Consider the following 57,671-nt stretch of genomic DNA (forward strand, 5'->3'; position numbering starts at 1 on the left):
TGAACTGCGGCAGCGCGTTGAGCCGGGACTCGACTCGTCGCAGGTCGTACTCGTTTTCCCAGTAACGGTGCAGAGCCCGCATCGTGGCCAGCTGCACCCCCTGCGAGCGGTCGCCGACCAGTTCCCGGGTCGGCCAGCGTGTCGCCTCCAGACGGCGGCGCAACTGGTCGATCGCCTCCCGGCGGAAGCGCACGGCGAAGGGCCGGATCGCATGGTCGGCTTGCTGCTCGAGCGTGGTCATGTCACGCCCTGCCTTTCATGAGGGAATTCGGACACCTGTCAGCGTGGCGATGTCCACCCGCGGGTCGCGCCCGTGAGAACCCCTGGTCTGTGCGACACCAGGGACTAATTGGCCCTCAAGCGTCTGGTGTCGTAGGCCCACATCGCGATCTCGACGCGGTTGCGTGCGCCGAGCTTGGTCATCAACGATGCGACGTGGAACTTGACCGTGCTCAAGCCGACGAAGAGCTCGGTGGCGATCTCGGCGTTGGTCCGGCCCCGTGCCACCAGCGCGAGCACCTCCTCCTCGCGCTCGGTGAGCGGGTCGATGGGCTGGACCGGTGCCACCGGCGCCTGGTCAGCGAAGGTCGCCAGCAGCCGGCTGGTGACGCTGGGGGCGATCAGCGCGTCCCCGTTGGCCGCCGCGTGGATGGCCTGCACGAGGAGCGCCGGACCGGCGTCTTTGAGCAGGAAGCCGCGGGCGCCGGCGCGCAGGGCGCCGAGGACGTACTCGTCGAGGTCGAAGGTGGTGATCACGACGACCGCCATCGGGTCCGTCACGTCCGGCCCGGCAAGGCGCCGCGTCACCTCGACGCCGTCGAGTCCGGGCATCCGGATGTCGACGAGGAGGACATCGGGACGCAGCCGGGTCGCCAGGTCGAGCGCCGCGAGCCCGTCTGCTGCCTCCCCCACGATCTCGATGTCGGGTTGCGCGCCGAGGATCGTCACCAGCCCGATCCGGACCAAGTCCTGGTCGTCGGCCACGACAACACGGATGCTCATCCCAACGCCTCCACCGGCAGCACGGCCTCGACCACCCAGCCACCCTCTGGCCCCGGCCCCGCGGAGAGCGATCCGCCGAGGAGCTGGGCGCGTTCGGCCATGCCCAGCAGGCCGAACCCGGGCTCCGGGACCGGCCCCGGCTCGGTCTGCCCATCGTCGCTGACACGCAGCCTGACGGCGTCGCCCTCCCGGCGTACGTCGATCCCGACGCGGGTCGCGCTCCGGGCGTGCCGTACGGCGTTGGTCAGCGACTCCTGCGCGAGCCGATAGAGCGCGGTGTCCACGGGTCGTGCCAGCCGAGTCAACGAACCGTCCAGCGAGACCTCGACGGTGGGCGTCGCGCCGGCGCGCGCCAGAGCAGGCAGGTCCGCCACACCCGGCTGCGGTGAGTAGGCGACGGCTTCCTCCTCACGCAGCACCCGCACCACGGATCTCATCTCCGCCAGGGTTCGCGACGCTTCAGACTCGATCACGGCCAGGAACTCGGCGGCCTTCTCGGGCTGGATACCGGCGACCACACCACCGGCCTGCGCCTGCACCGCGATGGCCGAGACGTGGTGGGCCACCGTGTCGTGCAACTCGCGCGCCAGCGCCACCCGCTCCTGATTGCGGATCTCGCGCTGCTGGCGATGCCAGAGATCCGCGCGGTAGCGGAACACCGCCGCGAGGGCGACGAACAACAGCAAGAGAACGCACCCGCCGAAAACGTCGGCCAAGCCCGCGGAGGAGGCGTACATCCCCAGCGCGACAACGACTGCCACGAACGCAGTCCCCAAGACCATCTCCCGTCCCGAGCCCCACCGCACCAGGGAGTAGAGCAGGATCAGGACGGCCATCGTGGCGTAGAGGCCGAGGTCCCCGGCGTGCGCAGTCAGCTGGAGGACCGAGAGCAGCCCGGCCACGCCCCACCCGATCAGTGCGGCCATCAGGGGGCGCCCCCGCCGCCAGAGCAGGGCAGGCACCAGCGCGAGGGCGAGCACCGTCACCAGGGGTTGCCAGGCCAAGCCCGGCCGAACGATGCCCTCGACCAAGGCGGCGGCCGCGACTACGCCCACCAGCAGCCAGTCGAGCCGACCGATGGGTGGGGCGTCAGCAGGCCGAGGCTCACGCCAGATGGAGCGCCAGACAGTGACCACGGCTCCAGCCTAGGGATCGGCGTACCTCGGCGTACCCGCCGAAAGAACAGGAGAGAGCCCATGCCATCGGCCAGGCGAACCCCAGCCTCCGGGCCGGGGCGCCCGCCGCCGGGTTCAGCGATCGTGGCCCTACCGATCCTCACCACAACAACGGAGCCCACGATGAGAACACGTCAACTCACCACCGCCCCACTGGAAGACCAGCGGATCCCGGTGAGAGCCAAGCTCGCCGCAACGTGGACGAGCTTCATGTTCCTGTACGCCTATGTGGACATTCTCAACTTCTTCACGCCCGGCGTCATCCAAGACATCCTCAAGGGCAAGGTCTTCGAGTTCGGCCTCTCCCAGACCTTTTCGACCACGGCGCTGACCCTCGTGGCCATCCCGATCCTCATGGTCGTGCTGTCGATGACGCTGCCCGCCCAGGCGAACCGCATCACCAACCTCACCGTCGCCTCGCTCTACGTCCCCGTCACGGCGTTCAACGCGGTGGGCGAGTCCTGGCTGTACTTCTACGGCCTTGGCATCGTGCTGGAACTGATCCTTCTGGGCCTTGTCGTGCGGTATGCCTGGACCTGGCCCCGCACCGCACGGTCGGCGACTGTGGCGGCTAGCCCGGACCGTGGAACCGTTCGCGCCCAACAGCAAGCGTGAACCCAAGAGCGGTCCCCGTCCCGTTCCGCATCGTCGACACCGACCCCAAGCGCGGCAACGTCGTCCGCGTCACTGGCACCGCCACGACGAGAAATGAAGCCGCACAACGACCCCCCGTCTCCCCATCACACCGCCGGCGAGATGGTCACACCCAGAACCCCTCTGATCTGCATAAACCGCAAGATCAGAGGGGTTCTCCGAAGAGTGGAGCCGAGGGGACTCGGACCCCTGACCCTCACACTGCCAGTTTGGTCCAGAAAGGACTCTTACCTGCGAAAACCCAATAGCCCCAGTAAATCCAGCACCGTCGACTATCGTTCAGCGCCGTTGCTCGACATCGTCTTCGGCCGAACCGCAAGGTGAGTCAGGGCAACGAATTCGCCCCTTCGGGCATCCAGCTGAGACGGTGGACGGACAAACGGAAAGCAGACGGGATCTTCGTCGTTCCTTCATCAGCCCGCTCATAGCCTCGGGCCACCATTGACCCACCAGGAGGCATGATCTTGCGCACCAGATTCCTCGCCGCCGCGCTGGCCGCCGCTGCCACACTCGGCCTCGCCGCCCCCGTGCAGGCCGCCACGATCGATTACGCGGCACTGGGCGACTCGTACGCTTCCGGCACCGGCGCCGGCAACTACCACAGCGGCAGCGGGAACTGTCTGCGCAGCAAGGACTCCTACGCCGAGTGGTACAGGTTCGTCAAGAACGCCAACCTCATCTTCAACGCGTGTTCCGGCGCCACCACCGACAGCATCGCAGGCCAGACCGGCAACCTGAACGGGGGCATCGACCTCGTCAGCGTCCAGGTCGGCGGCAATGACATCGGCTTCGCCTCCGTGCTCACAACGTGCACTCTGACCACCAGCGGCCCCGCAGGTGACAGGAAGTGCCAGGAGGCCGTGAACGCGGCCATCGGCAAGATGAACACCGAGCTCGGCGGCAAGCTCGACAGGGCGTACCGACAGATCAGGTCGAAGGCCACGAAGGCCAAGGTCGTGGTGATCGGCTACCCACGCCTGTTCGGCCTCAGGGCGTGCGGCGGTCAACTGTCGGTACCGAAGCAGCGCTCGCTCAACGACGGCGCCAACCACCTCGACTCGGTGATCCGCAACCGCGCCGCCGCGGCCGGCTTCACCTATGTCGACACTCGCGACAGGTTCAATTTCCACGGGGTCTGCGGTCCCGCGCCGTGGATCCACGGCACACGCCAGCCGATCACCGAGTCCTACCACCCGAACGCCGCCGGCCACCGCGACGGCCTCCTGCCCGCACTGCAACAAGGGGCCCTCTGACCCCGGGCTCGCGCACACGCGGCAGGCGGCAGGCGCCGACCTCGTTCCCCGTCCTCATCCACTCCGGACGGACGTGCGACGTGATCATCCCCTATGGGGCCGGGGAGAGATCGTGTTCGCGACGAGGCCGCCTGCCGCCTGACGTCGCGACGGTCCCTGGTCGCCCTCGCCAACCCGGCGACACCGAAGGCGGACCTTCGTGAGGCGCCGGAACACATCAATCTCTCCAGGCATACCTGCGGCAGGCAACCCGCGCCGCTATTGGACTTCACTGGATGCTGGGTCTCAGCGAGGCACCTGCCACAACGAGACCGGTCATCGCTCGATCAGTCGCTTGCTACTCGTTTCGGAGCCGTTGGTCGCGCTCTTGGCGGCGTCGTCCTGATGCCGCCAGCGCCGGGCCGGCTCCGTGCTCGCGAAGACGAGGAAGCCAGCACCAAGTCCGGCACCAAGCACATCGCCGACCCCGTAGACGATCAGCACTGAGACACGCTGCGAGTTCACACGGCGGGCCGGGCCTCGTCGAAACGATGGCCCGGCCCACCGGCCGCGGTGTCAGGTGCAGATCGCCGAACGGATCCCGGTCAACTCAGGTCACCTGCCGGACGACGACACCGACAACGACGATCAGAACAATCAGACCGATGGCACGAAACTGGTACTTGTCGATCGCGTCCTGCTGCTCTTCGGTCGCCTCTTCGCCGTAGATGTATTTGGCATCGATCATCAGTTCGGGTTTGAAACCGGTGGCCAGCCAGGGAATCGCCGCCGCGACAGCGATGATCCAGGCGGACATCGGTACCGAGAACCCCTTGACCACTGCCACGGTGAAGGCGACCCACGGTGTCAGGCCCGCGAGTAGCAGCACCAGCCGCACTCGGCCTTTCGGCACCTTGAGGTAGTAGCGGACCAGCAAGGCACCCCACGTCGCCACGGCAGCCCCGATCGCTATCGCGCTCAACGTGTCACCATGCCTTCATCGCGCCCCGGGTGGTTGAGTACCCACCACCCGGCCAGCCCCAGGATGCTGCCTGTCCGCCCGCGTAGGCGACCACCCTACCTCCGATACCCCATGTCCTCTCAGGGTTCCTCTTCCTCCACGAGCCGTTGATACGAACCATTCTCGGTCGAGCCTGCGCGGCGATCCGAGCCGCCGCACCGTCCATGCCGCCGACGCGTTTCGCGGCGTTGTTGTAAACCTTGCCCAGCTTGCCCGCGAACTTGCCGAGACGGCCGATACCGCCGAACGCCACGCCTGCCGCGGTGCCGACAAGGGCCATGCCCGCGCCCTTCCAGTCGCCGGTCGCGGCGGTGAAGCCGGCACTGGCGACACCTGTGATCAGACCGACTGCGGAGCAGACGCCGCAGAGTGGGATGGACCCGGCAATGCTGCTGACCACACTCAGAGCCGTGGCCGCTGTCTTGAACACGCCCTTCCAGGTCCACCTGCCGTCGACATCGGTCTCGTTGATCGGGTCACCGTTCGTGTAGTCGTAGTCGTTGGCGCTGCCGCCGGCAACCGGATCGACAGTCAGGAAGCGACCAAGGAACGGGCTGTACGGGCGGGCACCCATCTGCACCAGCGACAACGCTCCGGCGTGCTCGTAGAGGCGTTGATGCTGGCCCAGCCACCCGTGGTCCATCTGGCCCGGCACGTTGTCCGGCACGTTGTCCGGATCCACCGCACCGTCTGTCTTCAACGGCTCGCCGAACGGCGTGAACGTCCGCAGCGCACCTACCTGCTTACCGTCCGCGCCGGTCGTCAGCCCGAAGTCACCACGGATGGTCGGGTGATCCAGAGTGCGGTCCGCCGCCTGCGGCTTCCACGTGTACAGCACGCCGCCGGGCAGGCCGATGCTGCGCGACAGCACCCGGTTGTCCGGGCCGAGGGCGAGATCGGCCGTGTCGCCGCCGCCGGTGTAGCCGTAGCGCACATCGGTCGCGGCATCACCCTGGGCAGCGGTCCTGCGGACGATCCGGTCGGTGGCGTCGCGGAGATAGGACACGTCGGCCGGGTCGGTTCCCGTGGTGCGCACCGCGATGTTGCGGTTCGCACCGTCCCACGACAGATGTGTCGTCGCACCAGCGACGGTGTACTGCGTCGTATTGCCGTCGTTGTCGTACTGCACGTTCGTCACCGCTGTTGCCCCGACGGTGGCCAGCAGCCGATCCGCCGCGTCGTAGCAGTAGCCCGTTTCCGTTGTGCCCGAGGAGGTTTCGTCGAGCAGACGCACGCGGTTGGTGTTCTGACCCGCGTTCGGCCGCGTACCGGCCGGGCATGCCGCGTTCGCGGTCGACGTGAAGTCGTAGGTGTAGTGGTGTCCCGCGACCCACGCATCGGTCAGGTGGCCGGCCGCGTCGTAGACGTAGTTCGGCGCGGACGGCCGGGCATCCGTGCCACCCAGGGTCTCGTCGATGATCGTGCCCGCGCGGGAGCGGCCCACGGTCGAGTCTATCTGGACGTTGTCGCTTGTCCTCCAACTCTGCGACACCACTCGGCCCATGGTGTCCTTGCTGATGGAGGCCAACGAACTGCCGTTGACGTACGTGACCGTCGCCAGTTCACCGGCCGCGTCGTACGTGACCGTGGCCAGCACGGTCGTGTCGAGGGAAATGGTGAGAACGCGGCCCGCGTCATCATGGGTGTAGGTGATGGTCTGCGCCGCGTCAGCCGCGCTCGGCGGGGTCACCTTTTCCGAGATGGTGCGACCGGCCAGGTTGTACGTGGGTTCGGTTCGCACACCGTTGGCGTCGGTGTACTGCACCACCCGGCCGAGCAGGTCCACCTTCGTGGTGACGGTGCCGTTCGCATCGGACACCGACGTCGTCAGCGGATCGCCGTTCACCGCGTAGTTCGTTGTGACCGTGCGTTCCGGTGCCGACGAGTTCGACGGGTGCTTCACCGAGACCACGCGATCGCGGCCGTCGTACGTGGTGCAGGTCCAGGCGCCGCTGGTGCCGTTCGCGACGACCCTGCCGGAGGCGTCGAAGATCTGTTCGTCTTCGCGCGCCGTGCCGGATGCCGGGGCAGGCAGCCGAGTGAGCTTGGCCAGGCCGCCCTGATTGGTGGACTCGACCGTGGTGGTGCACGGATCGTCCCGCGTCTGGGTGTCGCCGTAGTAGACGTCGGTGGTCTGCGCGCCGGTGGGCATGGTCTTGCCTGTCGTGCGCAGATATCCCGTGCCCACTGCCTCGTAGCTGGTCCGCGTCGTGCTGCCCGCGGTTGTGACGCTGGTTGAAAGGCTGTACGCGGCGTCGAGACCGTTGTCGGTGTAGCTGGTCGAGCTGACCTGGTTCGGTACGCCGCCGGACTCGTCCTTGACGGTGGAGGTGGTCAGGCCGTAGTTGGGGCGCAGGTAGGTGCCGGGGATGGGTTCGTAGACGCCGTCGGGGGCGCGGCGCCAGTTCAGGTGCAGCTGGCCGGGGCCCTGACCGTTGTAGTAGTCGATGCGGATGCGGTGGATGGAGCCGGCGACGGTGTTGTTGTAGTCGCCCTTGGCCGGTCTGGGGCCTCCGTCGGACCAGTGGTCGATGACCAGGACGTCATCGATCCACAACCGGGCGCCGTCGTCGACGTGGGTTTCCAGGTTGTAGTTGCCCACGTTCGGGAACGTGATCTGGCCGGTCAGCCGGATCGAGAAGCGACCGGCGGGAACGCCTGGCGCGGGCGAGGTGGTGTCGGTCCAGTCCGACCGCACCGTGCCGTCAGCGGTGCCCAAGCCGGTCTGGTGGACCTTCGGCGAACCCGTCATCGTCGCGTTGTCGTAGATCGCCGCCGACAACCCTTGCAGGCCCTCGTCGTAGTTGGTGCGGGTGTGAGGCATCGTGGCCGCACAGGCCGCGGTGGGCTGCTGGCCGGTGAAGCAGCTCGCCGGTGCCGGTCCCCACTGGTCGGTAGGCCGGTCGTTGTGGTCGTAGACCGTCGAGGACATCCGCCCAGCCGCGTCGGTGGTGGTGAGCTGCTGGTCCTTGCTGTTCCACGTCGTCGCCGTCGTCTTGCCGGTGGCGTCGGTGGAGGTCAGCTGCCGGTCTGCGTCGTCGTAGGTCACCTTCGTCGAGTAGCCGGACGCCGGGTAGTGATACGAGAGGTCCACAAATGTCTGCCGGTTGGGCAGGTCGTAGCGGTAGGCGTGCGCGGGACGCCCACCACCTGCCGTACCGTCAGGCACCGGTGTCTGCACGCTGGTCGCGCCCTTGCGGGTGCCGACCGTGCCGTAGTTGACGACCGTGTAGGTCTCGATGATGTTGCGGATGGCCGGGTCCTGCGCGGCCCAGTCCACGCCGCGGGAGTCGCGGATCGCGACGACGGTGCCGTCGGCGTTGAACCCGTAGTCGGTGAAGTCGTTGCCGGGGTTCTCGATCCGGGAGAACATCCCACCCCGATACCACAGGTAGGTCTGCGAGCCGTCCCAGTACTGGATGCGGCACAACATCTGCGACGGCGGCAGCGTGTCCCCGTTCGGCGGAGGTGTGCGGCCGGCGTAGCAGTCGTCCCCTGGACGGTTGTAGAACAGCTTGTGGGACCGCTGCGAGACCGGGTCGGTGATCTGCGTCAGGCGTGCCGGCGCCCCGGTCCAGCTCATCGTATTGGCCGCAGGCTTGCGACTGTCCACAACGGACGACTCTGAGGCGAGCGTGCCGTCGGCGTTGAAGTTGTAGACGGACCCGCCATCGTGCAGCGTGATCTTGCCGCCGGTGTCGAGGCCGAGGAAGCCCTCCTCACCCGCCGGCGGCTTGTAGGCGCCGGTGCCGGACTTGGTCCAGGTGTGCTTGGTGCCGGAACCGTCGGTGAAGACGATGGTCTGGTCCTGCACCTGTGCCTTGGTGTACGTGGAACCGTCACCGGTCAGGTTCGCGTTGAGCTGCCAGCCGAACGGCAGCGCGGGCAGGTCCTGGTTGTACAGCCACGAGGCCGGGACGATCTGCGGCGGAACCGCCTTGTTCGAGGCCTCGTTGGTCTGCACGAACAACTTCATCCGGCCGGGACCGGAGGAGTGGTACAGCTCGGCCTTGATCGGCACCCGCTGCCCCGCCGTCAGCGCGATCTCGGTGACCGGGCCGTTCTGGCTCGTCAGCGCGAAGTTGACGTCCGAGGCGTTCTTGTTGTTGTAGACCAACGTGTTGTTGACCCAGACCTTCGCACCATTCGCATGCACACCACCGAAGTGATAGGTACCGGTCACCGGAACCTGGAAGAAACCCTCCCAGCGGCCCACGAACCAGTCCTGCGCCAACGCCGGCGCGAACACCGACTCGGTACCCCAGTCAGAGTTCACCTGAGGCTCGTTGCGCACCAGCACCGGATTCGCATCCGGCGTCCCCGAGCGGGTGGAGTCGTTGAAGTACGAGGCACGAAGACCGAACGGCACGCTCGCCTGCGAGTTGTAGCTGAACGTCAGCCCCGACGAACCACCGACGGTGTTGAACGTCGGACCGCCGTCCTCGATGTGCACGTTGCCGTTGGCCAGGTTCACCGACACCGGCCCCACCGTGTCCTTCGGCGCCGGCCCATTGTCACCGATGCGCTGGTCGACCTTGAAGTGACCGGTCCAGTTCGGACGGGTCGTGGTCACGCCACCGGTCAGCGCGGTCAACACGGTCCACGTGTAGCTCGTGCCGTCGGTGAGCACACCAGGAGGCACGGTCCACGTGTTGTTCGTGATGCAGCCGGAATCGACCACGATGCCGGACTGTGCATCCGCACCGGTTGCGACCTTGAAGCAGTACAGCGTGCCGTCGCCGGAGGGGTTGCTCACCGGGCTCACCGACAGCGTCGGGGTGAGGTTGGTGAGAACGCTGCCGTCCGCCGGGCTCACCAAAGAGGTTGCCGGCGGCGCGGTGCCGTGGTCGACGATCAGGTTGACCTGCATGTTCTTGTAGGACCAGTCACTGGTCTCAGAACCCGTGAGCATGAACCAGGTGCTGTTGTCCCGCGCGTTGACCTTGCCCGCGATGAAATCGGTCAGCGCCTTGGACTGGATCGAGCCCCGGTCACCGATCGGCCCGCCCGCCAGGAACTGGCCGACACCGTTGATGTCCAGCGAGGTCGCGTGGTGCAGGTTCGAGTTCCACGACAACATCGACCCGGTCTGCGCGTTGCGCCAGAAGTCATACCGCGCACCGACAACGTTCTTACCGAACAACGGCGTGAAGTCATGCCGGAAAGCCGTGCGCCACACCGAATCCCCGCCACCAGGCCCGGACTTCGAGTTACCTACCGCGATACCGCAGTTGGTGCACTGATAGCCATCGGACTTGTAGGCCCTCGACTCGTCATCGTTGTTGAACCCGTACGTGTAGGTCGGGTCCACGATCACCGGGTACACGCGCGCCTTGTCGTTCAACCACTTCGGGTCGACCGACACGGTCAGCAGCCAGGACTTGCCGTCCTGCTTCAGCGCGTAAGTACCGCCGGTCTGCGCAGGAGCCTTGTTGTCCTTCGCACTGCCCGAAGAGTCCCAGGTCACGATCGGCGGCAGCGACGCCACGACCTTGCCCTTGGCGTCCTTGATCAGCACACCGTCGTCCTTCAACGACGGAGTCAACGAGCCGGTGTCCATCCGGAACACCCAGCTGCTGTTCGACGTCGCCTTCTTCAGGATGATGGACTCCTTGACGGCGCCAGGCTCGACCTCGTACTCCAGGTCCGTGTCCGGCAGCACATCCACATAGGACGCCTTCGAATCCTTGGTCTGCCGCGCAACCCGACGGGCACCCTCGAGCGCGACCGACATCCGCTGGCCCGACTCCCCCAGGTTGATCGGCCCCATGGTCACCAGACCGCGATCCTCCGCGGACGCGGCGAACTCCGGCTTCAACTGGTGCAGACCCGTCTTCGCCCGCTTCGAGCCGCGATCCTCAGTCAGCCGCGTGTCCACCGCCCGCCAGACACCCTTGTCGTCCTTCACACTGACCGGCACCTTCGACAACACCGTCGAACGCGTGCCATCAGAGTTGACGTAGTCGACCGACTTCTCCGCCCGGCCGACCTCCTTCGACGACTTCGCATCGAACTTCGACGCCGCCTTGCCCGCATCCGCACCCATCAACGGCCGGAAATCACCCGCCACCTTCGGCGAGACGTGCTGGCGGCCCTCCTGCTGCGGGTTCGCCCACGACGACAACTCACGCGGATCGTGATACACCGGCGGCGCAGCCACCGCGACCGCAGGCACCGCCACCACTACTGACGCCGACAACGCCGCAACCAGCACAGCCGCAACCGGGGAACGACCTCCTGGTCTCCATGGCCGTCTTGTCCGTCTGACTTCGGGCAGGCTCATACACACACTCCCGTGAACAAAAGAACAGCGGAATCCATCGGCGCAACGCCGAGGATGACAACCGCTACCGGCAACCGCGCGTCAGTCGAGATCGGACTGCGCAGGGTGTGCCGAAGCGGCAGAAGCCGGGAGACCCCAGGCAAAAGTGAGAACGAGACTGTCAGCAGGTCACGAGTAATCGCCGGTCCCCAGCAGCGCAGCACGCAACTGCTGGTGGTGCAGTGCGAGAGACGATCGTGACTGTCGATCTGTGAAGCGGTTCCGTGGCACGCGACATCAGCACGACCCCCCAGGCCCATCGCCGAGTGATCATCCCTTGGTGATCACATTGTTACCCGGCGTACTCGCTGGAACGCTAACTAACGCCGACCACACTCCATAGGGTCCGAATGGAGTAATCCCGGCCGTTCGTCCGTTTAGGACCGGGCGCCCGCCGGAATCGCCCAAGCCCGACGCCTCGGACCCCTGACCCTCACACTGCCAGCTTGATCCACAAAGGACTACACCAGCGCAAGTAGCTGCCGTTCAGCGCCGTTGAGTGCCGTTCGACGACGTTCAACTGCCTGCCCTGCTCCAGTTCCGCTCCAGCACGATCAGTGTGAGACTCAGCCCAGCAGCCGGCGCAGTTCGGCGATCTCCCCGCTGACCCCTACCGTCGAGCGGCTGGTCGTGAAGCCGATCTGCCCGTTCACCCTTTTCATGTGTTCGTTGTCAGCGTTCACGTTGGTGTAGATCCGCCCGATCGAGGGCCGTTCGGCGAGCAGTGCCCGCAACATGTGCGACTTGACCCACCGCCCAAGCCCCTTGCCGCGATACGCGGGTATCACGGCGGTGTCCTGCTGGACAGCCCACTCGGGATAGGCGGTGTAGAGGTCCATCTGCGTCAGTGCGACCACCTCACCTGTCGCCTCGGACACCGCGACCACCACCCGTTGCACGACGTTCCGCTCACGATGGCGAGCCTCGGCCTCGCGCACGCGCTCGGCCGTCCACTCCGCAAGCCTGTACTCGGAGTCGCCGGCAGGCGCATCGCGCATCACGTACAGCGCGCGAGCGTACGAAGCCACCAGCTCATCAGGTGCGGCTCCCAGCCACTCCGCCACCCTGAAACCGTCAGGGGCAGGCACGTCCCAGAGCGCCGGGTCGACATCGCGGATGTCCAGCGTCTGCGCGATCGTCGACTTGGAGATGCGCATCCCCACCGCGACCGCCCACTGCGCCCCCGGTCCGCCGTTGGACAGTTCCCAACCCTCCACGAGCTTCCTGCCACGCGCTTCGAGTTCCGGCAGCAACGCCTTGAGCACCGCGGTCCCCACACCCTCACGCCGCCGCCGCGGTGCCACGGTGATCTCCGTCAGCGCTAGATTCTCGTTCTCGTCAGGCGGGAAGTAGACGACGGCCTTGGCCACCAGCTCGCCGTCACAACGGGCGATCCAGTACCTCCGAGGCCCCAGACTCGGGGCGAGCTGCCGCAGACTGGCGACCCAGTCGTCGTAATCGAGCACCACCGGATCCGGGCGATCCAGACGCAGAGCGGCCACCGACAGCTCGTAGAGCGCCCTCAGGTCCGCCGGTGCAGTTTGATCAGCCTCGAACGGCTGGAGTTCGAACTTCCTGGTCATTTCCGATCCACACTCTCCCCGACACGACGTGGTGGCACGCACACGATTGCCAGCACGCCGATCATCGCCAAACCAAAGACGGCCAAGCTCATCAGGAACATGATCCCGACGTGAAAGCCCGAACCGAGCGCGAACGCCCACCATCGTGCACGCGCGCCGTTCCACAGCAGCACTGCGAGCACCAGCTGGGCTCCGATGACCGACCAGCTCACGGCGGCGACCACCCAGTACGTGCGCAGGACGGGCTCCAGGAGGTCCCGCACGGGTGCCGAGAAGCCCGCTTGGGGGTGATTCACGATCACGAACATCGCACTTCCCTGACGCCACAGGGGGTCCGAGAGCTTGGAGACCACCGCGCCGAGGTAGATGACGGTGAGCTGCAGCCGGAGCGCGTACCGGGCGGCGAATGCCGCTCCCCTCCAGACGGGAGGCAGCGGTGTACGAGGACGCGTCCACTGCCACCGCCGGTCATCCCCGAGGCACATCGGGATCAGCAGCATGGAGGCGAGCATGAGGGCCCGTTCCCCGCCGTTCGGCACAGGGACCGCGACGACCGAACTGAACGCGACGTACCAGTGCGGAACACAGAGGAGCCTGGGCCGGTACCCCGACATCACGGCCAGCAGCACGCCGATCGTCACGATTCGGCTGATGGTCATCCCGTGGCTGGACCCGCCGGTCAGGCACCACAGTGAAAGCGACCGCATCCCGTCGCAACGCACGCCGTCCGGCGGGCTCAGCACAGGGGAGAACAGCACGGCGTCCGGGCTGAACACCAAGGTGGAAAGTTGGGCGAGCGCGAGCAGGAAACGGCCGGCAGCCAGCCCCGGCCCGCGCGGCTCCGTCCGCGCGGCGACCCGCCCGAGCCTCGCGGGAACGTCTCCTGACAACGTCATCGTCATCCGCAATCGATGTCCACCAATGCGATGCGGTGCACGCGCATGGCCAGGGCCGGTAGCCGACCGGCCGGCGGTAGGTCGGTGCGTTCGACGGCCAGCGCTAGGCGCCCGCAAAGGAGGTCGCCCGCGGACTCGTTCCTCAGCCGGTGGACGTCGTCCGCGACGAGATCCAGGCCACAGGCCAGCGTGTTCTCCCTCGAACAGACCTGCCACCGTGCGTCGGGCACGCGACGCGCGAACTGCCACGCCTCGGCGGAGCGAACCTCAACGCCATTCCCCAGGCCGCGGTACTCGACGTCCTCCAGCGGCTGGAGAACGTGACCCGGCTCCGTTACGCGGTAGGCCACGACGGAGTCGCGCTCCAGTCCGGTGAAGAACCTCCAGTTTTGCGGCCACACCACGGAAAAGCCGCCCAGCCCGGGAACACCGAGCTGGGCGAGCCATCCCAGGACGAACCCCGCCGCCAGCACCAGTGCCGTGAGGCCGAGACCTCGGACAGTGTCGGCGACTTCGACCGAGTCGTCGTCGGAAGAACGGTTCGATCCGTTCAACAGGTCAGCCGATGGGGATCGGCCCGGAGCCAACGCTGTCAGGACGCGGGCCCACGAGGACCGTGTTCTGGACCTCCGGCGCCTTGCTCCGAGACTCCCCCGCGGAGGCGGCGCCCACAGCCCACACCGAACCGAAGGCCGCTGCCACCAGCACCAGGCCGACGATCGTCTTCTTCTTCATTTAATGCCCCCCAGAAGAACGCTTCTTCCACGCTGTCCAACGCGACAGCCAGAAACTAGTTCAGCGCCCGTGACTACTCAAGCGCTACCAAGAGCCTACTCAGTGCTACCGCGGTAAGTATGCTGACCAGGTGAACGTGGAGTTTTGCCTGCTCGGGCCATTCGAGGTTCTGCAGTCAGGCCAGCCGGTCAGGCTCGGCGGAGCGCGCCAGCGCAAGCTCCTCGCGATCCTTCTTCTCAACGCGAACCGGGCCGTCCCAGCCGACCAGCTCATCGACGCACTCTGGCACCACCCACCCAGCTCGGTGCGCCAGCAGATCCACAACTCGGTCGGCGGTCTGCGCCGCACGCTGGCCGATCTCGCGTGCGACGCCCGAGTCACCAGGACCGACACCGGCTACCGGCTGGACATCGCCGAGGAGCTGACCGACCTCCACCACTTCCACGAAGGAAGCCGCGCCGCGCGCGAGGCAGAGGCCCTGGGCGACCTGCCAGAGGCGATCAAGCTGCTCAGCTCTGCGTTGTCGGCGTGGCGTGGGGAAGCACTGAGCGGTCTGGACGGCCTGGCCATCGAGACCGCCGCGGCGAAACTGAACGAGAGCAGGCTCACCGCCCTGGAACTACTCGCCGCCTACCGAATGCGCGAGCAGGAGTACGGAGCGATCATCGCTGAACTCACCCCACTCGTCCGGCAGCACCCGCTGCGGGAGTCGTTGCGCGCGACTCTCATGCGAGCGCTGCACTTGAGCGGCAGGTCGGCGGACGCGCTCGCAGTCTACGAGGAGGGCAGGAACGCGCTCGTCAACGAACTCGGTCTCGATCCCGGCACGGAGCTGCGTGACCTGCAGCTGGGAATCCTCAAAGGCACGGTCACGGTCGCCCGGCCGGAGACGCCCAAGCCGAAGTCGAGTCCACCCGACCGGCGGTTGTCCCGGTTTTACCTCCCCCACGACACCAACGACTTCTCCGGACGGTCAGCGGAGCTCAACGAGCTGGCCGAAAAGGTCCTCCGCACCGAACCGACCACGCTCGTGATCTCGGCCATCGACGGAATGGGCGGCGTCGGCAAGACAACCCTCGCCGTGCACTTCGCCCACCAGGTCGCGGAGCAATATCCGGACGGCCAGTACTTCGTCGATCTGCACGGGTTCAGCGCGGGTGTCGAGCCCCTCTCAGCCGAGCAGGCGCTCGAACAACTGCTGCGCGACAGCGGGGTACCGCCCGAGCTGATCCCGTCGGGAGCGCAGGCCCGCGGCGCGCTCTGGCGCTCCCAGCTCGCCGGCACTCGGAGCCTCGTGCTGATCGACAACGTCGTCGACGCGGCGCAGGTCCGTCCGCTGTTGCCTGGCAGCGCGGGCGTGCTCGTCGTCGTCACGAGCAGGCGAAGACTCACTGCTCTGGACGGCACCGTGCCCGTGTCGCTCGACGTGCTTCCTCCCGACGAAGCGGCGAGCATGTTCGCCGGCGTGATCGGTGAGCGCCGGGCGAACCAGGAACCGGAAGCCGTCGCCGAGGCCGTGCGGCTGTGCGGCTACCTGCCGCTCGCGATCCGCATCGCCGCGGCCCGGTTGCGCGACCGCAGCAGCTGGACCGTCGCGGACCTGGTCGGCCGCATCCGCGGCCATGCGCACCGAGCCCGCTTCCTGCAGATCGAGGACCGCAACGTGATGGCGGTGCTGAAGCTCTCGCACCGTTACCTGCCCGCGTTGCAGAGCAAGGTCTTCCGCCTGCTGAGCCTGCACCCCGGCACCGAGTACGACGCTTGGTCCACCGCCGCACTGGCCGGCATCACGGTCGAGCAGGCGGAGTCCTGCCTGGACGAACTCTTCGACTTCAACCTGCTGAAGCAGAACTCACCTGGCCAGTACCACTTCCACGACCTGGTGCGGGATTGCGCCATCCAGCTGGTCAACGAGACGGACTCCGCGCAGGAGCGACGAGCCGCGTCACACCGCCTGCTCGACTACTACCTGGCCGCTACCGAGGAGTGGTGCCGCGCGCTCTCGACCGCCTCGTCCCAGAGAAGGTTCAGCGACAACTTGCCACCCCAGGAGGTGCGTCCCGCCACCTCGTCGACGGACGCGACAGCCGTGCTGGGCCTGGAGTTCCCGAACCTCACCGCCGCCGCTCGGTTCGCCGCGGACAACGGCTGGCACGGCCACGCATGGCGGCTCGTGTGCGCAATGGAGCCGTACCTGACGCTGAACAACTACGGCGGCCAGTCCTACGAGCTGTACGCCGCCGCAGCCGAGGCGGCGAACAGGGACGGCGACTCGTTCGGCGAGTCGCTCTGCTGGTCCGGGCTCGCGGCGGTGTGCCGCGAGCGCGGCCACAAGGAGGAGTCGATCCTCCACATCGGCACCGCCCTGGAGCTGGCGCGAAGGGCCGGCGACTACCAGCGCGAGTCCGCACTGCTCATCCACCTGGGACTCATGTACCTGGACCAGGACGACTACGTGGCGGCGGAAGAGCACTTCCGCGCGGCCCAGGCACTCATCGCTCAGGACGACAAGCACCCGAACCACTCGACGATCACGAACAACCTCGCGGTGGTGTTCCGCGAACTGGGCAGGTTCGACGAGTCGCTCGAGCACCTGAACCGCTCCCTCGAGCTGATGCCGCCGAAACACGTCGTCGGCCGCCTCGTGACCATGTGCAACATCGGCATGGTTCAGCACGCGCAAAGAAGACACGAGGAAGCCGCGCGCACGTTGGACGAAGTGTTGTCCGGCTGCGAGGCGATCGACTACCAGCCCGGCATCGCTCTGGCACATGTGGCCCTGTGCAATGTGCACCGCGCACTGGGCAACCCGACCACCTCGGTAGAGCACGGCCGCTCCGCCCTCACCCTGGCGCGCCAGCTGCGGATGCACAGGGTGGAGTGCGAAGCGCTCAGCTCCCTGGCAGAAGCCGCCCTAGCCGCCGAGGACGTGAACCACGCCGAAAAGGTCTACGCACAGGCATTGGAGCGCTCCACGCACTTCTCGTTCGCGAGGTTCGAGGCGCGCGCGCTGGAAGGTCTCGCCCACGCCGCCAGGCGTCGTGGGGACATCGCCGAGGCGACAGCCCGCTGGCGCGACGCCCTGGACCGCTACCCCCGCGACATGCACGACGCCACGCACGCACAGCAACACCTCGCCTCCATCGAGGACGAGTCCGCCACGTGCTTCCGCTGCGAGTAGCTGTCCCCGATGACCGGGTCATCGGGGACACCCTCGTCCGATGACGAGCGCACCTGGCCAGCGCGTGCCTGTCTCAGGAGCTGACGTTCTCGGCCGGGGCGGTCCCCGACGCCACGAATCCGTAGGACTGCCACGTCAATGAGTCGCCACCGCGGTCTAGTACGGCGACGTAGTCGTCCACAATGGACAGAAACGAAGATCGCCCGCATAACCTGTTTGAGCAGGTCAGCGGGCGATTCGTATGCTGTATGAAATTGTGGACCCGACGACATCGCATGAGAACTCTGTTGTTGCAGCTCAGGGGCAGGAAGTCCCCATCCGAACGGTAAGCGCGGTGCGATGCGCCAGCTACTGCTGATCTGGAGGACGAACCCACGGCGCGAGGCGCTGGCCCGGCTCCAGGTCGCCGCGCCAATACCGAAAAACTGTTCCCTGAACTACTTCCACACTCCCGGCCGCGATCAAGGACGTCACCGGTTCGGCCCCGCCGGCATCGGCCTCGAAGACGACAAGAAGCTGCGGCTCCTCGCCGAACTGCCTGGTCACCGCCAGAACCTCGTCCGGCCGCGGCACACGGAAGACGGGGTCCTGGAAAGCAGTCGGGCACTGAACGAGCACCGGATCTTGGAAGACCAACTCCAGGCCGTGGTGATACGCCAGGTCGAGCCCGGCGCCCAAACGCAGCTCACCGGCGTTGCAAGAGACCACGTCCCAGTCCCACCAGGATCCCTGCGGCAGTTCGATGGAGACGTCCACCGCACGAACCTATGCCGACCAGCATCGAACCGCGTCACATTTACGCGTGTCCGCCCCGATACGGGGTCTCCACACCGTCAGGCGGTCAACCAGCGGCCAGACTCATCGCATCACAAATACAGATGAGGCGTAGACCGACACCGGTCTACGCCTCATCTTGGAGTTTCGTACATGTAGTTCTTTGATGGACCTGACACCACAGCATGAGAACCCCGCCCCAATGAGCAACCTACGGCCCAATGAGCAACCTACGGGGGTCCGGGGGCTTGCCCCCGGCGTGGGGTCTGGGGGCTCGGCCCCCAGAAAACACCAGCGGAACGCAAAACGGCGAGCGCTCTCCGCGAGCACTCGCCGTCAATTGCGTGGAGCTGAGGGGACTCGAACCCCTGACCCTCACACTGCCAGTTTGGGCGGGTCGCGCCTCTGACCAGCAGAAACAGAGAAACCCGTGGTCAACCAGTGCCGTTGACTGCCGTTCAGCGCCGTTGAGTACCGTTGCGTGACGTTCCACTCTACGTCGCGCTCCAGTTTTGCTCCACTTAGTACAGTGTGAGACAAGCCGCGCACACGCAAGTGTGTGCGACATAAACTCCATTATCTGCCAAGCCAGCTGCCCATCGCAGCCAGCTCTCCAACCATGCTCCACATTGGACAGGAACCAGGTGTCGGCGCGCAACTAAGACACGATCAACGGCCTGGATCGGCGTCTGGGCTCCGGCAGATCGCCTCGACTCCCGACCACTCGGTGCCCTGCATGGTCCGTGAACTCATCTAGTTGGAGGGTTCAGGCTGGCGACGACTCCGATGGCGACATCAGCGTAGAGGTAGAGGTCCGCAGCTATCGGGCGATGTGCACAGGCGAGGTCGAGCGCCGCGAGGTCCTCCCTTCGCTCGTGATCAACGCTCGGCTCGCCGTCTAGAACCTGGTCGGCAATCCCGCTGGCGGTCCCGTCGACAGCTGCCCGCAGCCTCCGCAATGCGACCCCAAGCTGTCGGAGGGCGCCGTCATCAAGCACTGTCGCCGCCGATGGAGGCACGTCGCCGTCCAACATGAAGTCCTCCAGCTCCAGTAAATCGAAGAGGAACTGTCCTCCTCGATAGAGCGGCGATCGAGAGAGCTCGTCCAGCATGTGCCTGGCGCGCAACGGATCCGTCTCTCTGAGATAGCCGCCTCGACGTGCGAGAGTGCACAGAACCATGCGAAGCCACTGCTGTCCACGGCCGAGGCTGACAAGTAACGACAGATCGTCGGTGGGCGGTGCGGGAAATGTTTGAGCGCTTCCATCGTCGGCTGTGGTCGACACTGCACCCTCCCCAAGCGGTTCCGAGAATCTAGCCTCGCCTCAAAGCGGTCTGCTCGTAACGTAGTTAGCGATCTGCCGCAGCACTCCCTTCGCTTCCGTCTCTGGCAGAAAGGCCAGATCCTCCTCGAAGTGCTGGACCCCTTGGTGCGCAAGGCGATCTGCTACTTCGATCGCGTAATCCACGGAGCCGTGCCTATCCATCGCTCTGAGCAGATCCTGAGCGTCGCCGAAAGTCCGGTTGGCCCGTGATGTGGCCAACAGTTCGTGGATCCACTGTCGGGTCGCTTCGCCACAGGTGCGGGCGAGGTGTATCAGCATCACTGTGCGCTTGCCCTCTAGCAGGTCACCGAGCGGCTCCTTGCCGTAGAGGGCCTCTTCCCCTATCAGGTTGAGCACATCATCCTGAATCTGGAACGCGATGCCGATGAGCCGAAAAGCTTCGTCGAAGCTAGCGAGCACTGCTGGGTCAGTCACCCCAGCACAGACAGCCCCGAGCCGGCAGGGACTGATGCAGGTGTACCAGCCGGTCTTCTTCGTGCTCATCATGTAGTAGTCGTCGTCACCTGGAGGAACCAGATTGTTACGGATCCAGGCGAGCTCGATTGCTTGTCCTTCCACAGTTTCTCGACACATGTGCAGCACCTCGTGGATCAGCCCAAGGGTCCGGGCGAGGCCGAGGACAGGCAGGTTGGACAGGACGGCGTCTACGGCAAGTAAGTTCATTGCGTCGCCGACGTTTACCGCAAGTCCCACACCGTGGCTCTCATGCAAGGTCGGCTGACCCCTTCGATGAGTCGAGCCATCGGAGATGTCGTCGTGGACCAGAAATCCGTTGTGGAACAGTTCCAGCGCTGCGGCAGTGCGCACGGCATCCTCGGTCGAGCCAGAGAAGGCCGCGCACGAGGCAATGGTCAGCGTCGGCCGCAAACCTTTGCCCGCACGTTGGGGATAGAGCTGCATAAGATCGTAGAGCGCGGCGCGCGGCTCTCTGTCCGCCGGGATGATCCGTTGAAGCTCCTCGCCTACTCTCGCCCGACACCCCTCAAGGGTGGCCGACAAGTCTGCGTCACGATGCGCGGGCGGCAACGACCAAGGTGCGGATCGGTAGCCATCCCACAGACTCCGTGCACGGTCACGCACCGTGCCGCGAGCCAGAGCACCTTCGTCGAGGTCGTCAAGATCCTCGGGCAGGCGACGATCGAGGTACTCCAGCGCCGACCAACCCGATGCTCGCACCGGGCGCGGAGGTGTGTCAGCAGGTGGTATCTGGCCCCACCGATGCGGTGTCCGATCCCGATATGCCCGCCACAACGTCTGCACCACGCGGAGCCCGGACGCCCGCTGGGACAACATCTGGAAGGTTCGAATGGTAGCGAGAACATCTGCTCGTTCTCCCCGTACGTCGAGGCTGCCCTCCCACACTTGATCGATGGGTTGTCGTTGCAAGTCGAACAGCAGGTTCATCGAGCGGTCGTCGAAATACGCCTCCACGTTTGGCCGCTCAGGTGCCAAGGGGGTTGACCGCAGCCGGCTGTGGTGACTGGTAAGGCTTGCCGCGCTGCCGTCGCCGAAGTGCAAACCCAAGATGATCCCGGCGAGTTGACTCGCAGCCTGGGCAACAATCGCAGGCGCGCGTTCGGACAGCGCCTCCACCGTCGCCACTAACAGCAGCGCGGCAGAGTCGATCACCGTAGAACTGGCCTCAGTCATCGGATGAACCGCCCGCGAACTCCACGATCCCTCTGGTGCGGAACGCCACCGAGCGACCGCTGACCACGCCCTCGACGGCGACGGCCCCGATCACTTCGTGCACGCTGAATGGCGTGTTCGCGGTTTCGGCCGGGATAACCACTCTGGCCGCGCTCTCGCAACGAAAGTCGAGACGAAGCCTGTCGTCTCCGGCGGCTGCGGTGATCACCAGTCGCCGTGGAATGGTCACCATCGGCGGGGTACCGAGTAGCCGGGCCAACTCGGGCACCATGCGGATATGCCGTTCGTCCAGTTCTCCTTGTACGGCAACGGAGACTCGACGGCGAGGGAAATGGCGCAGCAACCGACCGCTGCGCCAGAGCATTACGGAGGCAGTGGCCGCGTTGGCAGGCTCCGGCGGTTGGATCAGCGTAAACACCACAGCATGGCCGGGACCTCGGGTCTGTTCGGCCGCGGTGCGCACCGGTTGATTGGCGAACCCGAACACCCAGCCACCCAGTTCGGGCCATCCCCATCGCCCTCTGACCCGCTCGTGATAGCCGACGGCGGCAACCTCATCGAAGGTCTCGTCACGGAATCGCCAGGATCCGCTCGCGAGCACGCCGGGTTCGGATTGCCAGCGCAGGAAGTGTCCGTCGGCGAACTGTGCGCACTGGCTGGTGCAGGGATGACCGGTGCGGCGCAGAAGAAGCCGAGCTGCGACCGCTTCGCTGACAGCCGCAAGGCTGAAGGAGCCGTCTTGGCCGTGCGGATGGGGACGAGTGAACGCCGACCACGGTGGCGTGCGAGTGCTGGTGTTGAACTGGCCTGCTTCCCAGCCTGATCCATCTCGGTGGATCAGCAGGATCGACGTTGAGCGCTGCGTGCCCTCCGAACCGTCCTGTGGTGAGCCCAGCCATGCCAGGTTCGCTACCAGTCCCAGTCTTCCGTCGACGCTGAGAAACGCGTAGTGCAGCCAGCGGCGCTCCAGCACGTCTGCCAGTGGGCGGAGCGGAAATGGTCCGATCGGACCAAGACCGGCTTGGCCGGCCGAACCCCACGGTGAGGGAAGGTTTGCGGGCACGTGGCTACCTCCCCCTTCCCAGGCGCATTGACGGGTCTTCTTGCCCCTGTGGTCGTTTGGTCGCGTTCAGTATTATGACCTGGATCACACCGTGCTAGAGCCCTGTTGCCTGCACTCGGTGGAGGGGGATGAAGTGGCATCCAAGCCAGGTGCGGGCGCCGATCCCGCAGAGCCCATCCGTCTGACCTCCCACCGGGACCTCAGCGAGCGGCAAGCCGAGGTATCCCGGCTACTCGCCGCCCGTCCACAACTGGCCCGCCTGATGGCAGTCAACCCGGTGCTCGCGCTGCGCGAGGCCGGTGTGCACGTCGCTCCACGCTTGGCTGCGCACATCTTGCACGCGATCGCTCATCCGCCACAGATCGCTTCGCGACGAGATGAGCTGGCTCGAAAACTCACCAAGCTGCTCGGCGAGGCGCCGAAGCCGACAGAGCCGCCTTGGCTCGCCGCCGCTGTGTTCACCAAGCTGAACGTGTCACCGCTGGACACCACCGGGCAGGAGCCGGTCTTTGCCGACCCGCTCAATGCTGAGACGGTACAAAGGCTACGGGCAAACCGCCGCGTGCTCCGCCCCCTTCGCCGCGGTCGCCGACTCAACGGCGGCACAGTGATCGGCGTCGATGCCTGGCGTCCCAGCTATCGGCGGCTCGACTTGGCCGCCCGCACGCCTGAATTGCCGCCGTCCGCCGCGATACCGAAGACGCTGTCGCTGCTGGAGTTGTGGTTCTACAAAGACCACGACGGGGTACTGCATGACCTGCTGGAGCTTGGAGTGATCATGAAGGGTGTCTTCCCGGTTCACTCGGCCGACGGATTCCGGGCTGTCGCCGCGGGTGATCGTCGCAGTTCGCTGTACATGTGGATCACGGCAATCCGGTTCCCCGAGTTACCGAGATGAGCCTCACCGCGAACTTCGACTACTGCGCCGAGCTGGGAATCGACCTGGTCCGCCAGATCTTCCACCTGGCCTTCAAGTCCGAAGACCGTTACCCACACAACATAGGCCCGTTCGAGCGGGACTTCACCGGGCAACCGGTCAAGGTCTGGGTAAGGGTGCTCGACGATGACACCGACGTCGCCGAACTGTCCTTCCCCAATTCGAACCACGTGCTGTTCTCCTTTCCCTTCGAAATCAGGACAGAAGTACCGGGCGCGCCCGACCCCGCGCTGTCGCGGATAACCATGAAGGCCAGGGTGGAGGTGCCCGCATCGATCAGCGCTTGGCTGGAGGGCGAGACCGAGGTACTGGGCCTGTCGTTCGAGGGCATCACTGCGAACGCGGTCACCGTCGTCACCTTGGATGGGCTGCCCGACATCGATGCGAGCCGATTCGCCGAAACCATCCACGCCAGGTATCTGACAATCCCGCACACCTACTCCCGAGGTGGCGGCACGCTGGTCCTGTACGACGGCAACCGCGATCCCGGCCTGAATCCGCCGAACGCGGCGACCCCGCAGGAGATCCAGGTCGCGCTGGAGACCCACAGCAACGAGAGGTACTTGAAGGTCGTCGCGCCGATGCACGCCAGCGTGCCAGCCGCGGGCAACTTCGCCGCATACGGAAGGACGACCTTCTGGCGCAAGGTAACCAGTACCTCGGCGACAATCACGGTGGACATGACCTCCGTCCCTCCCCTGCCCGCGTTGCAGACCACAGTCGACTTCGACTCGTCACACCCCGCCAAGGGGATCGTCGAAAGTCAATTGCGGCCGTTGATCGACGGGGTCCTCCGCGGGTACGGAACTCTCACCGAACCAGGTTTCGACGAGACCGGTGCCGAGGCTCTGTTGCAGGCAGAAGTGGCCAACTACCTGGTGACCCGCAGATTCCCGATATACAGCCCGCAGCCGTTGGCCAGCGGAGCGCCTCTCACCAGCCCGATCGGATTCACCGTCGGTGGATCGGTGTTCGCTGTGCTGCTCAACCGGCGCACAGGAACCCCCGCTGACGACCACCCGCCCGACGACTTTCTCGCCGGCGCCGCAGTGGCACTCGCGGTCGGACGCACCAAGGTCGATGAGCAGGTGGCCGAGGCCATCGCCACCGAATTCCCCGGTCTGGGTAGCGGTGGGCACCTCATCGAAGTACCGGAAGGCAGCGCCACCCTCCAGACCTTGTCGGTGGTTCCGGCCGACCCAGGTGAGCACGAGGTCGACCGGGGCCACCTGTGGGTCAGCGGCACCGCCGAGGTGCACATCGACTGCTGGCCAGATCCCGATGTGTTCTTCGCGGGGCCGCTGTTCCTGGACGTGCATACCGGCGAGGACCCTGACGGCGGCTGCTCCTTCACCATCCAGGCCACGCCTGGTGAGTTCGACATCGACGAGAGCTGTTGCGACGTGTTCCTCGACCTGATCATCCCGATCGTGGGATGGATCATGCTCGCCATCGTGGAGAGCACGATCGACGCGGTCGGTGGGGAACTGGTCAAGGAGATCGGTGAGCGACAGGCCCGACACGTCGAAGCCTTCCCACCGGTGGTCAACGGCATTGCCGAGATCTCGACGTGCGTGACAGACCTGCGTGTCTCGGCAGAGGGGTTCGTCTTTCCGGCCCAAGCGAAGATCCGGCGTCTGGGAGAGAGCTTCGAAGACCGAGCCGCGGACCACGACCTGCCTCGGCCATGAACGCCACACACGACAGGAGGCATCCAGATGGCCACGATCCGCGGATTCGTTCAGCAGATCGAGCTGAGTCGGGCAGGTCTGGTTCGAGCCGATATCGTCGATGACCACGCCGGGCTCACAACGGTCGCTGTCGAAGATCTGGACGCGGATCCGGAGCGATTCAACGAGCGACTCTGCGCAGTCGCGCTGCTCAGGGACGCGATGAACCGGGCAGAACCGGTCGAGGTGGAGTTCCTCGAGCACGACGAACGCGGCAACGTCGTGGAAACGGTCACCCGACTGACCCGTGACGACCTGAGCCCGCCGACCGGTCGGATCCGCCACGTCATCGGCCTGGTCCTCGGCGTGCTCGTCGGCGCGGTGAATCGCACCACCGCAGGAGGAGAAGGCACCGATGGCGCCGTGATCACGGTGCTGTCCACCGAGCTCGAGGCCGTCCAGTTGGTGTTGAGTCTGCAGGTTCCTGAACGCGGTGTAGCCCTCGCCCAGCTCGATATCGTCCGTGACGCACACCATGCAGGCAGAGTCGTGCGGTTCATCGTGCTGGATCACGGCGGCGATGAGCGCGACGATGTACGTGCGGAGGGCGACGAGGACGCGCTTTTCGCGGTGGCCGAGTCCAACCGAATCCTTATAGTCCATGTGGAGGCGGAGGACGAGAACTTCGGTGGCGAGGCAGCTCAGGACGTCGACGGATTCGTCGAAGCCCTGGGCACCCTACCGTCGACCGGGGTACCAGCGGGCAGCCTGGCGACGGTCCGACTGACCACCGCACCTGCATTCACCGGTACCGGCGGCACCGTCGGCGCGACGAGGTTCAGCCCCACAGAGCTCTCTTTGCTGGTACCGAAGGGATCCAACGCCTACCAGCTGTTGGAGGCCGGGCTACGCGACAATGTCCGGGTACGGACACGGGCGGTGGAACTGGACTCGGGCAACAACGATGGCATCGAGCCTGACCAAGAACGACGAGCCAGCACCCTGATCGTCCTGGGGGTCGAGTTACTCGCACCACTTGCGTCAGCAAGCAGACCGGTGTGGATCGAGATCGACCGTTCCCTGCTCGACCATGGACCTGACGCGGTGGTCGGCTGCACCCCTGGGGTACCCAGTAGCGACCTCAGCCTGCAGACCTTGCGCGATCTTCGCATTCCCTATCCCGCGCGTTGGCGAGGCCGGGGATGTTTCAACCACGGGGTGTACCGGCTACAGCTCGCGGTCGAGGTACCGGCACGGATACTCGTCGACGGCAAACCCTTGTGCCTGCTCGACTCTGAGCCAGACAGAACCGTGCTCCTCGGACATGCATGCCTCGACGGCGACCACGAGATCGTGGTGGAGATCGAGGAATGGACCTGTGATCAGGCATTCGATTTCGACGTGTACCGGTTGCGTTGAGAAGGAAGTTGAGCATGGCCGATGACTCAAGGACCGTGATCCTTACCCAACCAGATGACGAACGGCTCCGCGTAGACCACGGGGCAGTGGCGATACGAGGAGCCGCAGGCGTCCCTCTGACCCACGAACACACGGGTCGCGTCGTGCATGAAACCTCTGACGGCCACCCCTTGGTGCACATGGTGTGCTGGGACACCGATTCCCCGTGCCGTATCGAGGTGGCAGGCAACGCAGACGCGCCCCTTCCTGTCGCAGTCACCCACCGCTTCGAAGGTGACCACCATCAGACCCTTGACGTGCGGCCGCTACAGCACACGCTCGAGGTCGACACCGCTCTGCATGCCCCGCTGCATCACGCCTTGCAGATGCGGACCCCGCTGCAGGTGCGGTTCTGCAACACCTGGACGGTCGAGAGCGACTACACGATCTCGTTGAGGATCGGTGATCGTGATCTGTTGGGCATTCGCGTACGGGGCGCCACCACGGCGACGCCAGAGCCGTGTGAGGAGCCCTGTCCACCTGGTGCTACCAGGGTGCAAATGCCCACCGCACAATTGCGCCAGCAAGGCAGCGGCCAATGACTGAGGAGTCCGACAAGACTTCGGCCGGCGTCGCTGACGCTCCTGAAGCCGATGCATTGGCAACTGACGTCGCAGGCATCGTCAACTCCGCGCTCAACATCGTCACTGGGCTGGTGAAGACCACTGCGGAGATGACCGAACGGGACAGACTGATCGCGCCGCCGAACGCGGACACACCAGCGCTGAACGCAATCATCCACTACGGACTGACCACGATGGTCAACATCGCCGGTTTGGTCACGTCCGCCTTGCGGGACAACACTGAGACAGCCAAGTCTCAACCCGACGATGGCCCGACGACTGCCGAGCAGAACGGTCTGCCCACTCTGCCGCCAGGGGCGACGCTGCGGATGCCACTGTCCGTGGAGAATCGCGGCGAGACCATCATGACGGACGTCGTACCCCAACTCGTCAAACTCGACTACGTCGGACACAGCCCGACCAGCTCGTTGGACGCGTCGGCGGTTCGGTTCGAGCCGGAACAGCTCAGTATCGGCGCACGCGACTTCGAGAAGGTAAAGGTAATCGTCGCCGCACCGCAGGACGCGGCGACAGGAACCTACGCGCTAACCGTCGCTCTTGGTGAGGAGGTCACAACGATGATCCGCTTCGTGGTCGCGCTGTGATGCGCTCATCGGCAAGCAAGTCCACCACGATGATCAACTCTGACTGTTCGTCTACTCAGGACAGTCGTCAGGTGGTAGCCAGCCCTACTCCTGCACCACGGAGTCGCCGGCAGGAGGTCCTCCTATCACATCTCAAACCCTACAACAATCTGCCAAAACCAACCGGCAGCTGGCCTCCAGGCCAGATTCCTCCACGATATGTACCAGCCTTGGTTGAACCAAATATATGCTTGAATGATGACGGCAACTCTGGACTATCTTGAGAAGAAAGCCACAGTCTGAGAAGCAACCGACCGCCGTTAATGTCGGCATCGATGTAAGACGAGCGAGCATGAAAAACCTCGAAGCTGTTCATCACGAGCACCTCGCCGGGCGATAGAGAAGCTGTCAACGAAACGTTCGGACGTTCCATTACTTCATCGAGGGCGTTCATCGCTAAGAGCTGACGGTCAGTCAGCCGCGGAGCCAACGGATATCGTTGCGCCGTTTCCAAAAAACGGCGATTATATCGCCCAACCAATCGCCCCTGCATCATCGAAAATACAGGCATTTGACAAAAGTCTGCTGTTCCGACGAAACTTTCTCCGCGAAGATCAACCGGCAGCGGACGGTAGAGTTCATCTAATAGCTCGGGATTTTCGTGCAGCATGATGTCATGAATTTTGCGAACAGAGCATAAGCGTGTAAGTCCGCCAGACAGAGCAGACCGAACACACAACAATGTCACCACATCGGCACGGTCTGAATGGAACCCCAAAGCACCGGAACTCTCATAGCCGCGGCGCCTCAGGTTCTTACTACGATGATTCTGCTCGACGCGCCCCACCAGATCACCGCGACTGTTCTGCGAAACGGGCTCTCCCAAGGCGCGGCCGAGGTGCCAATACGCCCGCGACGTGATTTCCGCATCATGGTTGACAGGAAAGTCTTCAACTACAACGAAACCTTGGGTCGACCGAAGGCAGGCCCGGACGTCAGTCGCGAACTTCTGCAGCGCGGAAGAGGTGAGAACTTCTGGTTTCGGTGAATAATCCCCAAGACCTTCGGCCTTCGAGCGATCTGCGCTGGCAAGCAACTGTTCTGCGGCACCATTTACAAGTTGCATGCGCCATAAATGGCGACTGTTCATTAGATCCGAAGCGATCCAGCCTCTACCAGAACAGTCTGCTGATTCTCGATCGAACGAGCTTGACCCTTTCATATTAGAACCGATCTCGACGACGCTTTATCTATGACGCCAGCGATTTGATGGCTTCGGCCACCGCCACGATTACCGTTGATTGCGTGGCACTAGTGGCCAAGCTTTGTCCGATGCGAGCGAGCAACGACTTCTTCTCGGCGGTCAGCTGATCGGTGTCAACATTCTTGACTATCTCACCAGAAGTTATGCCGTTGTCATCTACTGCCGCACTTTGGGTGAGCCACTCGACAAATTCCTTCGCACTGCCCTCCGATTTCGAGGCGTCCATGATCTTCTCACCGATGGCCGCAGGGGTGAACGTGACATTGTTGATCGTCGCAGAATCTTGTGCGACGTGAACATCGCCAGTTACCTGCGAGATATGAAACGACCTGTCCACTGTTACCCTCTCCCAATTGCGATTATCATTGACAATACCGATTGCAACGGCGTAGTTTTCGAGACCTCGAGCGAGCCTAGTTGCCGTTCTTCTCGTCTCATCCGATTGCCCTCGGGTCATTCTGGCCTTCGACCGCCCCATCCAGAATATAGACCGTGATCGACGCCTTCGAAATGCTGCGACGAGCTGCTGTCGCCGAAACGTATTGCGAGCCCGGTCAACATTCTGCGTTGACTGACGCAGAAGTTCATCGGCAACGTATTCTCGTTCGACCCGGAGTTGCTCAAGAACCTCACTCAATACGACAATTGGCAGTTGCACGATAGGGTAGAGAAGTTCGAGCTCCAGCAGCAGAAGTTCAAGCTTACGAATACTTGACGTCGGGAAATGATTCGGCGTAAAGACCGCCATTTCCGGAAGATAGTGTCCGAAATCTCGGAACACAGTAGCGTCCAACTTGTCGGCGTAAACACTTGCCCATTGGCGCGTCAGGTGAACCCCTAGGTCTTCCCGAAGCTCCGCCATGGCGCCGGCAGTGGGGTTGAGCGAGTTTACTGCAACGGCGACGACATCTGCCAGTAGCGGCCGCGCTTCGAGGACATACGGTATCTCAAGATAGCGAGCAAGCTGTCTATCACTAACCGGAAGTCCGCGGTACAGGGTCTGAGAGAGCAGACTCTGCGGGTCGATTAGACTTTGAGTCCACCACATGCGAATGCTGGCAGACGTATTACCTTGCTTCTCAACCCAAGACGACCGGAAGGCATCCACCAACAGGTCCTGCGACGGAGAGAATAGGTTCTTGAATAGATCGCGATCTGCATTGAATTGCTCGCGTCTTCTGTCGAGGTTAGCGCGCGGGGTTGAGCCGTTGCCGGCTATCCGCAATAGATCGCACTGTATCAGCGGCATGAGGCTGTGCAAGAGTTCAGAGATCGCTGGTTCTTCGTGGTGGGCAGAGATAGGGAAGAGCGGAGGCTCCGGGGATGCCAACAACGATATTCTTATCAGTCGCTCACAAACTTGACTGACTGGTACACGAGCCGCCGTCATTCTCTTGAGAATCTCGTGATCGACGAAATGGAGAAAGACGCGACGACGCATGAGCCCTTACTCCTCTTGACGTGGCAATATACCTGTCATTAACCTGATGTATTCCACCATGGTGGAGTACTTGGACTCCATGTACGAAACGACCGAGTCGGCAGTAGGCACCGAAAAGCTGTCGGCGAACAAGGACACGGCTTCGAGCGATTTTGTAGTCACACCGAAATCCAGGAGTTGAAACTTGACGTCATCGAGTGATTCGTAGCGGGCTATTGGAGTTTCAAACGACAAGCCATAACTGGCAAAGAGTCGACGAGCGAATTCTATCGCCACAGGCATCTGTTCCATATACTCCTCCGCTTGGTAGGCAGAGAAGCCGGACACGACACGGGATATGTCGCGCTTCAATGCCAGCACGATCGCCTGACACTGAATGGCCATCTGGTGACCTAGCAGAATGAGGTTTGTCTTGTGCACTGCAAAGTCATGCTCGATGTCAGCGATTGCTATTCGACGAAATATCCCGGAGCTATGCATCGAGCAGTGCTCAACAGTCACATCGGGGAATGCCCGTGCGATCTCAGCTACGCGTATAGCGACCACATCTGTGTCGATTGTTGCACCGGTCTTGGCGGTAAGCAGTAGCAGGTTGCGCCCCGAGTTGGCTTCGAGGCACGCTGCCAACGATGAATCACGACCTCCGGAGAAAGTCACAATAGGTGTCGTCTGCTCAGATGTCATAGAACCACCGCAATCTGGGCTGCCAGGCGTTCATGCGTTGAAAGAAACTGTCGGGCGGCGTCCACGGGAGGCAGCGGTTCTGGACATTCGACCACTTCCGGCATAGCGGTATAGTCATCGTCGCCTATCGCGTATCGCCCGTTGTTTGGAAGCAATCGCCGCGCCTCGACCTGGAATGCCATTCGATCAGCCAGCTTCACCGCTGTCTTGTCTTCGCCGCTAACCGGAAGCAGGATACCAAGTGCTTGCCCAATTACAGTGTCTATGTTGGTCACGAGATCGCCATAGCCGGAGTACTGACCTACATCATCCAGTCGCTTTTTCAGTGGCGTGGGCATGTCTCCCAGATACGCTTCATGCGAGTCGTGATGTAGGGCCAGAAGACCGAGATCTGGCCGGCCGATCCGCGCCACAAGCTCCGCCACCAAAACACTGTGCTGTGCCACCGAGTAGAATTCGATAGTGTGACCACCGAACCGACAGATACGTGATAGAGCTCCGGCAATGTCTTCGATAGCGACCGACTCAACCGAAGGACGGGCGAGGTTGATTCGCTTCCCCGAGGCCGTGTCGAGCCATCGGTCGAAGCGCGGCTTTACATTTTCCGGCATTACATGACCTTGTCGACTAGTTGGCGACGGTCGTCAACGTTTTGACGAATCGTCTGGTGACCCCATGAGAATATCAGCACCTCTGGGTGCCGCGAGGGATGCTCAATCTCTGGGCGTGTCACGGTTCTACGGCAAGCCCGTGCCGCGAGGACAAGTACAGCTCGATATCGGCGATTAATTGATAAAGTGTCGCCATTGAGTCCGGTGAACTTTCCACGGGCTTTCTGGACTCCACCGCTTTGTCAATGATGGACGCCGTCGCCGTGACTACATTGTTGACAACAATGTGCAGGTTACGGCCGCCTGCCAGCATCTCCTTCATCTCGATCACAGCGATTTCAAGCCGTTTATTGATCTCAAACATGCTGCCCGATGACTTGTCGCCGTAGCGATTTGTCATGCGTCGCAGCAGCTCAGCGAAGCGTGGCGGAATCAGAAACACAACGACAAGCCCCGATAACCCCAAACCGGTGAACTCTTTGGCTCCATGAAGGTTCACATCTGTTACCGCGACCCGTTTCTCCGTCGCAGCCTTCTGAAGTTCAGCCCAAGCGGTGCCATAATAATGATGCCCGTAAGGTTTAAACTGAACGAGCTTGCCACTTCGAGCAAGTTGGTATATTTCCTCGAAGGTGACGAAATGGTACTCAACACCTTGCCGTTCCTGAATGCCCTGATTTAGGCGTGGTGGCCTTGTGGTGTGAGAAACGAGCTCATGATATCGACCTGTTTGAATTAGCGCTGCTTTCACCGCCCCCTTTCCCGCACCTGAGGGTCCAACGAGGAGAACTATTCCAAGATCACGAAGCCAGGGTGGGCGTACGTTATCGGGCCGGTAGCATTCAACCAGACGGGCTAACTCAGACCGGTGATCCACATATGCTCCCGTTCCATGTCGGGCTCCTTATGATGTAGAGGTTAACAGGTCCAACTTTGGTTCTGGAGTCTTGATCAAGTCGGCCGCTACCAAGTACGAGCGGCTCGGCAAGCAGGACGCGTTGTTCTCGCGAAATTGCATGTTCCGCAATTATGCGGACAGACATGCCATGAAATTTCCGCTTGGCGGTGCGGGGCTTGCAGGCAGACTGTCGATCGCTAGCAATCGCATCGTCAGGGAGTTGAAATAGCTGGTCCGGTGAGAGCGAGCATCGTGGGCGAACTCCCTCAGGTGCCTCGGTTACGTGGCACCTTCGTCGGCGTCGACCTCATACCGCTGCAGCCAGGTGACATCACCACCGCCGTAGCGGCCGACGGCGCCCACCGCGAGCCAGATCAGCGCCGGCAGGAAGTCGTCCGCCAGCTCGTCGGTGAGCCCCTGCACCGTCAGGTCGGAGCTCTCCGAAGCGCCGAGGATGCCCGCAGCCCTCCTGGAGAGGGCCGCGGACGCCGGGCCGAGTGCAGACCCAACCCAGCCGAGGACCTCTTCCGCCACGGGTTCCTCAGCACGCTCTTCACGCACCCCGGCCAGCCATCGCGCCACCACCGCGAACGCGGCGGACAAGCCGAGCGCACCCTCCTGGTCATCGGCATCGGCCAAAGCAACGTCCATCTCGATGACCCGCGCGGCGAAGTCACGGGCGTGCTGGGGCGACGGCTCGATCAGCGTGCGGGCGACAACCGCACTGATCTCCACACCGAGAAGCTCAACCAGCTCTTCCACTCCGAGGTCGCCGTCGTCCGGCTCGTCCTCAGCCCAGTACTTCTCGACGGTCTCCCGCCATGCTTCGATCTCGGCCGCCGAGAACAGGTGCCGGTTCTCCTCGGTAACGAGATAGCCCAGGGCACGGAAGGCCTTGATCAGTGCAGGAGGCACTCCGATCTCGTCTGCGGTCGCTACCAGCCGGTCGAGCTCTCGTGAGAGAGAATCGGCTGGCAACGGCGTCGGATCCACCGCGTCCGGATCGAAGAAGATCGGGTCTTCCGGCCCAGGTTCACGGCCGAATTTCTCACGGAACGTCTCCAATTGGTGCTGGAGTGCACCGCTGATCTGGGTTCCCGGCTCCGTGCCTGGATCCCACCGGACGACTCGACCACCATCGGGAAGCCGCTCTCGCTGAACGAATCGGGGATCACCGGCACGCTCGACAACCAGCCGAGCATGTTGCTCGCGTCGGGACTCCTGCTCAGCCAGACGTTGCTGCCGTGCCTTCGCTTTCGCCGCACGGCGCTGTCCGGGCGAGCGCCGATCCTTGCCACCCATCCGACCGCGCCTCCTGCTACGGCAACCCGGCGACCGATGCCGAGCATGTCCTCGGAGACCCCTGATACTGCCACCGAATTCACGTCCAGGCTTGTCCTGAGTCTGGCGTTCAGGTGCTCCCGTGTCAGCGCCGGCGTACCGGTCGCTTCCCGCCCTGAGCGACCCGTTCTCGTGCGCGGCGATGCCCCGGACAGCGCAGTCGATGATCGACCTCGATGATCGCTATTGGCACTGCCTTAGCGTGACTGCCTGGCGGGCGGGTCGAATGCCGGGGACGTGACACCCAAACTCCTGCTGGGCGCCACCGAGGATTCAGTAGCCGGGGCCCGTGACCTGGGCACTGAAATCACCCGGGCACTCTCCGTCCCGCTGTGCGTGCTGGCGAAGACTTCAGTACGGCAGCAGTCAGAGACCCGAGCCTGTCGGCGGTCAGCACTAGCATCTGGCTCAGTAGCACCACCACGAGCACAGCCGAGGACCACGAGTGATTGTTCAGCCCACTTTCTTCATTCCGCCAGAGATTGAGGCGGGTCTACTCACCGGTGACCTGATCCGCTGCGGCGGCGTGGTGCGTAACACCGCTGGACGCCTCGTGACCCACCTCAAGGAGATCTCCGCTCCCAAGCCGAACGAGGATGCGGTTGAAGCGGCAGCCTGGATGCTCAAGAAGCCAGTCGTCATCGCGGGGCTCGTCACGCTGGCTGTCGTCGGGACGGCCACTGCAGCCGTCGCGATCGTCCGCAAGCGGAAGCGGGCGCTACCGGAGTGCGTCAAGAACTACAACGACTCACTTCGCGCCTACCTCGAGGCTGTCCGAAACCAGAGCCTCGATGCCGAGATCATCGACCGCCTCATCGCCGATCTTGGTGCGGTTAAGGCCTACTCCGAGAACGGCAACATCACGGTCGACTTCTCTACGGAGCAGTCCGAGACCCTGGTCCAGGTTGTCATCGACTACACGCGGCAGCTGGCCCAGGCGAACTCGATCGATCTGGATGAGTCGCCGGAGTCGACCCCGACTTCGACGGACGCTCCCGTCGTGGACCTGCGTCGCTACCTTGAGGTCCAGCGGAGGATTTTCAACGATGCAGCCTGATCGACTGAACGTGGCCTGGTGGAGCGATCACGCGCGTCCGGATGGAATCAGTCGAGCGGCACCACGGCGACGCGTCGAGCCGGAGCTCCCGCGCAGACAAGCGCATCACGCTCCGAGTCAGTGGCCACGATCAACCACGCAGTCCGCGAGTGGATGCGATGCAGGAGCTCCGGTAGCGGCATGATGACCGCGCAAAGCCTGCCGTCCAGGAAGACCGGCCATCCCATCGCGAAGCGGGGATCTGTACCGCGCCACTCCGAGATCTCGGGGTAGTGCCCTGTCCTGTTGGCGATGAAGGTTTCGGCGGGCCTGATGAGCGCATACAACCGATCTGCCCGTGTCGCCGCATCCTCCGAATTGGACAGTGCCTCGCGACGCGTCAGCCGCCGGTGCAGAGCATTCAGCCGCTTCTCGGATTCAGCACGTCGCCTCGTCGCTGTGATCTGAGTCAGCTCTGCTTCAACGTACTCGGGTGCGGTCCACCACAGCGTCCCGCGCCGCGGATCCTGCTGTGGCACAGGCAGTTGCGGCTGGTGTGTGACGACCCGACCGTTGCACACCAGCCGCACCCAACGGTTCAGCCTGATGGTGCTGACATCCTCCCACTCGCCATGCCCAGGACAGGGCAGCCCGTCGCTGTCTTGCGCCCAGTTCGGCTGGTTCTCGCAGCGAGCACGCTCCTGGCACCATCGCTGATCGAATCGCACGACTCCCCCGTCTACGAGCGAGTCGCTGTCGTCGAGTTCGGTTGTCCGTTCGGCGGCACGGATTCGGACGCTTGGGACCTTGCCGAACCACGCGGCAGGCTTCTCCTGGTCCGTCAGCCAGCACACAGCTACCCCGCTGTCGCGCATCACCTCCGTGCGGGCGAGCGCCGCAGCCACGCTGAGGCCAGACAGTTGAACTTCCCACGCCCACCGCTCATGACCATCCGGACTGACCGCAAGCACGTCGGCCCGCCACCCGTCACCGGGGGCCTCCAGGATCGCGTCCCATCCTGCATCTCTGATGGCGGCGGCCAGTTCCGCCTTCAGCAGGTAGTGCTCGAGGCTCTGCCCATTCCACGGGCAGTCGCGGTTAGCGGCGTCGTGTGCGAAGAACCGCAGCCGATTGGGCGCCGGGCTGACCTTGGCGTGCATCCGGCCGCCGCAGGCAACACAGCTCAAGTCCGGCCGGGGACGCACCCGGTACACCGCAGACCAATGCAGCCCAATGCCAAGATCGGCTCGAGTCGCATCAATGGTGGTCCCGCCCCTGAACACAGCCCTCAACGGCACGTCAACACCATGCCCGGCTTCGCCCGCGTTCTCCAGGCCTGACCAACCGGCCGGGCTGCCTGCACGGCGTACCTGCGGTGGCCGCGCCAACGACGCTCGTCCACCGTCCGGGAGGACAGTCAGTCCAGCCAGCCATGTCTGCGCAACGTGTGGGCACGACCGCTGCAGAACCTCGAACAGTACTTCCGAGCGTTGCTGCGAAACATGTTCTGAGCCAGAGGAACACCGCAGACACGGCAGCACTCGTCAGGGATGACCGGAGCCAGATCGACCAGGAGCTGGTCGACGCCGAACTGCTGTTCCGGCAACGGGTCGTTGTCGGCCCGGCAACCGCGGTAGCCGAGCAGCGCGGCGAACGCCGTGCGAAGTTCACCGAGATCGCGGCGGCGGGTACCGAGCAGCGCGAGGTAGTCCTCCAGCGGCCAGGTCACCAGCGCCCCGGCACGGGTGAGGTACATCCCGACCTCGTCGATCTCGTACTGGTCGCTGTAGTCCATCAGGACGTACCCGAGCAGCTGGTGCATGGTGACCAGCGGGAAGTCGTGGACTCGGCGGGTGCTCTTGAAGTCGATCAGGACGCCATCGACGATGAGGTCGGCATCCGCGGTCACGTCCGCGCTGCCGTCGAATACCGGTCCGGGTGAGCATCGTCCTGAAGTCGATCGGGCGCGTAGCGCTGCCAGTGGGCTGGCCTCGGCGAGGTCCAACTGGGCCTGCACGTCAGCGACGAGGTCTCGGTGCGGCACTTCCAACAGGGACTTCAGGGTGAACCTGCGGGGGTGCTGGATCGCCGCTTGAAACAACGGGGTGTCGATGAACGCGATCGGCACGCGATAGCTCAGCGCGTACCAGGCCGCGGCCAGCAGCATGCGCGCCAGGCGCTGCTCGTCCTCGTCGGACCGCAGCATCGGCTCACCGCGCGCGTCCAGGTCCAGGTCAGCGACGGTGACCTTGATGGCGGCCAGGAGCTGTTGCCCGACTTTGGCGAGGGCTTTCCAGTGATCACGGCGAAACGGCCCAGGTTCCGACACGACAGCTCGGCAGTGCGCGACCCCAAGAGCTGTCGCGGCGTCGACCGGGGCTGCGGCACTGAACGCGAGTCGGAGTCGCTGATCGATCGCGGTGCCGACGGTGCCAGCCTCGAATCCCACTCCTTCTCCCGGTAGCACGAGACGGCTGGCCGGGAGCCGGGCACGGAAAGTCGCTCGCAGCGGTCGGGACCCTGCCGACAGCTCCCGGTCCAGGAACCGCCGCAGCGGCGTTCGCGGCGATCCCAATCCCTGCGTGAGGCTCACGGGACGACCGTAGCCAGGACCCCCGACAGTTCCACCCCAGCAACATGCTCGTCGTCGGTGAGCAGCCCAAGGCCGTAGCTCCTCTCATGCAGCAATTCGCCAGCAGCATGTGCGCAGGGTCGAGTCGTGCCGGTAGCTGTACACGCACACGCCGGGGCCCGTGACCAGCCTCCTGCCGGCTTGGCCTCGACCGCCTCGCCGCAACACGTGTGCCCGTATCCGCGCCTGCCCAGCACCCCTGAGCGTTCGAACGCACGGCCGTCGGTAGCCGTCCGGCCCGCCAGCCCAGCGGCATGATCGAGCAGGGAGTCCGGAGTAATTATCGTTTCGATCCGTCGGGCCAGTGCGTGACCATGGGGTATGGATCCCCGGCGCCTCAAAGCGATCACCCAGGTACCCGACGGCCGACGCTTCTCTGTGCTCAGTGAGGGTATGGAGCTGTTGGCCGACAACGTGGCCATGCTCGACCTCGACGCCGGCACGCTCGGCGCCTCCCGACGCGACCGCGGTGCTGCGGTGCTGCGGTGCTTTGCGGAAGAGGAGGCAGCGAAGGTGATGATCCTCCTAGATCTTGCCCGCGCTGGTTGGAAGGACCACGCCGCTGTGAAGGCGTGCCTGCGGAACTTCTACGCACACCTCGCTCGCGGCCTTTACATACGGGCCTACGACGGCTCGCCTGCCGACCTCGCCGAAGTCCGCCAATATCTCGACCACTTGCGACAGCAGTACTACTTGGACGGGCCGATGGAGGTGGATTGGATCTTCGGCAACGAGGTGTCGACCAGTCGCGAGGAACGGCTCTACGTCGACTACATCGAGGACGAGGATGGCGATCGCCGCTGGACCGGTCCGGCCGACCGGGCGGCGGAACTCGACGCACCCTTCGACTTTCCGGCCCCGCAGAGCACGGTGGTCCGGCTTGTGGCCTCGATGCACCGCATCGGTCTCCTCACCGAAGAGGGACTCGCCGCTACCCGCGACGTCTGGGACGGAATAGCCGTGGACGACACCATGCACTGGTCGAACCTCCAGCCTCTTAACGTCGCCGTCATCGAGACGCTGGCCGCCAACGGCCGCCAGTACTCCACCGCAGAAGATCGCGAGGCCGTACGTTGCGTCCTCGAACACTGGAGCTTCCCGCTGACAAGCCTTGACCTGACCCTCGCCAAGGTGGAGCTCTCGGACTTGAAGCGCGAGCGCGCACGATGGCTCGCCCACGAGGCGGGCGTCGTTGACGGACTTGAGGGTGACTACAGCGACTAGTGAAGCCAGGCTGTGCCAACATTCCGAGTACTGACGGCACGGAACATCCTCGTCGCAGTCTGAGCGCGTTGGCGTCGCAGCGACACACTTGTGAGCGCCTGCCAGCTCGTTTGAATGGGTTGCCGCATATCATCATTCGATGCCCGTTCGGCTTCCCGTCCATGTCGGCCTCCGCGCCCCTGGGGCACGCCCCAAGCCACTTACATTTCTGGGCAGCTCATCCCACCAGACCTCGGTCGAAAAGCCCCAGCACGGGATTAGGCAATCCTCGCTGTCGAGAGTCGAGGTCAACTGGGAACAGCTCGGCTTGGAACCTCGGTGGCTCCAACACGAGACGTCCGACTGTGTCGCCGCACTTCAGCCGAACTTCAACGCGGGCGCTTCCGAACAGCGCCGACTGCTGGCCGGCGCCGCCGCCCGCGGCGAAACCGTCCTGTTCGTCGAGGTGATCGGCTCCGTCGTCCCAGACGAACTGCGGTCGCCATCCGGCTACGACGCTTTCGCCCGCCTGCCCGACCAGGACTCGCACATAGCCGTCAAGCGCCTCCCGGAGGGTACGCAGCCAACGTTGGCCGGTGACCTCAGCAGCGCCGACCGCGACCTCGGGCTCAGGCTCCTCAACCGTCGAACCGGGTCGCCGTGGTGGACACTCCACCTGCAGGAAGACGGCACCAACCGCAACGTTCCACGGGGCGAGCTGCGACCTATCCTGCTCGACCCATTGGGCGAACCCGTCGTCGCCGTCTGGATGTCCCCGGACGAGCGCCTGCGCTGGTATCTCGTACCCGACGGCACCGACTGGAACACCCTCCTTGACTGGCTCGTCCACTACGCCATTCCCACCCAAATCCCCAGCGCGGCCTCCCGCTTCAGGCTCGCTTCGGCAGTGGACCCGAGCCTGGAAACCGCAGCGGAGAGCCAGATCCGTGAGGCGCTGGCCGAAATGGAGAGCCGGTACGCCGAGGACCGGACACACCTGGAGAACGCTCTGGCGAAAGCCAAGACCACAGCCGACGCCATGCGAGAAGGCCTGCTGTACGGCACCAGTGACATCCTCGTACAAGCCGTAGCGGAAGTCCTGACCGCAGCCGGCTTCGCCGTGAACGACCTCGACGCCATGCTCGGCGCGACCATCTCGGCCGACCTCCTCGTGACGCTCGATTCCCGCCGCCACCTGATCGAAGTGAAATCGGCAGGCCGGAACGCCAGCGAGTCGCTGATCTTCGACCTCAGGAAGCACCTGGACACCTGGGGTGCACTGCGTCCCAGCCAGCCGGTCGAGGGAGGAGCCTTGATCGTCAACCACGAGCTGCGGGTTCCGCCGAACCAACGAACCCGTCAGGTCTACCGCCGTCCGGAGTTCATCGCATCGCTCACGCTGCCGGTCATCTCGACTCTCGATCTGTTCGACTGGTGGCGCACCGAGAACTGGGGCGCAATCCGCACGACGGTGTCCGGCCACCTGTAGGCGATCGTCGAATCAGACGTGGGTCTGGCTTGACTCGACCGAAATCGACCCGCAATTCTGCGGTCGCGTTCAGCTCCCCGTGCCAGCGCCTACAGCCGGGTGTGCCTCGCCCCGAACGCGCGGACGCAGGCGTAGGCGCGGGGCCGGCGGACCTTCGAGTTCGATCTGTGCGGCGCCGAACCGCAACATGACCGGGTCGATGTATGTCTCAGCCGGAGAGCAGATCGCGCTCGGAATCCCCACTGCGGGCCCGGTCAGCAGTTCACCTATCTCGTCCCCGGAGTATCCGCGCTTCCATTCCACGCGTGCAGCGGAGTTGCTGCGTCGTGGTGCGCGGACTCTGGTGTCGTGTTCGCTGCGGCGCCAGAACAAGGCGTTGCGTGCCATCAGTGCGCTCAGGAGAACGGTGGCGGGTCGGATGCGCCAGGAGTCGGCGACTGCTTCCTCGATGGGGTCAAGCCGGTCTTCGTCCCACAGCGCGATCGCGCCTCCGTTGCGCTCATGGCCCGCGTGGTGGCGCTGGAGTTCGAGCCCCAGATCGCGCCGGAGGGTCTTTCCTGTGTGAGGTCGGCAGTCAACCAGTTCCAGCGCACCGTTGGTTGGAACGTGCACAAGCATGATGGTTCTGTGCTTGAAGCCGCTGATACGCAGGCCTGGGATCCCGGCGTGTTCGAATGCGCCGTCGGCGAAGATTCGGCTGTGCGGAAGCAAGTATGACGCGACGCGGGCAGCCACCGTGCACTGGATGATCAACCGGTCTGGCTACGGTGAGATCCAGCCAAGATACGAGTGCAGCTCGTGCATGCTCCGGCCGCTCGGGCTGTCCCAGGGGTGTTGCCGATGGGCGCTGTTGAAGCAACCAAACAACAAGGCTTGAAAGCATTGCTGTCCAGGCTGGACAGTATCCAGAACACGGCGGCCGTTGACCCGATTCGCGGCGTGCAGGTGCTGTGGACCGCCGAGCAGGTCGACGCAGTGCGCGAAGTGGAGCTTGTCGGTGGTGTGCGGCATGTCGTCCTCATCCTGTGGCGCACATCCCGGACTGTGACCACTGAAGGCGAACGGCATGGCAGACCACGGCGCGAACAAGGACTGGGCATCGCACCCTCTGGGCGTCCGCTTGGTTGCTTCCGGGTATCCAAGCCACCAGTGCCTGTCCTCAAGGCGAGGCGAACTGTACGACCTCGCCCCGAGGACAGGCAAACCGCGCGACCCGCTAGGGCGGCTGACGGTCTCGCCGTGTTCGCGAGTGCCGTCGACGAAGCCGACCGACGCGCTCGCAGGGCGGTGTAGTTGCTGATGCCCAGCATCGCCAAGCCGAGTTGGACACGCATCGTGCCGTCATGGCATTCAGCCAGTTGGGCACCGGCGATGCCGATGCGATCGTCGATGAGCGCCGACGCGACGTCTTCGGCGAGAATCGGCCCGTAGTAGTGGGCGATCCACTCGTTGCCGTGGCCCCGAAGATAGCCTCAGTAAGTGGAGGCGCTGGGGACGCCCGCGGAGCAGCCGGTCCCATTCCAGCTCGCCCAGCGCCCATCGTTGATGGTTCCGACGCGGCGACCGAAATACGTATCGCAATGAACGAGATACTAAAAGACGGTCAACTGACCCCCTTCGTCGAGGAGCGTCGCATTGCTCGGCGACTTTCGACTCTCTTCACTGACCGGAAAGACGCTCGCCCGAGTGAGGTCCGCTACCGTAACCTGAGGCCCACCAAGCACTCGATCAAGCAAATCCGCTTGCGCCGATTCCAGAGATACTAGCCTCTCGAGAACGTTCAGCAGATTCAGCAGTTCGCTTGTCATTGCCGACGTCCACGAACGCGGGCGAATTTCGTCGAGCGCACTGGACCGTCGCCCTGCTGAGATCTTCTTGCGATATCCGAACCATTTTCGTACGACCCTCATTCCTGAGACTTCATAATCCCAGACAGCGTTCGATACCGGACTAATCTCCCCGTCGCCAACCAGTAGGGTATTCGAACCCTGGTCATACTTGATCTCGTTTGGCATGTTCTCTTCGTCATGGGGAATCGCCACGACAACTTTTGCCCTCTGCTCTGACACGGTCCGCGGTGGCCCGGACGGGCGACCCGAGGAAGCATCGACGCACCGTTCCCCATACGTGTGCAGCCATATTATCTCTCGGCCAATCTCAACCGCCTCGTCATACAGGTCACGGTTCGCAGTGAAGGGGATCCGCACACCCGGAACGCTCAACTCGTCACGGAACCGTTGAGTAAATGCCGGATGGGCAACGACCGCAGCCGCATATGCCGCAATGTCTTCGACGTTTGTATCGACACCGAGAACAGAGGCGATGTGATCTGCCAAGCCGGGAGCAAGATTGGGGGCACCCCCAAGAGCATCCCGATAAAGAGGCATTACGCGACCGCCGCGCCCGTTGAAGAAATGCATGTCCGGCAGCAGACTGCTAAAGGTCAGGGCCGGGCCAGACTCGATCGGCTGTGCGTGCTGTTCGGCGACATACATTTGGCTTGGAGAGTTCACTGCCCAGAGATCAGGTCGCGCCGGATACATAAGACGATGATCGGCCAGCAGATACTGGCGATCGAAAGATCGAAGACCATAGCGGACAACCTCGGGCGACGCAGCGTCGACCGGCTCATCAGAGAGAGGCGGCATTCGGGTTGATGGGTCGCCCGTCTGCGGCAGATACTCGGGCCGACTGTGCACGGTTCGATTGCGGCTTGTCTTCAACAGTTCATTGCGTACGCTGACGTTCGGGTCCGCAACCAATCTGCGCCAGCGGTGCTGAAGAGTGGCAGCATCCGGGTCGATGACCCAAGCTCGTTCTGTCTTGACACCTGGCGATACCCACGGCAGGAGATCAGCCAACGGCGGATAGGCCGCCCATTCGGCTCCGCCTGCCGGAGTGAATGGCTCGCGCCAAGAATCACCACAGTCCAGCCATTCTTCTCCGCCTAGATCGAGCGTGGCGAGCTGCTCGAACTTGATTCTGCGGGAGCCTTTGAGTCGCGTATGGTGAATCTTGGCAGGGATGTCCGAGTCACCATTGCCATAGCGCACCAAGATGGCGATACAGAGGGGTTGCTGCACGTGAGGGAAGATCCGGGTGGCCACGTCGGGCTGGTGACCTTCTGGCGTGAGGTCGATGATCCAGCCTTCGTCGGCAGCGCGGCGCAGATATTCGCGCATTCCCGCAAACCCCGGACCGGTCGTGAAACCACTCGGCGTGATAAAAGCAACCACTCCCGCTGGGGCATCGGCATGGTGATCGAAGACTTTCCAGGTAGCCCAGCGCCAGAAGTATACGTACAGATTACTTAGCACGTATTCATATTTGCCGTTACCTTCAGCCCGAAATGCGTCTATCGGGGGCAGCTCTCCCATCCCGCCATTGCCAGCTTCGATCCATCCGCCGAGCCCTTTTGCCTTGTCGCGATATGGCGGGTTCCCGATGACAACCATGACCGGCTCATCCCGCTTGACCTTGTTGGCTGCACGACGTGATCTGGCGATGGGTTCGAGCCCGGCGTACATGTGTGCGTGTTCGGCGTCCGGATTGTCCAGTGTGTCGGCCACGTAGAGGCGCAGTCCGTCGGCGGGAGCTTCGGTGTGACGACGCCGAAGTGCCTCATAGCTGCGCATTTCTGCTACCGCGTACGGGCCCGCCTGCCGCTCGAACCCGATCACACGGGATGCCATGCGACGGAGTCGCGCGGGAACTGCGCCGCTTCCCTCTTCCTCCATGATCGCCTCAGCGGCTTGCTCGATCACATTGAGCAGGTATGTCCCGGTGCCCATCGCCGGGTCGACAACGACGACTTCATCGGATGCGAATCCGAGCGGTTGACCCAATCCGTTCTTGAGCAAGCCGTCGACGAGTCGAACCATGTTCTCGACGACTTCGACCGGAGTGTAATAGGAGCCGGTCTGCTTTCGCAGTTCAGGGTCGTATACTTCCAGGAAGTCTTCGTACAGGTGAAGATAAGGGTCCTTTCGGCCACCTTCGAATCGACCCCAGTCGACCGCCCCAACTACTCGAAGCAACGTGTCGATCGTGCGGGTCAGAGTGCCGAGACTATCGTCGGTCAGAACGTCGAGTGCCTTCCCCATCAGCGAGTGACCTCGGCCGAGCTGTCGAGCAATCTCACCCATCGGTTGTCCCGCGAAATCGATCCGCTCGACCCTTGCGAGCAGGAGTGCGAAGGTGACCGTTTGGGCATACCCGTCGGCGAATTGCGCGTCGTCGGCTTCTGGGAAGAGCAGCTCCCGCCAGTCAGCGGCGAGCCGAGTAAAAGGACCACCGTCCTGGCGCTCGGCCCGAAGCGCTTCGGCAACTTCCTCGCGCAACAGACGACACAACCCTGCAACGCTGTTGACAAGCTGCTTCAGCGTGCGCGGAGGGATCGGCTCCCATCTCAGGAACGAGTCGAGGATGCTGGCAAGACCAGGCCCATCGGTGCCGAGCCTGTCACCGTGGGTTCTGACGTTTCCTGCGAGCTGCACAACATCGCCGAGCCGTTCGCCTCGCCGGTACAACGCCCACTCGTTGCCGTCCGTGTAGAGCACGTTGGGCAGGCCGCGGAGCTTCTCCCACTGCAGGCGATCATGGCTCTTCGCGCCCCAGCGTTGTGGGTCCACGCCCTTGCCGGGTGCCTTCACCTCTACATAGCCGACCAGAGCACCGTCGACCTCGATTGCATAGTCGGCCCTCACCCTTAACTCGGACAGGCTCGTCTCGCCGACCGGGTTGAGCTCCAGGCCAAGGCTGCGAGCCACCGACTTGAGCAATGTTTCCAGCGGCCCGCGCATCTGGTCTTCAGGTTGGCCAGAACCACCGAGCTTCGGCTGCACCTCGGCACCGAATCGCGATACCGCGACTGCCACAGCGGCTTCCACGGTACCCGGCAAATCGCGTATGGCAGGCCCGGCTGTTCCTGAAGCATCCTGTGACCTCGGTACATCGTGTGGCACGCCGCGCTCCCCTCGCTTCTTCGCAACGGTAGTGGATCAACGGTGCGGAGACAGTCCAGATGATTGTGTCCGACTGCGATGGCATTGACGCCCCGGCCCTCGATGACCATGTCGATCTTGCACACCATGTAGAGCTTGGCGCCGACCTGGTGGCCTGCGGCCCGATGAGAGAACCGTGCGATCCCAGGCCACTGCCTGCGGTCACCTTCCCGCTTCACAACCCCGGCGTGTTCCAGTGGGACGAGGTGGAGGTCCCACGTGTGCAGAGGCCCAGACGGGGCTGTTGACGCTGCGCAGTAGTGCTCGATGCTGCCTATCTCCCCGGACCAACTCAGATCGAGATGCTCGTCGACGGGCAGGTCGAGGCCCACCGCAGCGATGATCAGCCCGGTGGTCTGCATCGTGCGCGCAGCCGATCGACTCGCACATCCCATTCGCAACGCGCGGCTCCATCGCGGGTGCCACGGGCCGACCGAAGGCTGGCGTCCACGGCCCCTCACAGTCAGTCGAGACACTGGATGGCCATTGCGAGCGCCGGCCGACTCGTCGAACGACCTGGCCGCCATCGTGGGGCGATTGGAGTGTCGTCGGCACCCCAGAAGTCGCTGGTCTGCCAGCATCTCAACGATGAAACGGGTGAGGACGATCCCCAACTCGGCAGCAACATCGGCTTGTGTTGACCAGGTCTTCGTGCCGATGTCGCTCGGGGGCCAGCAGCAGTGACAATCGACCTGCGCTCTCATCCACACGAGGACGTGCTGCAACGTGTGGAAACCACGCTCCGGGTCAGCCTTGATCGGACCAGGTGCGTCCGCAAGCGTCGTTCGATCGGCGCGCCCACGGACCGCAGCACATGGATCCGCATCGAGGCTCGCCCACCTGACAAGTTGCACGGTCAGGGCAACGGCGTGGCAGCAACAGCCGAGCTCACCGGAATCGCCAAACCCACTTGGCACGCTGGCATCGCGTGGAACGACGCCCAGCGAGAACTCATATGGCGCGTCGACGAGACCGATCTCGTCACGGCCACGCCGATCAAGTCCGGCGGCACCCTCACCGTGGACCCGAACCTGCCGACCGCATGGTGGGCGAGGTTGAACACGTCCCTCGACGCGTTATCGACTGCGCACACCTCGAGGGTCGCAACTCTGCATACGATCCCGATGACGCAAACGCGGCTGAGTGCCGGCATCGCGCGGGTGTTTCCTGAATTGGCGGACACAATCCTCGACGAGTGGACGGTCGCCCACGCCGACCTCAGTTGGGCGAACGTCACGGCTCCGGAGTTCTGGTTGCTTGACTGGGAAGACTGGGGCAGGGCACCGCGAGGCCTCGACGCAGCCATGCTGTGGACCAACTCCTTGGCCGTGCCGCAGTTGGCCGATCGTGTCAGATCTGAACGTGCCGCTGATCTGAGCAGCCGTTCCGGGCAGCTGGTGAGCTTGTACTTCTGCTGCGAGATCCTTGCACCCCCCGCTGGCTACAACGATCCTCTGCTCGAACCGGCAAGTTCGGAGGCCCAGCGTCTGCTCGCCATGCTGCATTGCTGAGGCCGATTGCTCCGTCTGGTCGTTGCACCGCCTCAACCCCCGTTGTCGACCGTCCGTCATGGAGGGCTCGCTCTGAGCGACCGACGGCAGGGGGAAGATGGCTGAACTCGGCTGTAGCAAGCAGGTGCAGGCCCAGTTTGCTGGTGACAGGGTTGTAGACCGGTTTTGGAACTGACCATTGACCGTGTGGGAATGGCGCCGGTTCGTGGGGAGATGTCGAGTCAGGCTGGTTTGCGGATGAGGCTGGTGTAGCCAGCCAGGGCGAGGACGGCCAGGGCCCAGACGATGGCCTGGATGATCCAGATGACGATCGCGAAGCCCTGTCCCCGTCTGGTCGTGGTGTCCGGGGCGCAGCTCCCGCGGAGCCCGGTGGGGCCCAAGGGCAATCCACGGTCCAAGCCGAGGCCGACGAGTTCGACGGTAGAGCACGCCGCGCCAGCCGTGGTGGGAATACCTGGTGGGGCGGCGCGTTCGGCGGCGTGGTGGCCTGGGCGGGTGTCGACCTGGCCAGCGACGTAGCCGACGGTTCCGGCGGCGGCCAAGGCCAGCAGCAGTGCCAGGGCAGTGCGGCGAGCCCGATACCCGTATCCCGTCAACCTGCCCCATAGGCAGTGGGCGAGTTGGAAGAACCGATTGCCCAGATCGCGGGGTGCGCGGTTACGAAGGTCGTCTTGCTGGTCTATGAGAATGCGTCGTGCGTTGCCGTCATGGCCTGCGGAGCGTTCGGCTGCGGCGAGTTGCTGGTAGGGCTGCGGTCGATAGTCCTGGGTGTGGTGGCGGACCAGGTGCAGCCATTGCGTCCAGTTGACATGTCCCAGTGCACGGAACGTGAAGCCGTCGAGGTCGATGTGGCGAGTGTGCGCGTATGAGCTGCACGAGCGCGGTTCGGGGCAGATCACGGTCGCCGGTAGGACTACCTCTGCACCTACACCAGCACCCTGGACGGTGAGTGCGATTCCGGACGGGTTCTGCACGTTGGTTCCGTCGCAGTTGAACTGGCCGCCGATGCGGGCGTTCAGCAGTCGGATCGTGCCAAGTGCGCCCGTCCCATTTGCGTGCATCCGTTGGAGAGATAGGTTGCCCTCGACCTGCAAGCGGTCGGCGTACAGCGCGGGGCCACAGTCGTTGGTGATCTCCGCGTCATCGCAGGCCAGATAGCCTCCGACGTGTGCACCAATCAGGCGGACAACGCCGCGCTTCCCCATGCCGCGCGCCCGTATCTGCCGCAGGAACAGGTCCTTGTCGACGTGGAGTCCATCGGCTACGAGAGCAGGGCCAGAGTGATTGGTGATTTCCGTGCGGTCGCAGCCGAGCTGGCCGCCGACGTGGGCACCCGATATTCGGATCGCGCCGTCCTCGCCAGCCGCGTCCGCCCGCGTTCGCAGGATGAACAGGTCCTTGTCGACGTGGAGTCCATCGGCTACGAGAGCAGGGCCAGAGTGATTGGTGATTTCCGTGCGGTCGCAGCCGAATTGGCCGCCGACGTGAGCACCCAGCAGACGCATCGCGCCGTTCCTGCCGGCCCCTTTTGCTTGTACCCGCTCGAGCCAGAGGCTGCCGTCGACCCGAATGCGTTCGGTTATCAGGGAGGGGCCAGAGTCGTTGACAAGCTTTGCGTCGTTGCAGCTGAACTGTCCGCCGACGTGGGCGTCCAACAGACGGAGCGCGCCGTTTTCGCCAACCCCGCTCGCTCGCAACCGCCGGGCCGACAGGTTACTCCCGACCTGAAGCCGGTCGGCGCTCAGTGCTGGACCGGAGTCGTTGGTGATCTCCGCGTCGTCACAGTCAAGTTCGCCGCCGATGTGCGCGTCCATTAGACGGATCGTGCCGCGTTCGCTGGTTCCGCTCGACCGTACGTGTTCCAGGACGAGTTCGCCTTCGGTACGGAGGCCGTCGGCGTGCATCATCGTGATGACGGACCCGCGCAAGACCAGCCGAGGCAACCTTGCCCATTCGGCAGTGACTCTTTCAGTGATAACGCATTCGACCAACTCCAGGCCCACGACGGCGTAGACGTAGCTGAGGTCCAGATCGCCGACGATCTGTGCTCCGCGCACACGGATGCCACGTGGATCGAGTTCGCCGCGACGCCCGAGCAGTAGTTCGCGGATCACCTCCGCCCGGATAGAGAGCTCAGGGTCCGTGTTGCCGGCGAGGTCGTCCACCGATAAGTCACTGCACGCACACTCGGAACCTCGCCGCGCGGAGTCGACGACTTTTCGCTCGTGGCCGGTGAGGTCGTCAAGAAGGTGGATCTGCATGGTGGAGGTTCCTGCTTTTAGGACAGTGTGGAGTTGACCGCTGACTGGGAGGACGCCGCGTAGGCAGTCATCGTCGGGCCAGGTCCTTCAGGAGTTCCGCATAGGGTTCGTCGTCGAACTCCGCGGATGCTGCCCTCTGGCCGTTGGTCGCGAAGGTCCAGCTATGGTCAGGTCGGCCAAGTTGGGTGCATTGCTGGCAGCTGACGCGCAGCGTGTGGCCAGTCTCGTAGACGCGGTAGCCAGTGCCGGTCAGCACGTGCAGTCCGTTCGGGCAACAGGCGGGAACGACCACGACATGCGCTCCGTGCGCGATTGTCCTGTAGCGCGCCCTGCTGCCGGGCTGCCGCGTTCCGTCGAGGTCGTCGGTCGAGCCAGTCGCCATGACCGAGGATCGTAGCGTCGCTCGAACATGTATTCGAGTCGGGCACATGCCAACACCATGATCATCCGGCACAGCGGCTGGGAGCCCCGGAGTCATAACGGCAAGCCGCCACTCATTCGCACAAGTGTTCGATCAGCCTTCGCGTTGGCGACCAGGTCAATGGGGCCGCTCGGTGCCTGGCGCGTAGTTCGGCCAGCAGGCGGTGCGGCGTGGCGCCGTAGTCCACCAATCCGTTGATCCGGCGCCGACAGGTCAGGCCGTGCGACCTGCATGTTAGGAGATACCTGGCTGGGGCCAGTAAAGCGTGTCGCGAGCTACTTCCATCATCGGAAGGATCACGTCCGCCAGGGCAGGTGTGGTGGCAAGGACGCTGCCGGACAGGGTGGTATGCGGCTGGCCATCGACATCGAGGACAAGCGCACCAGCTTCGCGGGCGATGATCGCGCCGGAGGCGGTGTCCCAGGTCCGGTTGCCGAACAGGACGCTGGCGTCCAGGGTGCCGTCGGCGACCCACACCAGTTCCAGCGCGGTCGTTCCGAGCCGACGCACTCCTTGTGCTCGGCCGGTGAGCCGGTGGTCCAGGTCGGCGCACAACCGGTCGCGGACTTCGGCGTTCGGACCGCTGCCGTAGTCGCACATCCCGATGACGGCCTCGTGCAGTTCGGAGGTGGTCGAGACGGAGATGCGGTCGCCGTCGCGGTAAGCGCCTTGCCCCTGGACCGCCCAATAGCGGGCTCCGAGGAACGGGAGGGCGGTGATCCCCAGTATGGGCTGGTGTTCGTGAACGAGTGCCAGGGCGATCGCGAACAGGGGACTGCCGTGGGCGTAGTTGATCGTGCCGTCGATCGGATCAAGGACCCAGTAAGTGTTCTGGTCGCCGAAGGCGCCGTGTTCCTCGCCGAGGAAACCAATCTGGGGATCCCAGTTGTGCAACAGGTCTCGAATGAGCTTCTCGATGGCTGGGTCGATGTTCGTCACCAGGTCGCGGTCGCCCTTGGTGCTGATGCGAGTCGGTTGGTGGTGCAGAACGTATTGCACAGCCAGGTCGATCGCACGCTGTGCGGCGGGCAGCGCACGGTCTAGATCAAGCGTGGGCATCGCGGGTGTTTCCTCGATCGGCATTGGACTTGGCGCTACGCGATCTGCGGCAGCGAGGCGCGCCCGACGACGAGGCGCGGCGCGAGCCGTTCGTTGGGAGCAGGCAAGGCGATGAGCTCGTCGATGATCTCCCCCAGCGTGCCGTCCTGTTGCCAGGTGATGCCTCCGCTGTAGTCGGTTCGCACGCCGCGCGCATCGGTGGTGTATCGGACGCGAAGGGCGTCGGCCCACCCCTCTGGCCAAGTGCGTACGGCGTGCACCTCGACAACCTGATCGTCCACAATGGTCGGAAGGAAAATCCAGCCGACATCGCGGAGGTCGATGAGCCTTTGCAGGTCCGGGAATTCCACGAGGGCAGCCGACAGCTCTGCTGCGTTCACGAGGTGATCACCTCAACTGTTCGAGCGTGACGGTTCCTGGCCCGCTGGCGCTGCCCCGAAATGCCGCTCATGATTTCCACGGCCACCACGCCCATTGGGCGTCAGCCAACAACTTGCCCGCACGCAGACGGTCCCTGATGGCCTCGGGACGCAAAGGTTCGAGGTCGTGTTCGCCGGCCCAACGGAACGGACGCGGGTCGGCGGCGACGAGCTGCAGCTGGTCGACGTCGCTCAGAGTCACGTCGAACACGAAGGCCAACTCGGACTCGGGATCGTGCGCGGCATCAGCGGTGCCGTGCTCAATGACAGCACAGAAGTCCGCCTGCGCGACGGTTACGCCGAGCTGATCGTGCAGCGATCTCCTGAGGGCGTGCTCGATGGGTTCTCCCGCGCGCACAACTCCGCCGGGCAGCACGTCGGCGTTCCGCGCGCGATCCTCGATCAGGAGTAGACGGACGTCCTTCCCGATGAGGGCGTATACCGCGACGAGTGGGGAGGTGTTGCCTTTGCTCATCGTGGATCACCGGTCCGGGGGTCGTGGGCGTTGTGGCGAAGGAGGCTGACGCAACCCAACGGTGTCGCGAAGTTGGTCTTCCGTTGTGGGCGGCGGCGAACACCTAGGTTGATGCGCACCGTCCGCCGCTGCCCTGTTCAGTCAACGACCCGTGATCATCAATATCCAGAGCGTGCGTGCGGCGACGATGGGGCGCGAATGGGGCGTCGGCGTTGCCGAGCAGCGTGAACACCGCTGGGCGACCTGGTGTCGGTGCGGTTGATTCGCCCGATCGTGACCGTCTGGGCTTGAAGCGGCGAACATCTCTTCTGGATCTTGCGTAGTTGCGTCCGCAGCTACCGTCCTTGTTGGAGTCACCGATCCCGGAGTTGCGAACGGCACTTGCGCGCCGGTTCAACAACGTCATGTGGTGTTCGCGGGAGCCGAAGACCCCCACGACACCACGGAGCGCCGATCCGCAGGTCATCGGCGGCCAGCATCGTGGTGCGGTTGAGACAGACGTCGTTCCGCTGCTTGTGGTCCGCGATGGACGGTCGGGTCGCTCATCGCGGACCACGCCCAGTCAACGGTGTCCGGCGTGCCGACCACCAGAGCGGCGATGTGGCATGCAAGAGGCGTCTAGGAGGCGGCATGCACCTCTACCTGCGCATGGGCGGCCATCGCCTCCTGATGGATCGCCCGGCTACGTACAAGACGCCAGCGTGTCACCCGGCTCTGTGTTCGCCCGACCAGTGTGATGCGGCGACGAGGAGGCACTGATAAGGCAGCACCGCCCATACGCTGCGGAAACGAGCGAGTACTGTGTGCGATGGCGGTATCAGAAGGAGAGAACGCGCGATGGCAGGACGGTCGTCCACCCCCTTGTTCGGGGCCCGACTGTCCGCTGGCTACAGCCAGGAGAAACTCGCCGCGAAGCTAGGCGTCGAACGCAGCACCGTCGGGCGTTGGGAGCGCGGCGTCCAATCACCGCAGCCCTGGCAGCGCCGCGCGCTGGCAGCAGCGCTGCAGGTCTCACTCGACGAACTCGATGACCTGCTTCACCGCACACTTCGTCCGTCCTCGTTGTCTCTACAGGACAAGCCCGATGGCACCCTCCTGGTGACGGGCCCGGCAGTGTCGTGGCAACCGCCCGAAGATGGCGAGAGCTCGATCGCGCCCGACCTGGACGTGATCCACGCCGCCATCCCGCGTCTGCGCCGTGCCCTCGACAGCCTCGACCTACCTGACGACGGGCCCACCAGATCCCTGGCCGATCTGCGCCTCGACATCGTTCGTGCCAGCGACGACCGCCTGCAGTCCCGCTACGTCGACCTCGCCCGTCGCCTGCCCTCCCTCATCCCCGAAATCGCCCGCGCCGGCCAACTCGGCGATGCCATCGGGCGGCGCCAGGCCGCGTCCCTGCTGACCTTGGCGTTGCGCGCGGCCGACGGCGTGGCTTTCAAGTTCGGCTACCTCGACCTGTCCGCGAGACTGATCGACCTCATGCGCTCAGCAGCTCAGGTCGCCGAGGACCCGCTGCTGCAGGCCACCGTGGCATACGTGCGAACCGAGGCCTTCTTCGCCACCGGCGATCTGGATACCGCCGCTCGCGCCCTCGACCTCGCCGCCGATCAGGTCCCCACGCGCGGCGCGCTGTCGGCGACCGCGGCGGCAGCCCTGGGGGCACTGCACATGCGGGCCGCAGTCGTCGCCGGCCGGGCTGGCAAAGCCGACGCCGCCAGCGACCACCTGCGCGAAGCCCGCCGCGCTGCACACGCGGTCTCTGAGGGCGTCTACCGGGGCACAGCGTTCGGTCCCTCGTCGCTGCGCATCCACGAACTCGCCGTCGCCGTCGAACTGCGGGATCCGCGCGGCGTCCAGCGCGCTGCGGACTGGGCCCCGCCGCCGGAGCTCCCCGCCGAGCGCCGCTCGCACTACTACATCGATCTGGCCCGCGCCCAGCTCGACCTCGGTCACCGCCAGGACGCCTACGTCTGCCTGCAGGCCGCGCGCCGGGCCGCCCCCGAGCACGCCCGTACCCATCCACAGGTCCGTCAGTCGCTGTCTGCTCTGCTGCGCACCCACAGCGCGCCGAGCTCGGGGCTGCTCGACCTCGCCGCCTGGGCCCGCGCGCGCTGACTGCCGTCCCTCCGGCAAGGAGCCCGATCAGTTGGGGACGAGCAGGTCCGGCAGCTCGTGCAGGGAGTCGATGACCCAGTCGGCGTCGCGACGCACGAGCGGGTCATCGGCCCACAAGTACCCCCAGGGGCCGCGCCGGATCAGCGCGGTCCGCAATCCCGCCGCCTTGGCCGCGACCACGTCGTTGTCCCGATGGTCGCCGACGTAGACGGTGTGGCCCGCGCTGTCGGGCACCATGTCAATGACGCGGGCGAAGAACTCGAGGGAGGGCTTGGCCACGCCCCACTCGCCCGAGGTTGCGATCCGCTCGACCGGTAACTCCAGCCCGCGCAGTAGCTCGGCCGCGCGGGAGGTCTGGTTTCCCGCGACGCCGACCCACAACCCTCGTTCACGCAATCGAGCCAGGCCGGGGCGGACATCGGGATACAGGTCGGTTTCCTCGATGCGCTCGCCTCGGCCGGCGTCCTCTCGCAACTGTCGCTCGCGACCGAGGTCGAAGCCCGGTTTGAAGTATTCGAAAGTCTCGGCGTTGTCGCGGCCCGCTGCGGTGACCGCGCCGAGCACCGTGGAGAAGGTGTGGCGTGGGACGCCGATCCAGTCAGCCCACGCGGCCCACTCTCGCGAGTCGTCCAGCAACGTCTCGCCCACGTCGAACACCACCGCGGTCACCATGTCCTTACTCCTACGTCATCCACGGGCACCGCGCGACAGAGGGAACCTTCCCGGCAGCGCAGCCGCCGATCAGGACGTACTGCGGAGATCAGGCGACCGCGATATCCGGCGACACCGACCCACCGCAACCTGCGCTCACAAGCGCATCCGGGCTGCCATCCTGAACCGATGAGCACTCCTGCACAGTGGTCATGATCGCGAGAACCCGCACGTCGCAGAGGACGGTGTTGGCGCGCCCAAAGTCTGTGCCAGAACGGTTCCAGCGGTCTCGACGGAGGCCATGAGGGCGCCCAGCAGTGACTTCGGGATTGATCCGGCGTCGAGGCCAGCTCGATCCATCAGACCCTTCAATGTTTCGGCCTGGTCTGCTGTCATTTTCGTGCGGCATATCGGGTGGTTCACTACTTCACGGGCGGCGTAGGCGTCGGTGGAGCGTTCGGCGTCCTCGATCAGCTCGGCGCACAGGGGGCCCGCTTCGACTTGCTGCGCCTCCACACAAAGGTCCAGCGCAGTGAGGCCGAGTCGAATACGGAACAGGGTCGTTGACCCGTCGGAGGGCTTCCGGGCGAGCCTGACCGCAGCGAGCGTGGCGGTAAGGTCATCGACGCTCAGGCATCCGCCCTTGAGATGCGCGTAGCTGCGAAGGCAAGCCGCCAGAGCGTACTCCCGCGGCTCGGTCATCACGCTGGCGTCGATGAGCCTAAGTGCGTCGTCGACTCGTCCGCTGGATACGTACGCGATGACGCGCGTCTGGCGGGATTCACGGAGCAACTCTTCGGCTTCGTCGTGTTGTTCCGCGTGTTCTGTGGCCTCTGTCCATTTGCCCGCGGCGGTCAGAGCTCGGGTGCCGTCCTCGCGCAGCAGTACCTGTAGCCAGGGATCGAGCTTGGATCGATCGCCGTCGGCGGCGATGAACTCGTCGAAGGGGACCGACGTGCCGTGGATCGTGGCGTTGCCGCCGTGGCGGGCGGCCTGGTCGATCGCGTGAAGGGCACGGTAGGCGCCTTCGGGATCGCCTGCCCGGGTGGTGAGGCGGGCGAGGTTGACCAGTGGCTGGAGCGAGGCGATGGCCGTGCGACCGGATACGGGCCAGGCGGCGTGGAAGATCTGAAACTGTCGCTCGCACAGCTCGACGGCGAGGTCGGGCATGCCGCAGTCGGCGGCGACCAACGCTGCCAGGTTCCAGACTGAACAGGCCCGGTCGATCCGGTCCTCGGGTTCGGCGGGGTTCTGGCAGGTATCAGCGAACTCGCGTACTTCGCGCACCCGTGCTTCCAGGTCGGCGCAGCGACGGCGGCCCTGAAGTACCAGCGGGAACCTCCTCATCGCCAAGTCTGCGGCGGCCTCGGCTGCAGGGGTGGGAGTCACCTGCTGTGCCGGGCCCGCAAGTGGTGAAGCCGGTGGCCCGGTGGTCGCGGCAGGGGCGGGGGCGGGGGCGTCCAGGATGGCGGAGCGAGCCGCCCAGGCGAGGATGCTCTGCGTCCTCGCGGGTAGCCCCAGGCGGTTCCAGTGAAAGATCACCAGATAGCTCACGACCTCGCGCAGTCCCCGCCGCAGCGTTCCCCTGCGAGCGGCGGACCCCAGGGTTCGGCCGGCCTGGCGGAAGGCCTCCGCCCACTCGGCGGCGGAGGCCAAGGGGCCGTTCGTGCCCAGCAGCGGCCCGTCCGACGAGACGTCGGCGAGCATCAACTGCTTGAGGTCGCCTGCCATCGCGGTCACCTTCGAGACCGGGACGTCAGCGGGGAGGCGCCGTTCCTGTGCGACTCGGTGCCAGACATCGCCTTGCTCGTACCACTCCAGTCCGGCGGCGCGCATCAGCGTGGTGCACAACAGCAGGGACAGCTCGCGGCGGCCCAGCCCGACTCCGCCGTCGCGGATGAGGTTCACGACGGCGCGGCTGTCGGCGCAGAACAGTTCATGGGCGAGATCCATGCCCGCTTGCCCGCCGAACGCCGGGGTCTCCGCCTCGTAGATGCCTGGCCACCACCCGGAGATCCGGCCGTTGGCGGCGAGTTCGTCGAGTGCCGTCCCGAAGCGGTGTTTCATGGTGTGCCCGGCCGGTCCTGGTTGCAGGCGCAGCCGCCAACACGGGTGTTTGCGCATGAACCACCACGCGGTGATCACGCCCTCGTCTTCGGCACTGTGGATCAGCGGCGCGAGGTGATCGGCGACGGCGCGTTCTGCGTCGTGCCAGTCGGTGAACTGGACGTAGAGCTGCCACCAGCCGGAGGCGATCTGTTGTTCGAGGGCCTGCTGTCCGGCGCGACGGTAGACCTCGGCGGCCTCGGCGAGGTCGGCCGAGTCGAGTTCCTCGGCGAGAGCGGCCTCGGCTGGCGGTGTCCCGGTCAACACGGTGAGCACGGCGCGCTCGGTGTTGCGCGCGACGACAGACTCGTCTACCGCGCGGGTTGTTTCTGTCGAGGCGTGCTGGGCTAGTCGATTAGCAGACATGCGTCCCATCCGGAGATCGGCGTGACGTTGTGCGCGGCCGTGTGCAGGGCGAGGGCGGTTCCTGCTTCGCCTTCAAGAAGCCCTCGTCCGGCCGTGGCGCCGGATCGCGTGTGAGGGATCAGGTTCTCGGCCAAACGCGGCAGGTGGTCGGCGAGCGCCGGGGTACGGCTGTCTTGGGTGGCCCGCCACACGGTCTGATAGACCCCGGCCCAGCCGTGGCACAGCCCAAGGTCGGTGACTCGGGCCTGCTGCGCTGGGTCGTCGAGGCACCGGGTCAGCGCTTGTTCGTACCCCTGCTGCAGGCGCGCGTCGCCAGTGGCGATTCCGGCCAACTGCCCGGCACGAGCGATCCCCGGCGTGCCGTAGCACCAACTGGGGCGAATCGGTCCAGGCTGCCTGGGGCGACCGCTGCGCAGGTCGGCCAGAGTGATCCATTCCGGCCACCACGGTCCGGCCTCGCCGTCCTGTTGCCAGGCGTCGAGCCATCCGCAAATCGTGGCGATCGCCTCGCGGTGCCCGTCCACGGTGATCCCGCGCCGCATCGCCTGGCTCAGCAACGCCAGAGGGCCGGCGACCCCGTGTGCCGCGCCCAGGTTGCCGTGGCCGTGGCGGTAGGCGGCAGAGGATCGGCGGTGCGGATCGTGACCGACCCACCACCCAGGCAGTACCTGGCTCTCGATCTGGACTGGCCGGGTCAGCGCGACGAGGTAGTCCAGGACCCGCTCCGTCGCGCTGCCGCCGGGGTCGCGGCGCAGCAGCAGCGCGCCGAGACCGCTCAGGCCGAAGAACACGTCGTATTCGCGGAACCCAGGAAGTTCGCCTGCGCTGATACGCGC

The 57,671-nt window shown here is 64.6% G+C and carries 45 protein-coding genes (2 of these 45 cut by a window edge); 13 read left to right on the plus strand and 32 right to left on the minus strand.

Annotated elements, in window-relative coordinates; genetic code table 11:
• The 3 genes from ACIA8G_RS21390 to ACIA8G_RS21400 all read right to left on the minus strand — a co-directional run.
• Positions 1-241: the 5' portion of an epoxide hydrolase family protein gene (locus ACIA8G_RS21390; RefSeq protein WP_396420362.1), read on the minus strand. The gene continues 962 nt to the left of window position 1, outside the view; 241 of the gene's 1,203 nt are visible here — the first part of the coding sequence; the start codon lies at positions 239-241; its stop codon lies off the left edge, out of view.
• 104 nt (positions 242-345) lie between these two features.
• Positions 346-1,002 (minus strand): response regulator, encoded by a 657-nt coding sequence (locus ACIA8G_RS21395; RefSeq protein WP_396420364.1) that lies wholly within the window; start codon positions 1,000-1,002, stop codon positions 346-348.
• A complete protein-coding gene (locus ACIA8G_RS21400) occupies positions 999-2,138 on the minus strand; it encodes a sensor histidine kinase (RefSeq protein WP_396420365.1) in 1,140 nt (379 codons plus the stop codon). The genes ACIA8G_RS21395 and ACIA8G_RS21400 overlap by 4 nt, the downstream gene beginning before the upstream one ends.
• A 249-nt stretch (positions 2,139-2,387) precedes the next feature.
• Between ACIA8G_RS21400 and ACIA8G_RS21405 the strand changes: the two genes are divergently transcribed.
• The gene (locus ACIA8G_RS21405; RefSeq protein WP_396420366.1) at positions 2,388-2,792 is read left to right on the plus strand and encodes a DUF6326 family protein; all 405 of its coding nucleotides are present in this window, start codon (positions 2,388-2,390) and stop codon (positions 2,790-2,792) included.
• Between the two features lie 497 nt (positions 2,793-3,289).
• Positions 3,290-4,084, plus strand: a complete 795-nt coding sequence (locus tag ACIA8G_RS21410) for an SGNH/GDSL hydrolase family protein (RefSeq protein ID WP_396420367.1) — start codon at positions 3,290-3,292, stop codon at positions 4,082-4,084.
• A gap of 315 nt (positions 4,085-4,399) precedes the next feature.
• On the opposite strand, the gene ACIA8G_RS21415 is transcribed toward ACIA8G_RS21410, so the two are convergent.
• The 7 genes from ACIA8G_RS21415 to ACIA8G_RS21445 form a co-directional block, all read right to left on the minus strand.
• Positions 4,400-4,567, minus strand: coding sequence for a hypothetical protein (locus ACIA8G_RS21415; protein WP_396420368.1), 168 nt, complete (start codon positions 4,565-4,567; stop codon positions 4,400-4,402).
• 106 nt (positions 4,568-4,673) lie between these two features.
• Positions 4,674-5,045, minus strand: a complete 372-nt coding sequence (locus ACIA8G_RS21420; protein WP_396420369.1) for a hypothetical protein — start codon at positions 5,043-5,045, stop codon at positions 4,674-4,676.
• Between the two features lie 4 nt (positions 5,046-5,049).
• On the minus strand, positions 5,050-11,259 hold the full coding sequence (locus ACIA8G_RS21425) for a PA14 domain-containing protein (RefSeq protein ID WP_396420370.1): 6,210 nt from the start codon (positions 11,257-11,259) through the stop codon (positions 5,050-5,052).
• A 713-nt stretch (positions 11,260-11,972) separates the two neighbouring features.
• Positions 11,973-12,989 carry a GNAT family N-acetyltransferase gene (locus ACIA8G_RS21430; RefSeq protein WP_396420371.1) on the minus strand — a complete coding sequence of 339 codons (1,017 nt, stop codon included), beginning with the start codon at positions 12,987-12,989 and terminating at the stop codon, positions 11,973-11,975.
• The gene (locus tag ACIA8G_RS21435) at positions 12,986-13,891 is read right to left on the minus strand and encodes an HTTM domain-containing protein (protein WP_396420372.1); all 906 of its coding nucleotides are present in this window, start codon (positions 13,889-13,891) and stop codon (positions 12,986-12,988) included. Before ACIA8G_RS21435 ends, ACIA8G_RS21430 begins: the two co-directional genes overlap by 4 nt.
• Positions 13,888-14,439: a hypothetical protein gene (locus ACIA8G_RS21440; protein WP_396420373.1), complete on the minus strand. Its 552-nt coding sequence runs from the start codon at positions 14,437-14,439 to the stop codon at positions 13,888-13,890. Before ACIA8G_RS21440 ends, ACIA8G_RS21435 begins: the two co-directional genes overlap by 4 nt.
• Positions 14,440-14,443: 4 nt before the next feature.
• Positions 14,444-14,620 carry a hypothetical protein gene (locus ACIA8G_RS21445; protein ID WP_396420374.1) on the minus strand — a complete coding sequence of 59 codons (177 nt, stop codon included), beginning with the start codon at positions 14,618-14,620 and terminating at the stop codon, positions 14,444-14,446.
• Between the two features lie 130 nt (positions 14,621-14,750).
• Between ACIA8G_RS21445 and ACIA8G_RS21450 the strand changes: the two genes are divergently transcribed.
• Complete coding sequence (locus ACIA8G_RS21450) at positions 14,751-17,801, plus strand: AfsR/SARP family transcriptional regulator (protein ID WP_396420375.1); 3,051 nt, start codon at positions 14,751-14,753, stop codon at positions 17,799-17,801.
• Positions 17,802-18,149: 348 nt separating this feature from the next.
• Here ACIA8G_RS21450 and ACIA8G_RS21455 read toward each other — a convergent pair whose 3' ends face one another.
• The 4 genes from ACIA8G_RS21455 to ACIA8G_RS21470 all read right to left on the minus strand — a co-directional run bounded on the left by ACIA8G_RS21455 (position 18,150) and on the right by ACIA8G_RS21470 (position 22,544).
• A complete protein-coding gene (locus ACIA8G_RS21455) occupies positions 18,150-18,557 on the minus strand; it encodes a hypothetical protein (protein WP_396420376.1) in 408 nt (135 codons plus the stop codon).
• A gap of 767 nt (positions 18,558-19,324) precedes the next feature.
• Positions 19,325-19,861, minus strand: coding sequence for a hypothetical protein (locus ACIA8G_RS21460; protein WP_396420377.1), 537 nt, complete (start codon positions 19,859-19,861; stop codon positions 19,325-19,327).
• A gap of 39 nt (positions 19,862-19,900) precedes the next feature.
• Positions 19,901-21,571 (minus strand): polyprenyl synthetase family protein, encoded by a 1,671-nt coding sequence (locus ACIA8G_RS21465; protein WP_396420378.1) that lies wholly within the window; start codon positions 21,569-21,571, stop codon positions 19,901-19,903.
• On the minus strand, positions 21,564-22,544 hold the full coding sequence (locus tag ACIA8G_RS21470; protein ID WP_396420379.1) for a hypothetical protein: 981 nt from the start codon (positions 22,542-22,544) through the stop codon (positions 21,564-21,566). The genes ACIA8G_RS21465 and ACIA8G_RS21470 overlap by 8 nt, the downstream gene beginning before the upstream one ends.
• Before the next feature lie 223 nt (positions 22,545-22,767).
• On the opposite strand from ACIA8G_RS21470, the gene ACIA8G_RS21475 reads away from it, so the two are divergent.
• The 4 genes from ACIA8G_RS21475 to ACIA8G_RS21490 all read left to right on the plus strand — a co-directional run bounded on the left by ACIA8G_RS21475 (position 22,768) and on the right by ACIA8G_RS21490 (position 27,867).
• Positions 22,768-23,532, plus strand: a complete 765-nt coding sequence (locus ACIA8G_RS21475; RefSeq protein WP_396420380.1) for a hypothetical protein — start codon at positions 22,768-22,770, stop codon at positions 23,530-23,532.
• Positions 23,529-25,262: a hypothetical protein gene (locus ACIA8G_RS21480; RefSeq protein WP_396420382.1), complete on the plus strand. Its 1,734-nt coding sequence runs from the start codon at positions 23,529-23,531 to the stop codon at positions 25,260-25,262. The genes ACIA8G_RS21475 and ACIA8G_RS21480 overlap by 4 nt, the downstream gene beginning before the upstream one ends.
• 27 nt (positions 25,263-25,289) lie before the next feature.
• Positions 25,290-26,660 carry a hypothetical protein gene (locus ACIA8G_RS21485; protein WP_396420383.1) on the plus strand — a complete coding sequence of 457 codons (1,371 nt, stop codon included), beginning with the start codon at positions 25,290-25,292 and terminating at the stop codon, positions 26,658-26,660.
• A gap of 577 nt (positions 26,661-27,237) precedes the next feature.
• Positions 27,238-27,867, plus strand: a complete 630-nt coding sequence (locus ACIA8G_RS21490) for a hypothetical protein (RefSeq protein WP_396420384.1) — start codon at positions 27,238-27,240, stop codon at positions 27,865-27,867.
• Positions 27,868-28,006: 139 nt separating this feature from the next.
• Here the strand turns inward: ACIA8G_RS21490 and ACIA8G_RS21495 are convergent, their stop codons facing one another.
• From ACIA8G_RS21495 to ACIA8G_RS21520, 6 genes are all read right to left on the minus strand, one after another.
• Positions 28,007-28,996 carry a TauD/TfdA family dioxygenase gene (locus ACIA8G_RS21495; RefSeq protein WP_396420386.1) on the minus strand — a complete coding sequence of 330 codons (990 nt, stop codon included), beginning with the start codon at positions 28,994-28,996 and terminating at the stop codon, positions 28,007-28,009.
• Between the two features lie 100 nt (positions 28,997-29,096).
• Complete coding sequence (locus ACIA8G_RS21500) at positions 29,097-30,551, minus strand: hypothetical protein (RefSeq protein WP_396420387.1); 1,455 nt, start codon at positions 30,549-30,551, stop codon at positions 29,097-29,099.
• Between the two features lie 6 nt (positions 30,552-30,557).
• On the minus strand, positions 30,558-31,235 hold the full coding sequence (locus ACIA8G_RS21505) for a hypothetical protein (RefSeq protein WP_396420388.1): 678 nt from the start codon (positions 31,233-31,235) through the stop codon (positions 30,558-30,560).
• Positions 31,232-31,846: a hypothetical protein gene (locus ACIA8G_RS21510; RefSeq protein WP_396420389.1), complete on the minus strand. Its 615-nt coding sequence runs from the start codon at positions 31,844-31,846 to the stop codon at positions 31,232-31,234. The genes ACIA8G_RS21505 and ACIA8G_RS21510 overlap by 4 nt, the downstream gene beginning before the upstream one ends.
• 118 nt (positions 31,847-31,964) lie before the next feature.
• On the minus strand, positions 31,965-32,723 hold the full coding sequence (locus tag ACIA8G_RS21515) for a guanylate kinase (RefSeq protein WP_396420390.1): 759 nt from the start codon (positions 32,721-32,723) through the stop codon (positions 31,965-31,967).
• A gap of 300 nt (positions 32,724-33,023) precedes the next feature.
• Positions 33,024-34,046, minus strand: coding sequence for a hypothetical protein (locus tag ACIA8G_RS21520; RefSeq protein WP_396420392.1), 1,023 nt, complete (start codon positions 34,044-34,046; stop codon positions 33,024-33,026).
• Positions 34,047-34,530: 484 nt separating this feature from the next.
• Between ACIA8G_RS21520 and ACIA8G_RS21525 the strand changes: the two genes are divergently transcribed.
• On the plus strand, positions 34,531-35,142 hold the full coding sequence (locus ACIA8G_RS21525) for a hypothetical protein (protein ID WP_396420393.1): 612 nt from the start codon (positions 34,531-34,533) through the stop codon (positions 35,140-35,142).
• A gap of 47 nt (positions 35,143-35,189) precedes the next feature.
• Here ACIA8G_RS21525 and ACIA8G_RS21530 read toward each other — a convergent pair whose 3' ends face one another.
• Together ACIA8G_RS21530 and ACIA8G_RS21535 are read right to left on the minus strand one after the other, a co-directional pair.
• Positions 35,190-36,281, minus strand: coding sequence for a hypothetical protein (locus tag ACIA8G_RS21530; RefSeq protein ID WP_396420394.1), 1,092 nt, complete (start codon positions 36,279-36,281; stop codon positions 35,190-35,192).
• 257 nt (positions 36,282-36,538) lie between these two features.
• A complete protein-coding gene (locus tag ACIA8G_RS21535) occupies positions 36,539-37,570 on the minus strand; it encodes a hypothetical protein (RefSeq protein WP_396420395.1) in 1,032 nt (343 codons plus the stop codon).
• Between the two features lie 576 nt (positions 37,571-38,146).
• Here ACIA8G_RS21535 and ACIA8G_RS21540 point away from each other — a divergent pair.
• The 3 genes from ACIA8G_RS21540 (at position 38,147) to ACIA8G_RS21550 (ending at position 41,162) form a co-directional block, all read left to right on the plus strand.
• Positions 38,147-38,977 (plus strand): hypothetical protein, encoded by an 831-nt coding sequence (locus tag ACIA8G_RS21540; protein ID WP_396420396.1) that lies wholly within the window; start codon positions 38,147-38,149, stop codon positions 38,975-38,977.
• A gap of 139 nt (positions 38,978-39,116) precedes the next feature.
• A complete protein-coding gene (locus tag ACIA8G_RS21545; RefSeq protein ID WP_396420397.1) occupies positions 39,117-40,445 on the plus strand; it encodes a hypothetical protein in 1,329 nt (442 codons plus the stop codon).
• A 348-nt stretch (positions 40,446-40,793) separates the two neighbouring features.
• Entirely contained in the window at positions 40,794-41,162 is a 369-nt protein-coding gene (locus ACIA8G_RS21550) for a hypothetical protein (protein ID WP_396420398.1), read from the plus strand.
• Positions 41,163-41,207: 45 nt separating this feature from the next.
• On the opposite strand, the gene ACIA8G_RS21555 is transcribed toward ACIA8G_RS21550, so the two are convergent.
• A complete protein-coding gene (locus tag ACIA8G_RS21555) occupies positions 41,208-41,456 on the minus strand; it encodes a hypothetical protein (RefSeq protein ID WP_396420399.1) in 249 nt (82 codons plus the stop codon).
• Positions 41,457-42,037: 581 nt separating this feature from the next.
• Positions 42,038-45,322, minus strand: a complete 3,285-nt coding sequence (locus tag ACIA8G_RS21560; RefSeq protein ID WP_396420400.1) for a type ISP restriction/modification enzyme — start codon at positions 45,320-45,322, stop codon at positions 42,038-42,040.
• 806 nt (positions 45,323-46,128) lie between these two features.
• Here ACIA8G_RS21560 and ACIA8G_RS21565 point away from each other — a divergent pair.
• Positions 46,129-46,959: a hypothetical protein gene (locus ACIA8G_RS21565; RefSeq protein ID WP_396420401.1), complete on the plus strand. Its 831-nt coding sequence runs from the start codon at positions 46,129-46,131 to the stop codon at positions 46,957-46,959.
• Between the two features lie 221 nt (positions 46,960-47,180).
• Here the strand turns inward: ACIA8G_RS21565 and ACIA8G_RS21570 are convergent, their stop codons facing one another.
• The 5 genes from ACIA8G_RS21570 to ACIA8G_RS21590 all read right to left on the minus strand — a co-directional run bounded on the left by ACIA8G_RS21570 (position 47,181) and on the right by ACIA8G_RS21590 (position 51,594).
• A complete protein-coding gene (locus ACIA8G_RS21570) occupies positions 47,181-49,220 on the minus strand; it encodes a hypothetical protein (RefSeq protein WP_396420402.1) in 2,040 nt (679 codons plus the stop codon).
• Positions 49,221-49,287: 67 nt separating this feature from the next.
• Positions 49,288-49,602, minus strand: coding sequence for a hypothetical protein (locus ACIA8G_RS21575; RefSeq protein ID WP_396420403.1), 315 nt, complete (start codon positions 49,600-49,602; stop codon positions 49,288-49,290).
• Between the two features lie 273 nt (positions 49,603-49,875).
• Positions 49,876-50,724, minus strand: a complete 849-nt coding sequence (locus ACIA8G_RS21580) for an inositol monophosphatase family protein (RefSeq protein WP_396420404.1) — start codon at positions 50,722-50,724, stop codon at positions 49,876-49,878.
• An 11-nt stretch (positions 50,725-50,735) separates the two neighbouring features.
• A complete protein-coding gene (locus ACIA8G_RS21585; RefSeq protein ID WP_396420405.1) occupies positions 50,736-51,080 on the minus strand; it encodes a hypothetical protein in 345 nt (114 codons plus the stop codon).
• Between the two features lie 67 nt (positions 51,081-51,147).
• Positions 51,148-51,594, minus strand: a complete 447-nt coding sequence (locus ACIA8G_RS21590) for an NUDIX domain-containing protein (protein ID WP_396420406.1) — start codon at positions 51,592-51,594, stop codon at positions 51,148-51,150.
• An 837-nt stretch (positions 51,595-52,431) separates the two neighbouring features.
• Here ACIA8G_RS21590 and ACIA8G_RS21595 point away from each other — a divergent pair.
• Positions 52,432-53,712, plus strand: coding sequence for a helix-turn-helix domain-containing protein (locus ACIA8G_RS21595; RefSeq protein ID WP_396420407.1), 1,281 nt, complete (start codon positions 52,432-52,434; stop codon positions 53,710-53,712).
• A 27-nt stretch (positions 53,713-53,739) separates the two neighbouring features.
• Here the strand turns inward: ACIA8G_RS21595 and ACIA8G_RS21600 are convergent, their stop codons facing one another.
• The 3 genes from ACIA8G_RS21600 to ACIA8G_RS21610 all read right to left on the minus strand — a co-directional run.
• A complete protein-coding gene (locus ACIA8G_RS21600) occupies positions 53,740-54,384 on the minus strand; it encodes an HAD family hydrolase (RefSeq protein WP_396420408.1) in 645 nt (214 codons plus the stop codon).
• Positions 54,385-54,573: 189 nt separating this feature from the next.
• Positions 54,574-56,835 (minus strand): thiopeptide-type bacteriocin biosynthesis protein, encoded by a 2,262-nt coding sequence (locus tag ACIA8G_RS21605; protein ID WP_396420409.1) that lies wholly within the window; start codon positions 56,833-56,835, stop codon positions 54,574-54,576.
• Positions 56,817-57,671 carry the 3' portion of a lanthionine synthetase C family protein gene (locus tag ACIA8G_RS21610; protein ID WP_396420410.1) on the minus strand. 387 nt of this gene lie beyond the right edge of the window, so the window shows 855 of its 1,242 coding nt (coding positions 388-1,242); its start codon lies beyond the right edge, outside the window — the gene reads right to left on this strand; it ends in the stop codon at positions 56,817-56,819. Before ACIA8G_RS21610 ends, ACIA8G_RS21605 begins: the two co-directional genes overlap by 19 nt.

Source organism: Lentzea sp. NPDC051213 (assembly GCF_044455585.1).
GTDB lineage: Bacteria > Actinomycetota > Actinomycetes > Mycobacteriales > Pseudonocardiaceae > Lentzea.

What these genes read in the sequence shown, in the direction of transcription:
- ACIA8G_RS21430 (WP_396420371.1), bottom strand. Translation starts at nt 12,989, where the DNA reads ATGACCAGGAAGTTCGAACTCCAGCCGTTCGAGGCTGATCAAACTGCA.
- ACIA8G_RS21465 (WP_396420378.1), bottom strand. Translation starts at nt 21,571, where the DNA reads ATGACTGAGGCCAGTTCTACGGTGATCGACTCTGCCGCGCTGCTGTTA.
- ACIA8G_RS21545 (WP_396420397.1), top strand. Translation starts at nt 39,117, where the DNA reads ATGCCCGTTCGGCTTCCCGTCCATGTCGGCCTCCGCGCCCCTGGGGCA.
- ACIA8G_RS21495 (WP_396420386.1), bottom strand. Translation starts at nt 28,996, where the DNA reads ATGAACAGTCGCCATTTATGGCGCATGCAACTTGTAAATGGTGCCGCA.
- ACIA8G_RS21395 (WP_396420364.1), bottom strand. Translation starts at nt 1,002, where the DNA reads ATGAGCATCCGTGTTGTCGTGGCCGACGACCAGGACTTGGTCCGGATC.
- ACIA8G_RS21410 (WP_396420367.1), top strand. Translation starts at nt 3,290, where the DNA reads ATGATCTTGCGCACCAGATTCCTCGCCGCCGCGCTGGCCGCCGCTGCC.
- ACIA8G_RS21505 (WP_396420388.1), bottom strand. Translation starts at nt 31,235, where the DNA reads ATGACATCTGAGCAGACGACACCTATTGTGACTTTCTCCGGAGGTCGT.
- ACIA8G_RS21570 (WP_396420402.1), bottom strand. Translation starts at nt 49,220, where the DNA reads ATGCAGATCCACCTTCTTGACGACCTCACCGGCCACGAGCGAAAAGTC.
- ACIA8G_RS21580 (WP_396420404.1), bottom strand. Translation starts at nt 50,724, where the DNA reads ATGCCGATCGAGGAAACACCCGCGATGCCCACGCTTGATCTAGACCGT.
- ACIA8G_RS21520 (WP_396420392.1), bottom strand. Translation starts at nt 34,046, where the DNA reads ATGGGTGGCAAGGATCGGCGCTCGCCCGGACAGCGCCGTGCGGCGAAA.
- ACIA8G_RS21590 (WP_396420406.1), bottom strand. Translation starts at nt 51,594, where the DNA reads ATGAGCAAAGGCAACACCTCCCCACTCGTCGCGGTATACGCCCTCATC.
- ACIA8G_RS21605 (WP_396420409.1), bottom strand. Translation starts at nt 56,835, where the DNA reads ATGTCTGCTAATCGACTAGCCCAGCACGCCTCGACAGAAACAACCCGC.
- ACIA8G_RS21490 (WP_396420384.1), top strand. Translation starts at nt 27,238, where the DNA reads ATGACTGAGGAGTCCGACAAGACTTCGGCCGGCGTCGCTGACGCTCCT.
- ACIA8G_RS21485 (WP_396420383.1), top strand. Translation starts at nt 25,290, where the DNA reads ATGGCCACGATCCGCGGATTCGTTCAGCAGATCGAGCTGAGTCGGGCA.
- ACIA8G_RS21540 (WP_396420396.1), top strand. Translation starts at nt 38,147, where the DNA reads ATGGAGCTGTTGGCCGACAACGTGGCCATGCTCGACCTCGACGCCGGC.
- ACIA8G_RS21510 (WP_396420389.1), bottom strand. Translation starts at nt 31,846, where the DNA reads ATGCCGGAAAATGTAAAGCCGCGCTTCGACCGATGGCTCGACACGGCC.
- ACIA8G_RS21575 (WP_396420403.1), bottom strand. Translation starts at nt 49,602, where the DNA reads ATGGCGACTGGCTCGACCGACGACCTCGACGGAACGCGGCAGCCCGGC.
- ACIA8G_RS21435 (WP_396420372.1), bottom strand. Translation starts at nt 13,891, where the DNA reads ATGACGATGACGTTGTCAGGAGACGTTCCCGCGAGGCTCGGGCGGGTC.
- ACIA8G_RS21555 (WP_396420399.1), bottom strand. Translation starts at nt 41,456, where the DNA reads ATGCCGCACACCACCGACAAGCTCCACTTCGCGCACTGCGTCGACCTG.
- ACIA8G_RS21445 (WP_396420374.1), bottom strand. Translation starts at nt 14,620, where the DNA reads ATGAAGAAGAAGACGATCGTCGGCCTGGTGCTGGTGGCAGCGGCCTTC.
- ACIA8G_RS21500 (WP_396420387.1), bottom strand. Translation starts at nt 30,551, where the DNA reads ATGCGTCGTCGCGTCTTTCTCCATTTCGTCGATCACGAGATTCTCAAG.
- ACIA8G_RS21600 (WP_396420408.1), bottom strand. Translation starts at nt 54,384, where the DNA reads ATGGTGACCGCGGTGGTGTTCGACGTGGGCGAGACGTTGCTGGACGAC.
- ACIA8G_RS21405 (WP_396420366.1), top strand. Translation starts at nt 2,388, where the DNA reads ATGTTCCTGTACGCCTATGTGGACATTCTCAACTTCTTCACGCCCGGC.
- ACIA8G_RS21480 (WP_396420382.1), top strand. Translation starts at nt 23,529, where the DNA reads ATGAGCCTCACCGCGAACTTCGACTACTGCGCCGAGCTGGGAATCGAC.
- ACIA8G_RS21595 (WP_396420407.1), top strand. Translation starts at nt 52,432, where the DNA reads ATGGCAGGACGGTCGTCCACCCCCTTGTTCGGGGCCCGACTGTCCGCT.
- ACIA8G_RS21530 (WP_396420394.1), bottom strand. Translation starts at nt 36,281, where the DNA reads ATGCACGCCAAGGTCAGCCCGGCGCCCAATCGGCTGCGGTTCTTCGCA.